Origin of the sequence: Cytobacillus gottheilii (genome assembly GCF_018582665.1) — a bacterium.
GTDB lineage: Bacteria > Bacillota > Bacilli > Bacillales > Cytobacillaceae > Cytobacillus > Cytobacillus gottheilii.
Map to the genome: position 1 here is coordinate 750686 of NZ_CP071709.1, position 57671 is coordinate 808356.

General features: G+C 38.6%; 56 protein-coding genes (2 of these 56 running past the window's edge). 34 read left to right on the top strand and 22 right to left on the bottom strand.

What is annotated here, in order from left to right:
- Nucleotides 1-584, bottom strand: the 5' end (the start) of a protein-coding gene (locus tag J1899_RS03615) for a pyridoxal phosphate-dependent aminotransferase (RefSeq protein WP_214477663.1). It extends 610 nt beyond the left edge of the window; only the first 584 of its 1194 coding nucleotides appear in the window; it begins with the start codon at nucleotides 582-584; the stop codon falls past the left edge of the window.
- Between the two features lie 311 nt (nucleotides 585-895).
- On the opposite strand from J1899_RS03615, the gene J1899_RS03620 reads away from it, so the two are divergent.
- Nucleotides 896-1822, top strand: a complete 927-nt coding sequence (locus J1899_RS03620) for an aldo/keto reductase (protein WP_214477666.1) — start codon at nucleotides 896-898, stop codon at nucleotides 1820-1822.
- A gap of 69 nt (nucleotides 1823-1891) precedes the next feature.
- Here the strand turns inward: J1899_RS03620 and cypC are convergent, their stop codons facing one another.
- Together cypC and J1899_RS03630 are read right to left on the bottom strand one after the other, a co-directional pair.
- Nucleotides 1892-3148: a CYP152 family fatty-acid peroxygenase CypC gene (cypC, locus tag J1899_RS03625; protein ID WP_214477668.1), complete on the bottom strand. Its 1257-nt coding sequence runs from the start codon at nucleotides 3146-3148 to the stop codon at nucleotides 1892-1894.
- Between the two features lie 112 nt (nucleotides 3149-3260).
- Nucleotides 3261-4142 (bottom strand): phosphotransferase family protein, encoded by an 882-nt coding sequence (locus J1899_RS03630; RefSeq protein WP_214477671.1) that lies wholly within the window; start codon nucleotides 4140-4142, stop codon nucleotides 3261-3263.
- 225 nt (nucleotides 4143-4367) lie between these two features.
- Between J1899_RS03630 and J1899_RS03635 the strand changes: the two genes are divergently transcribed.
- The 5 genes from J1899_RS03635 to J1899_RS03655 all read left to right on the top strand — a co-directional run bounded on the left by J1899_RS03635 (nucleotide 4368) and on the right by J1899_RS03655 (nucleotide 8019).
- On the top strand, nucleotides 4368-5123 hold the full coding sequence (locus J1899_RS03635; RefSeq protein WP_246586669.1) for a MerR family transcriptional regulator: 756 nt from the start codon (nucleotides 4368-4370) through the stop codon (nucleotides 5121-5123).
- Nucleotides 5124-6137 (top strand): C45 family autoproteolytic acyltransferase/hydrolase, encoded by a 1014-nt coding sequence (locus tag J1899_RS03640; RefSeq protein ID WP_214477676.1) that lies wholly within the window; start codon nucleotides 5124-5126, stop codon nucleotides 6135-6137.
- 121 nt (nucleotides 6138-6258) lie between these two features.
- Complete coding sequence (locus J1899_RS03645; protein WP_214477679.1) at nucleotides 6259-6756, top strand: cupin domain-containing protein; 498 nt, start codon at nucleotides 6259-6261, stop codon at nucleotides 6754-6756.
- Between the two features lie 184 nt (nucleotides 6757-6940).
- A complete protein-coding gene (locus J1899_RS03650) occupies nucleotides 6941-7462 on the top strand; it encodes a YfiT family bacillithiol transferase (protein WP_214477680.1) in 522 nt (173 codons plus the stop codon).
- 134 nt (nucleotides 7463-7596) lie between these two features.
- Nucleotides 7597-8019, top strand: a complete 423-nt coding sequence (locus J1899_RS03655; protein WP_214477683.1) for a VOC family protein — start codon at nucleotides 7597-7599, stop codon at nucleotides 8017-8019.
- A gap of 137 nt (nucleotides 8020-8156) precedes the next feature.
- Here J1899_RS03655 and J1899_RS03660 read toward each other — a convergent pair whose 3' ends face one another.
- Nucleotides 8157-9134 carry an iron-hydroxamate ABC transporter substrate-binding protein gene (locus tag J1899_RS03660; protein ID WP_214477685.1) on the bottom strand — a complete coding sequence of 326 codons (978 nt, stop codon included), beginning with the start codon at nucleotides 9132-9134 and terminating at the stop codon, nucleotides 8157-8159.
- A gap of 230 nt (nucleotides 9135-9364) precedes the next feature.
- On the opposite strand from J1899_RS03660, the gene J1899_RS03665 reads away from it, so the two are divergent.
- From J1899_RS03665 to J1899_RS03690, 6 genes are all read left to right on the top strand, one after another.
- The gene (locus J1899_RS03665; protein ID WP_214477688.1) at nucleotides 9365-10429 is read left to right on the top strand and encodes a FecCD family ABC transporter permease; all 1065 of its coding nucleotides are present in this window, start codon (nucleotides 9365-9367) and stop codon (nucleotides 10427-10429) included.
- Nucleotides 10430-11449: a FecCD family ABC transporter permease gene (locus tag J1899_RS03670; RefSeq protein ID WP_214477691.1), complete on the top strand. Its 1020-nt coding sequence runs from the start codon at nucleotides 10430-10432 to the stop codon at nucleotides 11447-11449. It begins immediately after the preceding gene.
- 311 nt (nucleotides 11450-11760) lie between these two features.
- Nucleotides 11761-12045: an AbrB/MazE/SpoVT family DNA-binding domain-containing protein gene (locus J1899_RS03675; RefSeq protein ID WP_066449889.1), complete on the top strand. Its 285-nt coding sequence runs from the start codon at nucleotides 11761-11763 to the stop codon at nucleotides 12043-12045.
- A 194-nt stretch (nucleotides 12046-12239) separates the two neighbouring features.
- On the top strand, nucleotides 12240-12641 hold the full coding sequence (locus J1899_RS03680) for a VOC family protein (protein WP_066449886.1): 402 nt from the start codon (nucleotides 12240-12242) through the stop codon (nucleotides 12639-12641).
- 123 nt (nucleotides 12642-12764) lie between these two features.
- A complete protein-coding gene (gene lepB / locus J1899_RS03685) occupies nucleotides 12765-13301 on the top strand; it encodes a signal peptidase I (protein ID WP_066449884.1) in 537 nt (178 codons plus the stop codon).
- Between the two features lie 29 nt (nucleotides 13302-13330).
- Nucleotides 13331-14566, top strand: coding sequence for a GGDEF domain-containing protein (locus J1899_RS03690; protein WP_214477694.1), 1236 nt, complete (start codon nucleotides 13331-13333; stop codon nucleotides 14564-14566).
- Between the two features lie 35 nt (nucleotides 14567-14601).
- Here J1899_RS03690 and J1899_RS03695 read toward each other — a convergent pair whose 3' ends face one another.
- Both J1899_RS03695 and J1899_RS03700 read right to left on the bottom strand, forming a co-directional pair.
- Complete coding sequence (locus J1899_RS03695) at nucleotides 14602-15708, bottom strand: metallophosphoesterase (protein ID WP_066449879.1); 1107 nt, start codon at nucleotides 15706-15708, stop codon at nucleotides 14602-14604.
- A gap of 229 nt (nucleotides 15709-15937) precedes the next feature.
- Nucleotides 15938-16774 carry an ABC transporter ATP-binding protein gene (locus J1899_RS03700; RefSeq protein WP_214477699.1) on the bottom strand — a complete coding sequence of 279 codons (837 nt, stop codon included), beginning with the start codon at nucleotides 16772-16774 and terminating at the stop codon, nucleotides 15938-15940.
- Nucleotides 16775-16982: 208 nt separating this feature from the next.
- On the opposite strand from J1899_RS03700, the gene J1899_RS03705 reads away from it, so the two are divergent.
- The gene (locus J1899_RS03705) at nucleotides 16983-18032 is read left to right on the top strand and encodes an NAD(P)/FAD-dependent oxidoreductase (protein WP_214477702.1); all 1050 of its coding nucleotides are present in this window, start codon (nucleotides 16983-16985) and stop codon (nucleotides 18030-18032) included.
- A 560-nt stretch (nucleotides 18033-18592) separates the two neighbouring features.
- Here J1899_RS03705 and J1899_RS03710 read toward each other — a convergent pair.
- From J1899_RS03710 to J1899_RS03725, 4 genes are all read right to left on the bottom strand, one after another.
- A complete protein-coding gene (locus J1899_RS03710; protein WP_214477704.1) occupies nucleotides 18593-19108 on the bottom strand; it encodes a DoxX family protein in 516 nt (171 codons plus the stop codon).
- A gap of 407 nt (nucleotides 19109-19515) precedes the next feature.
- A complete protein-coding gene (locus J1899_RS03715) occupies nucleotides 19516-20505 on the bottom strand; it encodes a DUF3231 family protein (protein ID WP_214477706.1) in 990 nt (329 codons plus the stop codon).
- Between the two features lie 208 nt (nucleotides 20506-20713).
- A complete protein-coding gene (locus J1899_RS03720) occupies nucleotides 20714-20968 on the bottom strand; it encodes a hypothetical protein (protein WP_214477707.1) in 255 nt (84 codons plus the stop codon).
- Between the two features lie 42 nt (nucleotides 20969-21010).
- Nucleotides 21011-21916 (bottom strand): AEC family transporter, encoded by a 906-nt coding sequence (locus tag J1899_RS03725; protein WP_214477709.1) that lies wholly within the window; start codon nucleotides 21914-21916, stop codon nucleotides 21011-21013.
- A 483-nt stretch (nucleotides 21917-22399) separates the two neighbouring features.
- Between J1899_RS03725 and J1899_RS03730 the strand changes: the two genes are divergently transcribed.
- From J1899_RS03730 to J1899_RS03745, 4 genes are all read left to right on the top strand, one after another.
- Entirely contained in the window at nucleotides 22400-23119 is a 720-nt protein-coding gene (locus J1899_RS03730) for a YebC/PmpR family DNA-binding transcriptional regulator (RefSeq protein WP_066449859.1), read from the top strand.
- A gap of 200 nt (nucleotides 23120-23319) precedes the next feature.
- Entirely contained in the window at nucleotides 23320-24096 is a 777-nt protein-coding gene (locus tag J1899_RS03735; RefSeq protein WP_214477712.1) for an alpha/beta hydrolase, read from the top strand.
- A gap of 54 nt (nucleotides 24097-24150) precedes the next feature.
- Entirely contained in the window at nucleotides 24151-24576 is a 426-nt protein-coding gene (locus J1899_RS03740) for a hypothetical protein (RefSeq protein ID WP_214477715.1), read from the top strand.
- Nucleotides 24577-24752: 176 nt separating this feature from the next.
- A complete protein-coding gene (locus tag J1899_RS03745) occupies nucleotides 24753-25367 on the top strand; it encodes a lysophospholipid acyltransferase family protein (RefSeq protein WP_214477717.1) in 615 nt (204 codons plus the stop codon).
- 85 nt (nucleotides 25368-25452) lie between these two features.
- Here the strand turns inward: J1899_RS03745 and J1899_RS03750 are convergent, their stop codons facing one another.
- From J1899_RS03750 to J1899_RS03765, 4 genes are all read right to left on the bottom strand, one after another.
- Nucleotides 25453-26994 (bottom strand): sensor domain-containing diguanylate cyclase, encoded by a 1542-nt coding sequence (locus J1899_RS03750; RefSeq protein WP_214477720.1) that lies wholly within the window; start codon nucleotides 26992-26994, stop codon nucleotides 25453-25455.
- Between the two features lie 103 nt (nucleotides 26995-27097).
- Nucleotides 27098-28312 (bottom strand): Ger(x)C family spore germination protein, encoded by a 1215-nt coding sequence (locus J1899_RS03755; protein ID WP_214477722.1) that lies wholly within the window; start codon nucleotides 28310-28312, stop codon nucleotides 27098-27100.
- On the bottom strand, nucleotides 28309-29898 hold the full coding sequence (locus tag J1899_RS03760) for a spore germination protein (RefSeq protein WP_214477725.1): 1590 nt from the start codon (nucleotides 29896-29898) through the stop codon (nucleotides 28309-28311). Before J1899_RS03760 ends, J1899_RS03755 begins: the two co-directional genes overlap by 4 nt.
- Entirely contained in the window at nucleotides 29837-31000 is a 1164-nt protein-coding gene (locus J1899_RS03765; protein WP_214477728.1) for a GerAB/ArcD/ProY family transporter, read from the bottom strand. Before J1899_RS03765 ends, J1899_RS03760 begins: the two co-directional genes overlap by 62 nt.
- Before the next feature lie 484 nt (nucleotides 31001-31484).
- Between J1899_RS03765 and J1899_RS03770 the strand changes: the two genes are divergently transcribed.
- The 5 genes from J1899_RS03770 to J1899_RS03790 all read left to right on the top strand — a co-directional run bounded on the left by J1899_RS03770 (nucleotide 31485) and on the right by J1899_RS03790 (nucleotide 35576).
- Nucleotides 31485-32462 carry a ring-cleaving dioxygenase gene (locus tag J1899_RS03770; protein WP_214477731.1) on the top strand — a complete coding sequence of 326 codons (978 nt, stop codon included), beginning with the start codon at nucleotides 31485-31487 and terminating at the stop codon, nucleotides 32460-32462.
- Between the two features lie 282 nt (nucleotides 32463-32744).
- A complete protein-coding gene (locus J1899_RS03775) occupies nucleotides 32745-33911 on the top strand; it encodes a TraB/GumN family protein (protein WP_066449829.1) in 1167 nt (388 codons plus the stop codon).
- A gap of 33 nt (nucleotides 33912-33944) precedes the next feature.
- Complete coding sequence (locus J1899_RS03780) at nucleotides 33945-34136, top strand: histidine kinase (protein WP_066449825.1); 192 nt, start codon at nucleotides 33945-33947, stop codon at nucleotides 34134-34136.
- Nucleotides 34137-34301: 165 nt separating this feature from the next.
- Nucleotides 34302-35066, top strand: coding sequence for a MerR family transcriptional regulator (locus J1899_RS03785; protein WP_214477732.1), 765 nt, complete (start codon nucleotides 34302-34304; stop codon nucleotides 35064-35066).
- 138 nt (nucleotides 35067-35204) lie between these two features.
- Complete coding sequence (locus J1899_RS03790; protein WP_214477735.1) at nucleotides 35205-35576, top strand: hypothetical protein; 372 nt, start codon at nucleotides 35205-35207, stop codon at nucleotides 35574-35576.
- 487 nt (nucleotides 35577-36063) lie between these two features.
- Here J1899_RS03790 and J1899_RS03795 read toward each other — a convergent pair whose 3' ends face one another.
- A complete protein-coding gene (locus J1899_RS03795) occupies nucleotides 36064-36996 on the bottom strand; it encodes an aldo/keto reductase (RefSeq protein ID WP_214477737.1) in 933 nt (310 codons plus the stop codon).
- A gap of 178 nt (nucleotides 36997-37174) precedes the next feature.
- Between J1899_RS03795 and J1899_RS03800 the strand changes: the two genes are divergently transcribed.
- The 6 genes from J1899_RS03800 (at nucleotide 37175) to J1899_RS03825 (ending at nucleotide 42667) form a co-directional block, all read left to right on the top strand.
- A complete protein-coding gene (locus tag J1899_RS03800; protein ID WP_214477741.1) occupies nucleotides 37175-37858 on the top strand; it encodes a response regulator transcription factor in 684 nt (227 codons plus the stop codon).
- On the top strand, nucleotides 37839-39278 hold the full coding sequence (locus J1899_RS03805; protein WP_214477744.1) for a HAMP domain-containing sensor histidine kinase: 1440 nt from the start codon (nucleotides 37839-37841) through the stop codon (nucleotides 39276-39278). The genes J1899_RS03800 and J1899_RS03805 overlap by 20 nt, the downstream gene beginning before the upstream one ends.
- Before the next feature lie 414 nt (nucleotides 39279-39692).
- A complete protein-coding gene (locus tag J1899_RS03810; RefSeq protein WP_066449810.1) occupies nucleotides 39693-39896 on the top strand; it encodes a hypothetical protein in 204 nt (67 codons plus the stop codon).
- Nucleotides 39897-39947: 51 nt separating this feature from the next.
- Nucleotides 39948-40232 (top strand): spore coat protein, encoded by a 285-nt coding sequence (locus J1899_RS03815; RefSeq protein ID WP_066449808.1) that lies wholly within the window; start codon nucleotides 39948-39950, stop codon nucleotides 40230-40232.
- 169 nt (nucleotides 40233-40401) lie between these two features.
- Entirely contained in the window at nucleotides 40402-41775 is a 1374-nt protein-coding gene (locus tag J1899_RS03820; protein WP_066449807.1) for a S1C family serine protease, read from the top strand.
- Nucleotides 41776-41794: 19 nt separating this feature from the next.
- Nucleotides 41795-42667 (top strand): peptidylprolyl isomerase, encoded by an 873-nt coding sequence (locus tag J1899_RS03825; RefSeq protein ID WP_214477746.1) that lies wholly within the window; start codon nucleotides 41795-41797, stop codon nucleotides 42665-42667.
- A gap of 62 nt (nucleotides 42668-42729) precedes the next feature.
- On the opposite strand, the gene htpX is transcribed toward J1899_RS03825, so the two are convergent.
- Nucleotides 42730-43611: a protease HtpX gene (htpX, locus tag J1899_RS03830; protein WP_214477750.1), complete on the bottom strand. Its 882-nt coding sequence runs from the start codon at nucleotides 43609-43611 to the stop codon at nucleotides 42730-42732.
- A 212-nt stretch (nucleotides 43612-43823) separates the two neighbouring features.
- Nucleotides 43824-45503, bottom strand: coding sequence for an MFS transporter (locus J1899_RS03835; protein ID WP_214477754.1), 1680 nt, complete (start codon nucleotides 45501-45503; stop codon nucleotides 43824-43826).
- A 325-nt stretch (nucleotides 45504-45828) separates the two neighbouring features.
- On the opposite strand from J1899_RS03835, the gene J1899_RS03840 reads away from it, so the two are divergent.
- The 3 genes from J1899_RS03840 to J1899_RS03850 all read left to right on the top strand — a co-directional run bounded on the left by J1899_RS03840 (nucleotide 45829) and on the right by J1899_RS03850 (nucleotide 48020).
- Complete coding sequence (locus J1899_RS03840; protein WP_214477756.1) at nucleotides 45829-46413, top strand: TetR/AcrR family transcriptional regulator; 585 nt, start codon at nucleotides 45829-45831, stop codon at nucleotides 46411-46413.
- A gap of 115 nt (nucleotides 46414-46528) precedes the next feature.
- Nucleotides 46529-47476 carry an SDR family NAD(P)-dependent oxidoreductase gene (locus J1899_RS03845; protein ID WP_214477758.1) on the top strand — a complete coding sequence of 316 codons (948 nt, stop codon included), beginning with the start codon at nucleotides 46529-46531 and terminating at the stop codon, nucleotides 47474-47476.
- Between the two features lie 64 nt (nucleotides 47477-47540).
- Complete coding sequence (locus J1899_RS03850) at nucleotides 47541-48020, top strand: NUDIX domain-containing protein (RefSeq protein WP_214477760.1); 480 nt, start codon at nucleotides 47541-47543, stop codon at nucleotides 48018-48020.
- Nucleotides 48021-48119: 99 nt separating this feature from the next.
- Here J1899_RS03850 and J1899_RS03855 read toward each other — a convergent pair whose 3' ends face one another.
- Entirely contained in the window at nucleotides 48120-49385 is a 1266-nt protein-coding gene (locus J1899_RS03855) for a sensor histidine kinase (protein ID WP_214477762.1), read from the bottom strand.
- A 256-nt stretch (nucleotides 49386-49641) separates the two neighbouring features.
- Between J1899_RS03855 and J1899_RS03860 the strand changes: the two genes are divergently transcribed.
- The 3 genes from J1899_RS03860 to J1899_RS03870 all read left to right on the top strand — a co-directional run bounded on the left by J1899_RS03860 (nucleotide 49642) and on the right by J1899_RS03870 (nucleotide 54105).
- Nucleotides 49642-51720, top strand: coding sequence for a catalase (locus J1899_RS03860; protein WP_246586577.1), 2079 nt, complete (start codon nucleotides 49642-49644; stop codon nucleotides 51718-51720).
- 637 nt (nucleotides 51721-52357) lie between these two features.
- Nucleotides 52358-52828: an ArsR/SmtB family transcription factor gene (locus J1899_RS03865; RefSeq protein ID WP_246586671.1), complete on the top strand. Its 471-nt coding sequence runs from the start codon at nucleotides 52358-52360 to the stop codon at nucleotides 52826-52828.
- Nucleotides 52825-54105, top strand: a complete 1281-nt coding sequence (locus J1899_RS03870) for an MFS transporter (RefSeq protein ID WP_214477764.1) — start codon at nucleotides 52825-52827, stop codon at nucleotides 54103-54105. The genes J1899_RS03865 and J1899_RS03870 overlap by 4 nt, the downstream gene beginning before the upstream one ends.
- A gap of 42 nt (nucleotides 54106-54147) precedes the next feature.
- On the opposite strand, the gene J1899_RS03875 is transcribed toward J1899_RS03870, so the two are convergent.
- From J1899_RS03875 to J1899_RS03890, 4 genes are all read right to left on the bottom strand, one after another.
- Entirely contained in the window at nucleotides 54148-55104 is a 957-nt protein-coding gene (locus J1899_RS03875; protein WP_066449786.1) for a calcium/sodium antiporter, read from the bottom strand.
- An 81-nt stretch (nucleotides 55105-55185) separates the two neighbouring features.
- Nucleotides 55186-55908, bottom strand: a complete 723-nt coding sequence (locus tag J1899_RS03880) for a DUF3784 domain-containing protein (RefSeq protein WP_246586578.1) — start codon at nucleotides 55906-55908, stop codon at nucleotides 55186-55188.
- A gap of 145 nt (nucleotides 55909-56053) precedes the next feature.
- On the bottom strand, nucleotides 56054-56965 hold the full coding sequence (locus tag J1899_RS03885; protein WP_214477766.1) for a ketopantoate reductase family protein: 912 nt from the start codon (nucleotides 56963-56965) through the stop codon (nucleotides 56054-56056).
- A gap of 68 nt (nucleotides 56966-57033) precedes the next feature.
- Nucleotides 57034-57671 carry the end of a carbon starvation CstA family protein gene (locus J1899_RS03890; protein ID WP_066449770.1) on the bottom strand. 820 nt of this gene lie beyond the right edge of the window, so the window shows 638 of its 1458 coding nt (coding positions 821-1458); its start codon lies beyond the right edge, outside the window — the gene reads right to left on this strand; it ends in the stop codon at nucleotides 57034-57036.

The window sequence follows — 57671 nt, forward strand, 5'->3', positions numbered from 1 at the left end:
TTAGCCATTTCGACTGTTTGTTCAAAGAAGCTATGATCTGCAACTGCACCAGTAGGGTTATTAGGGTAATTCAGATATAGAAGCTTTGCATGATCCTTTACTTCATCTGAAAGATCATTGTAATTTGGAAGAAATTGATTTTCCTCCAGTAATGGGAAGGTTTTATATTCAACATCTGCCAATACTGCTCCAGATAGGTAATCTGGATATCCTGGATCAGGCAATAGCATTAAATCTCCCTCGTTCATCAAACACATAGGCAGCTCAACTAGACCTGTTTTAGTTCCAAAAAGGATCGCAACTTCTGTTGCAGGATCAATTGTTACACCATATTCCTTCATATAGAAATCGGCAGCTGCTTCCTTCAGCTCATCTATTCCGCGAAATGGAGAATATTTGTGTGTAATAGGGTCTACAGCCGCTTCCTGCAGCGCATTGACAATATGAGGAGGAGTTGGCTGGTCTGGGTTGCCTTGTCCCAGGTTAATAATATCTCGGCCTTCATTTACTGCCTTTGCCACTTTTTTTACAAGCGAAGCAAAAAATTGCGGCGGCAAATTTTTTAATCGTTTAGAATGCTCCATGCTGATCCACCTTTAAGTGCAAATTTCAAAACAGAGGAATGATGTACTTTTAAAGTAAAAGTTAGTCATCAGGCAGTTAACTCGCATACGGTTAAGCCTATGCTTATCATACTTCGTCAATCATGTTCTTTCCTGCAAATTTACTTAGAACAAATTTTATATTCAATTTTCTAAAAAGTCTAGTAGATAGAAATAAAAAACTGAAGCGCGTTATAATAGAACATATAATTGAATTATGAAATTTTGGATGTAATCAATACTTATGGCATAATCAAGATGAGATAGATATGACAGAAGAAGGTGGAGCTAAGATGAAATATACGAACATAGCACATACTGATTTACATGTATCGAATATGATCATGGGAAATATGAGATTAAAGCAGCTTTCAGTAGCAGAAGCGGAAGTATTAATAAATACGGCGCAAGAGGAAGGCATTAATTTCTTTGATCATGCTGATATTTATGGCAAAGGGGAATGTGAGGAGCTGTTTGCAAAGGCAGTTCAAATGAACCCCGCTGTTCGTGAAAAAATGGTCATACAGAGTAAGTGCGGCATTCGTCCAGACTTAGGCATTTATGATTTTTCAAAAGAATATATAATAGAAGCAGCAAACGGGATATTAAAAAGATTAAACACTGATTATCTTGATCTGCTGCTGTTGCATCGTCCTGATCCACTGATGGAGCCTGAAGAAGTGGCAGAGGCATTTGACGAGCTTCAAAGCAGTGGAAAGGTTCGCTATTTCGGAGTTTCCAATCACAATCCCGAACAAATTGAACTGCTGCAAAAGCATGTTCAGCAAAAACTCGTTGTAAATCAGATGCAGTTCAGCATTGTCCACACACCAATGATTGACTCCGGTGTTGCGGTTAATATGAAAATCGATCAAGCAGTGAACCGTGACAGCAGTGTGCTGGAGTATAGCCGTATAAATGAAATGACTCTGCAGGCATGGTCTCCATTTCAATCTGGATTTTTCGATGGCCCATTCATTGGCGACTTGGAGAAATATCCTGAATTAAATGAAGTCCTTAACCGGATTGCAGATAAGTATAATGTAACAAACACTGCAGTCGCCGTTGCCTGGATCACAAGACATCCAGCCAATATTCAAGTTGTTTTAGGAACGACGAATACTGGGAGAATGAGGGACGCATGTAAAGGATCCGACCTGAAGCTGACGAGGCAGGAATGGTACGAGCTTTATAAAGCTGCTGGAAATAAGCTGCCTTAAAAAATATAATACTAAACCGCTGGGAACTTTGACTTAAACGTCTCCAGCGGTTTTTTGTAATCATATAACTTATTTTAAATGGATTTCTTTCATAATGATTTTACTGTGAGGAAGAGCTGGAATGTCATTAAAGCTATAGCTTAAATCCTGGTCTGGAATGGCGAAGCTTATTTTATTCACAAGAAAATTCAGCGTTTCTTTCATAATTTCAATCGTCACCCATTCACCAGCACATCGGTGGCCAAAATCATAGTCACCTCCGCCCTGAGGAATAAAGCTGAATGGACTGTCCTTCCAGTTTGAAAAACGATTTGGCTGAAAAAGTTCAGGGTTATCCCACAATTTGGGGTGATGGTTTGTTCCGTATAAATCCAGGAGTGTTAATGTGTTTTCCTCAAAAGAATATCCATTCCATGTGAAGTCCGCTTTTACCCTTGCCGGTGCAAAAGGAAAAAACGGATAAAATCTCCTGACCTCTTGTACAAAGTTCTGAAGAAGATTTTCATCATTCGAGCGCAGTTTGCCTGCTTCTTTTGGATGCTGGAAGACAGCAAGTGCCGTAAAACAAATATACACGGCTACGGCAACAATAGGACGCAGAATATTTAATAGTTCAACAGCGGCGATGTCTGCATCAAGCAGCTCACCGTCCAACTGGCGGTGATTTGAAATAATGAATAAGGATTTATCTTCAGGAGGGATGAAATTGCCGTTTCGAACTTCTATAACTAATTCCTTAAGCCATTTTTCCAATTTTGTTCGTGCGTGTCTGCCTTGCCAATGCTTAGGGCCGAGTGCTGCAGGTGTTTCAAATAGTAATCCAAGTAAATTGGCCGTTTCTTCAACATCGTTCTCTTTAAGAGGAACACCAGCCCAGTCACAAGCTGCCCTGCACAATACCTTTTTGGCTTCGTCGTAAAGGATAATTTCTTTTTCTTGGGAAAACTTCTTGGCCGCAATGTCCCACTCTTTTTTAATAAGAGCACGCATTCTTTGCAGAGAAACAGGTGTCATTAAGGACATAAACATTGCTTTTCGATGGTGATGAGCTTCGTCATCAAGTGTCTGCACACCTTTTTTACCTAACAATGTTTTTTGAATTCGATTTGGAGATGCCCCTTCACGTTTAAACTTTTGGGGATCATAAAAGAGAGCAGCAGCCTCTCTGCCGCGCAGACAAATAACCCGCTCTCCCAGCAGGCGTGTTTCAAAAATATCTGATTGAAATGCAGTACTGCGATTTGTAATAAACAAATAGCCTTCTTTTAATAAATCAAGGCTGTGATCGAGACCCTCTTCTTTTGGAAAGTGTTTTACTTCAGTCATAACAGGCTCCTTTCGGCAAAACAATTTACTGTTTTCTATCTTTTCCTATTTTTTTATCTTTGAAACTTATGAAAATTAATAGAGTGCCGAAAAGGAGCAAGTAAAAACTGTTTTATTGTAAAGATTGCAGTCTGCGCAATTTATCCAATCCTATTTCGAAGTTTGGGTCGGATTTTTCATTTGCAGTATGCAGCCATTCATGGAAAACAGGCTGAAGTCCATAAAAAGCAGAAACTCGATGAAACAACTCTTCTTTAGGAAGCGAAACCTGATAATGTTCCAATACTTCTCTTGTAAATTGTGGACCATGTTCCCAATAAAAGCCTGCAAAATCAAATGCAGGATCGCTAATTTGCGCATCAGTGAAGTCAATAATGCCGCTGATGTTTTTACTGGCAGAATTATATAAGATATTGCCACCTGTTAAATCGCCATGTATAGGAGCTGTTGGATACATATGTTTTTCTCTATTGGATAGAAAACGATTAAAGATCATTCTGACTTCCTTTTGCTCAGAAGAACGGAGAAAGGGACTAATCTTGGAAGTGATCTCAGCATAAAAGTTTTCCCAATAACGCTGAGTATGTATGGTTTTCAATCCTTGTTGTAGCAGTTTTTCAGTATTTAAGGTATGTAAGGTCGTTAAAAATGTCCCCAGCTGCACTGCTGCTTCTGCTGAATTGAGTTGTTCAAGCTTTTCAAGAGGCTCTCCATCAATTTTCTTATGCATGGAACAAACAAGCCGTTCTTCTTTATAAAATAATTCATAATGAGGCACTTGGATCGAGAGATTATGTTCATGTAATTTAGACAGCAGATAAGCCTCTGTTTCCAGCCTATGTAACCCTTCTTTCTTTTTAGGGAACCGAAAGACATAGGATTGATTAATAATGATGATATCATGATCCCAGCCTCTGCTAATTTCCTCTATACTCTCGATAGACAACGCAGGCATGACGTTAAGCAAAAAATGTATCTTTGCATTTACATCCATTACAAATGCTCCCTTCTTAGGGTTTAAGCGAAAAACATTAACGTATATATGATGGTAAAACAAGTGTAGCATTTTTGGTTATAAAGAAGTAAAGCAAACACCTGGATTATTGCCCTATTAAACCAGGAGCAGCAGTTAAGTGAAAGAAATTAGTTAAACCTCTTGACCTTAAAGTTACTTTAAGGTGTAAGTTATGATTATGGAGGTGTTCGATTAGTGAAGGATATGTTATCGATTCAATCATTTTCAGCCAGAACGGGAATTCCGAAAAGTGCGCTTCGCTTTTATGAAACGAAAAACTTGCTTATTCCTGCCTTCCGTGATCAAAATGGCTATCGTTTTTATCATAGAGAGCAAATTCAGCTCGCAAAGCTGATCTCTAGCCTGCGTTTAGCACAGATTCCAATAAAGGAAATTCAAGCGTATTTAACACTCGGCAGCCAAGAAAGAGAAGATAAAATGTCATTATGGATATCGGAACTTAAAAAGATGCATCAGGTAATGGGTGCTAGTCTCCATTATTTAGAAAGTTATCAAAGCAGTTCTGAGATTTATTTTTTTGATAAATCGGCATGTGAAGTTATTTGGTTTGAAGCAGAGGCGCAGCCTGGAAAGTTTAGCACTGTTTTTCAAGAAAAGCTTAGCATGCTGAGAATGCTGGAAATCCAAGTTGATGAAGCTTATTTGCAATATATGTCAGGTGAAGACCGTATTAAAGCCCGAGTTGGTTTCCGCATAAATAGTGAAGGTGAAAGAGAAAAATTGATTCATGCTGGGAGATGCGAAGCAATGCCAGCTATGGTCTGTATTGGCATGCCTTTTCGTCTTGAAATTTCATCTATAAAAAGTGGATATAGACAATTATTTGACTACGCACAGCAGCATAACTGGCTCCCTGCTGGCGCCATTTTAGAATGGTATCGTGGAGAGAATCTGGAAGACCTGGATTTAATAATGCCAATTATTAAGGGGGATTTGTAGATGAAGAAAGTGCTAGTGACTGATGCAGTAAAAATAGAGGGAAGCTACTATGAAATCGGATATAAACAAGGGCAATATTTGCTGGAAAAAGGAGGTATGCTTGTTGATGAATACAAAAAAATGACTACCCATTCGAACACCATGGAAGCAAAAGAAATGATATTCACTTATTTTCCTTCTTTTGCTGAAGAGATTAAAGGAATGGCAGATGCTTTAAAGATGGACGAATCCTTGGCGGTTAGTCTGTTTAGCGGTTACGATATTACCTTCCCGCAAATGGGCTGCACATCCTATTCACAAGATGGTCTTTATGTAAGAAATTATGATTTTAGCCCCGATCTCTATGATGCTAGACTCGTTTGCCTCCAGCCGAATAAAGGCTACGCCTCAATTGGTTTCAGCCAGCAAATATGCGGAAGGCTGGATGGAATGAACGAAAAAGGCTTGGTCATTGGTTTGCACTTTGTCAATGATCAATTATTCAGTAAAGGGTTTATTGCGACAGCTATTGTAAGGATGGTACTGGATCAATGTGCAAACGCAAAAGAAGCAGCCGCGTTAATTAAGAAGGTACCTCATGGATATTGCTATAATTATTCAATCATAGATAAAGAGGGGAATAGTCTATTAATTGAAGCAGCACCAGAAGAGCAAATTGTTTCGAATGCATCTGTTATGAGGGCAGTAAACCACTTCCATTCTCCATCTTTGCAGTCTAAAAATCGTCCTAATATCTCAGATTCATGCAAGCGTAAGGAAATGCTTTCTGAATTGGAAGGGTTAGAGTTATCTCCGCAAGAACTTTTTCGTTATTTTAACCAGGGCAACTCTCCATACTTTTATCATCAATACAAACAATATTTTGGAACCCTTCATACAGTTGTATACAATTCTGCTAACCTGCAATTAATATGTGGAGTGGGAGCAGATTCAGAACTTCATATACTTTCACTTAAAGACTGCCTTCAAGCAAAGTGGGAGGATTGGCAAATGAAAGGATACATTCATATTTAGCAAAAGATAGGTAAAGAGAAAGAGACATTTTTGTGTATTGATCTTTCAATCTATTCGTTTGATCCATAGAGTCCAGGGTATAGAAGAAGTATAGCAAAATGAGTAAGGAGCTGAAGAGATCATGAATATGGATGTAACGTCCTTTTACCTTAAAGATGATGGTCAAATCCCTAATAACAGTGATTTGCCTGTGGTTGTTTATAAAGGTGCATTTGATGACGGTCTTCCAATAGAGGAAACATTTCAGCAGCACAATTGGAAAGGGTCATGGACTGGAGATGTATTTGACTTTCACCACTATCACAGCAATACCCATGAAGTCTTAGCAGTAAAAGAAGGGGAAGCCACCATACTTGTTGGAGGCGATGAAGGGGAGAGACTGCAGCTGAAAAAAGGTGATGCGATTGTGCTCCCGGCAGGCACAGGCCACAAAAAGCTGGAAAGCAGTCACGATTTTGAAGTGGTTGGAGCTTATCCGGATGGAGCCAGTTACAATACAAGGAAACAGGATCCAGCGGACCGTACGCAAGCCATTTCTGAGATTAAAAATGTCTCTGTACCAAATCAGGACCCAGTCTTTGGAGAAGAAGGCCCACTGCTCGAAAAGTGGATTAAATAAGATAGAAACCGCATCCGATGGGATGCGGTTTTTTTGTGGCACTTATTTGCAGAAGAAGGATTCCTGGCGACACTTATGGAATACAAGAATTAGATAATACTTCAGTATATAAATACTTGCGAAGAGATCTATAATTAAAAAAATTTCGGTTTTGCTAAAGAAGTTGAAAAAGGGAGGACTCACAATGAATCTGCAATATCCGATAGGGGAATTTCAGCATCCAGGCAAGATTACAGCAGAGCATGTAAACGGTTGGATTAATGATATAAAGAACCTGCCAAATAGATTGCAGCAGCTTGTTGGAACGTTAAGCGAAGAACAATTAGATATGGCTTATCGAGATGGAGGCTGGTCAGTCAGGCAAGTGGTACATCATATTGCTGATAGCCATATGAATGCTTATATCCGCTTTAAATGGGCGCTTACCGAGGATCAGCCAGTCATTAAAGCCTATCACGAGGCTAAGTGGGCTGAGCTCCCGGATTCAAACCTGCCAATAGGTGTTTCTATTTCACTTATTTCAGCTCTGCATGAACGCTGGACATATTTATTGGAGAATTTAGATGAAGATAATCTAAAAATTATATTTATTCATCCAGAGTCTGGGGAAGTTACGCTTGAAGAGAATATTGGAAGGTATGCATGGCATGGAGAGCACCATTTTGCTCATATACAAGCCCTGTGTTGCCGGATGGACTGGCTCTGAGTTTACATATCATATATATCTGCTGTGAATGGGAAACAATAAGTATGGAATATTCTTGCATACTTTGCGCTAACGTGCTAAATTCATAGTAAGAACATATGTTCCTAAAAATAATAAAGGATGAGGTGCTGGTCATGATTGTGAATATGTATCCGTATATAGTGCTTAATGGTAATGGGAAAGAAGCAATTAAGTTTTATGAAGAGGCTCTAGGGGCAGTTACAGAAAGCGTGACAACCTTTGGAGATTCACATGCTGATCCGGATTTTCAAATTCCGGAAGAGGCAAAAAATCGTATCATGAACGCTCAGTTGAAGATTGGCAAGGTTGAACTGATGTTATCAGATACCTTTCCAGGGCAGCCTTACGAACTAGGCTCCCAGGTGACCGTTGCTATCATTCCAGAAGGAGCGGAAGAGGCAAGAGCTATTTTTGAAAAGCTTTCTGCTGGCGGCAAAATTGGCATGGAGATACAAGAAACATTCTGGAGTCCTGCATATGGACAAGTAACAGATCAGTTCGGAATCTCATGGCAAATTTCTGCACAAGCTAAATAAAGAAACCTTGCCAATTGGGGAGGTTATGGGCTGGAGACAGAGGCTTAATTCCACTTTTGGATTTTCTCTGCTGCGGTTTTTACTATCTGAAATGATAAAAAGAACCCCCTTGGTCGTATCCCAAGGGGGCTCTTTCGTTATTGTACTAAACTTTCCATAATGTGATCGATAATTTGTCCATTTGCTACAGCACCTGTATATAACCAAGCTGTGTCAGGACCGAACTCATAGACATTACCATTCTTAACAGCTGGAATGTTCTGCCATAATTCTTCTTTAATAGCGGAATCTTCAATATTCGTATCACTGTTAATCAAGAATAGATGATCTGCATCTAGTTCTACTAATTTTTCTAGTGAAATAGCACTCCAGTTTCCAGTAGCACTAGCTGAGATTTCCTCTACAACACTTGGTACGGTTAACCCAAGGTCACCATACATAACAGCGCCGCTTGAAAGATTATCACTTACGATAAAGAAGCTGTTGTTCACTAGCCATACTGCAGCTGCAGATTGTGTGCCAATTGCATCTGTTAACTCTTTCTTAGCTTCATCAGCTTTTGCCTGATAATCATCAAGTGCTTTTTGGGCATCATCTTCACGGCCAAAGATTTCACCAATTGTCAGGAGCTCTTGTCTCCAGTCATTATTTTCTTCCGTTCCGATTACGTAAGTAGGAGCAATTTTGTTATATTGATCATACTTGCCGCCTTCTACCATACCAGGAGAGTCCATAATAATTAAATCAGGATTATGGCTCGTTACTGCTTCAAAGGGAAGGTCATGTGGAATTGTAGGAACTGATTCTAATTCTTTTTGTAAATAGCCCTGTGTTTCGCCTTCTCTTACAGACCATTGTGCAACTGGCGTAATGCCTAATGCGACTAAATTATCTTCAAGATAAGATGCTAAAACCCGTTCTGGCTTTGCTGGAATCGTTACTTCATTTCCTAATGCGTCCGTTAATACCCGGTCTTTTTCAACGGTTTCTTCAGATGCAGTGTCATTTGAAGCATGATCTTCCGCTGGCTGCTCATCGTTTCCGCATGCAGCTAATGCAAGTGCCATTGTGCAAATTGCTGCCAATTTATATAGTTTCTTTTTGGTTGAATTCATGATTGTTCCCCCTATAGTTTAAATAAAGCTTCTTGCTAAATGATAACAATTTTCATTTGCAATTACAATCTATTATTATGCAGATCAAAAAATATATTATATAGTGTTCAAAAAATCTTCAAATAATCAATAGAATCAGCTGCTTTATGGAGTAACACATTGAGATTTTAACAGCATTCCCCTATAATGAAAATGATTTTCAGTTCGCCAAATTGAAGGATGATATACATATGAGCATTCATGAAAAAGGAAAAGCAAAGCATGACACGGAAAAGCACGATGCAAAATATAAAGTAGAAACAAAGCCATTTGCCGCTTCGTTTATTTTAACTATAGGAACAATAGGATTGTTTCTCATTATTGCTTCATCTATTGCATTTGGTGCCGCGGATATTCAATTAAGTACGGTTTGGCAAGGAGTCTTTCAGTTTGACAGCAGTAACCCTGCACATCAGATTATTCGTGAGCTTCGCTTACCGCGAGCCTTGGCGGCTGCTTTAATTGGTGCTGCCTTAGCCGTATCTGGAACCATTATGCAGGCAATGACGAGGAACCCGCTTGCATCGCCATCTATCATGGGGGTGACGGCAGGAGCTTCTTTTTTAATGGCTATAGCTTATGCTGTACTTCCTGGCTTGCATTATTCAGGATTGATGATTTTTTCATTTGCTGGCGCAGGTTTAGGCGCAGCACTTGTTTTTGGAATCACAGCTGCTTCTAAAGGCGGCATGTCACCTGTAAAGCTTGCATTGGCAGGTACGGCGATTACGACACTGCTGAGCTCGCTTTCTACAGCAATTGGAATTCGCTTTGATGTTGCCAAGGACATAAGCTTCTGGTATGCCGGCGGTGTGGCAGGTGTTCAAAGCACAAGTGTTCTATATTTATTATTGCCAGTTGCAATTGGAATTCTTCTTGCCATTTTTCTTTCCAGGTCTTTAACCGTATTGAGTCTGGGAGAAGATGTTGCAAAAGGTCTTGGGCAAAATACCGGAAGAATTAAGCTACTGGGAACGATTGCTGTTTTACTTTTAACAGGTGCGGCGGTATCAATAGCAGGAATGATTGGTTTTGTTGGTTTGGTTATTCCGCATATTACCCGATTTTTAGTAGGGCTGGATTACAGATGGATTGTTCCGTGTTCAGCTGTTTTAGGCGGTATTCTCCTTGTTGTGGCTGATATTGCAGGAAGAATGATTAATGCACCTTTTGAAACACCAGTTGGTGCTGTAACGGCTTTAATCGGTGTGCCGTTCTTTCTCTATCTCGCACGGAATGAAGGGAGAAATTTTTAAATGGATTCATTTGGTCAGCAATGGAAAAAAACAATATCTGTACTCAGTATCCTTTCTGTCGCGATAATTGTTATGTTTTTCGTTAGTTTAAACACCGGGTTAACGAAAATCCCGCCTCTTGAAGTGGTAAAAACAATCTTCGGATCAGGAGACGAAGGTACAAAAATGGTATTATTTGATTTTCGACTGCCGCGTATGGTTCTGGCATTATTGGTGGGAGCAGGGATTTCTCTGGCAGGAGCTATTTTACAGGGAGTCTCACAAAATGCCCTTGCAGATCCTGGGATATTAGGCATTAATGCTGGGGCAGGATTTGCTGTTGTGCTCTTTATGTTTTTTTCACAGGGAACAGGATTCGCCATTGGTGCCTTATCGATTTTCTCCCTTCCATTTACAGCTTTATTAGGAGCTTTTGTTGCAGCACTTCTTATTTATGTAATTGCCTGGAAGGGCGGCGTAACACCTGTTCGGTTAATTCTTGTCGGAATCGGCATTAATTCTGCGTTTGCTGCAGCTATGCTTGTTTTTCAATTGATGATGGAACCGAATGATTTTACGAAGGCGCTTGTCTGGTTATCAGGAACCATTTGGGGAACCAATTGGACATTTGTGCTGGCACTGCTTCCGTGGCTTCTCATCTTTACACCAATCGCTTTTTATAAAGCAAGAGTTCTTGATGTATTAAATTTAGGGGACCCGATGGCCATTGGACTGGGCAGTCATGTGGAACGGGAAAGAAGGATTCTTCTTATTATAGCGGTTGCTCTTGCAGGTGCATGTGTTTCAGTAGGAGGAGGCATCACCTTCCTCGGATTAGTAGCACCTCATTTAGCCAAGAGAATTGTAGGAGCAAAGCACGCAAGAATGCTGCCTGTAACCGTTTTGCTTGGAGCATTTTTACTCCTGACTGCAGATACAATAGGAAGGGTTGTTCTGGCACCGGCAGAATTACCAGTAGGCCTGGTTGTCTCCATTCTCGGAGCGCCATATTTTATCTATTTGCTTATGAAAACGAGATAATCAAGCAAAGTGGCTGGATCATAAGAATTTAATTAATAGTATCAATCCGAATGATTAGAAGATGTTTTTTTATGTTCATTTAAATCGTTTGTCTTCCTTCCCGGCAGGACCGCAGCGCAATGGAACGAGCAAGTTTAAAGTGCTAGTCTTTTTAGTAAAACTTTCTCTGCTCATTTAATCTAAGCGCTAAGCTAGGTTCTTTAAATAAATGTGTCAATATTTCTGATTGTAAAAAATAGTAATTTAATATAAAATTTATATAGCTTGATATATAAGAATAATCAGAAAATTTAGGTCGCAGGAGGGAATGTATGAAAAGTACTGGGATTGTGCGCAAAGTTGATGAATTGGGTAGAATTGTAATCCCAAAAGAACTTCGGAAAACATTAAACATCCAAATTAAAGACCCAATTGAGATTTTCGTAGAAGATGAAAAGATTATACTGCGTAAATACGAAAGCAGACAAGCATGTCTAGTTACAGGGGAAATACTGGATGACAACGTGGCTCTCGCCGATGGAAAAATTGTCTTAAGCAAGAAAGCACTTAAAGACTTAGTAGAAGAAGTAAATGAGCGGTTTGAATTAAAGGTGTAAAACAAATCAAAAAAAATCTCCCATTCAATCGGCAAGCCTGTTGTTATAATACTTCAGGCTCTTTGTATGCCGGGATGCTCAGACCCGCCCCGCCGGAAAGCGAGTATCCGGGAGTTAAAACCATAACAAAACAATATGTTTTTTTGAAATGATGTTAACAAAGATAACCAAAAAAAAGAAAGTAGAGGGATCAAATGAATCAGCAGAAATTAGTCCGTGTAGGCACTCAATATATACCTGTTGAAAATCCAGAACAGGCTGCAAACTGGTATAAAGAGATCCTTGCAGCAGATATTAGCTATTGTGATAGAGATAAGGCCATTGTTAATTTTGCAAATCAAAGCTTTTTTCTTGTGAAAGGAAAAGATGGAGAAAGTGCTAATTTCATAGATTATTATGGGGAGAAGCGTTTTTCAATGACATTTGAGGTTAATGGATTAGAAAATCTCCAAGCACTTCATAAAGAGCTGAAGGAAAAAGGAGTGGCAATAGGAGAAATAGAGGATAGAGGCCATGCAGGCAGGAATTTTGTGTTTTCTGATCGTGATGGGAACTTATTTGATGTTTGGAGCGAACTCAGTCCTGCATATAAATAGCAGCTATTATGGCTAACCATCAACCATTGTAGCTCTGTTAGTTTATTTTTAACTTAAAAAGTTAGGTGATAAACACCTTTAAACTTTATGTTAAAATGGTAAAAAAGAAGCAGGAGGGACTGTATGGAAACCAGAACGAAAAACGAAATCGTTTCATGGATTAAATCATTAGCATTAGCATTTATTTTAGCTCTTATCTGCCGGCATTTTATATTTGAACCTGTCACAGTCCGTGGAGAGTCCATGGTGCCTACTTTTTCGAATGAACAGAAACTAATAGTGAGCAAAACGAGTGAGATTGAAAGATTTGATATGATTGTTTTCCATTCTCCTGTGGAAGATCAAGACTATGTGAAAAGAATAATAGGCATGCCTGGCGACACAGTGGAAATGAAAGATGATGTTTTATATGTAAATGGCAAAGCCTATAAGGAGCCTTATGTGAACCGAGATCTAGTCATGGAAAAAGTGACAGCTGATTTTACATTACAAGAGCTTTTGGGACAGAACATCGTTCCGGAAAACTCCTATTTTGTGATGGGAGATAATCGTTTAAGAAGCTATGACAGCAGAGAGTTTGGTTTTATATCAGAAGAAGCTGTCGTAGGTGAAGTGAAGTTCCGTTTTTATCCTTTTGATGAATCAGGATTTACAAAATAATGAAGCATATATGATTTGAGAGGCTAGCGATGAAAAAGATTTTTCCCTTCCCTGTTCAGGAGGTTTCCGAGGATAAAAAACGGCTGCTTAAAAAGCATTTATTAATGGATAATATTAAGCGCTGTAAGCTTTTTGCTAAAATAGTGATTCTCTTTGAAACCATTCTGATTCTTATGCATATGTATTCTTCCTATACGAATAGTGGCACCGTGTTTGTGATTGATGCATATATCATTTTATATTTGCTATTATGGAGTTTTAGTATCCTGATGGTTATATATATTACCATTTATGAAAGAAGCAGCAATCATAGTGAGCGAAAGACAAAGCTGTTTCAGAATGGACTGTGGCTATTTGTGATTTTCTTTTTAACATGGGGAGCATTAGTGACTCTTGTTGATCAGAGAAACTATGGTCATGTTATGGCATTTGCTGTTAATTTTATGTGTGTTTCGGTTTTATTTCATGCATCAAATAAAACGATTCTTAATTTATACAGTCTTCCTGTTGCAGTGTTATATATTGGTCTTCCATATGCACAGTCATCCGGAGAGATTGTCTCAGGTCATTATATCAATCTATCTGTATTCTTGTTTTTTTGCTGGCTAGCTTCCCGTATGCTTTATACAAGCTATTCCTCAAACTTTTACCAGAGGCTACTTTTAACGGAGATGAATGAAAACTTAGGGTTAAAAGTGGAAGAGAATGAAAAGATTTATAAGGAACTTGCGAGTGCAAATAATCAGTTAAAGCAGCTCTCTGTGATGGATGAACTAACGCTCATACTTAATAGGCGCGGGTTTCGTCAATATGTTCAGAATGAATTTGAAAACATCCAAGTAAAGAGACCATTTGCTGTGCTGATGGGTGATATTGACTCATTTAAGAATTATAATGATCATTATGGTCATCTTGAGGGAGATCAAGTGATTGCTACTGTCGCTGGAGTCTTTAGAACACATTTGAATGAAGAATCGAGCATTCTGGCCCGCTTTGGCGGTGAAGAATTTGTGGCGGTTCTATTTGATGTAGATCTCGATGAGGCGTTTGCTAAAGCAGAAAAGGTGAGACAAGCGATTGAACGTCTTATGATTCCTCATGAATACTCAAGTGCTGCTAATCATATCACCTTAAGCATAGGTGTGACAGCCGGCAAAGCTCAATATCCAGATGATATTTTTCAGTTAATCGGAGATGCTGATAAAGCTTTATACGAAGCAAAAGCCAGCGGCCGCAATAAGGTGAAAATCAGAATAAAAAAGTAGGCCATCTCAATCAATAGGAGATGGCCTTTTTCTGCTCATTTATTTGCAATACTTACTTCAATTTTAATAATTTCCGAACGGCTGCCGATTCGAATAGGCGGACCCCAAAATCCATAACCTGAAGATACAATCGCATGCAATTTGCCAAATTGACGGTAGCCCCAGTCCAAATCAAAGATTCTTCTTGTAATAAGGTGGTTTGGTGCCATTTGTCCCCTGTGCGTATGTCCGCTTAACAGAAGATCAACATCATGCTCTTCTGCTTGCCTAATTTCTGCAGGCTGATGGTCCATCATAATAATTGGTATGTCTTTGTTCAAATCACTGGTTAGTTCTGCGATTGATTTTCGCTGTTTATCCGTTTTATCCTTCCTGCCGACAAGGTGAAAGGAGTCTTTAATAGAGAGGACTTCATCTTGCAGAATACGGATGCCTATTCGGTCCATTTCTTTTAAGAATTGGGGAATTGCTCCTCCATAATATTCATGGTTGCCAAGTACACCATATACTCCAAGCGGCGCAGATAATCCACTCAAAACTTCACCCATATTTTTACGGATAAATGCTCCAGGATCGTCATCGATAATGTCCCCTGGAAGCAGAATAAGATCTGGCTGAAGCTGATCAATCTCTTTTACTAAACGCCGTGCATGCGCTAATCCTGATAAATGGCCAAAGTGCATATCAGACGCCATGGCAATTGAAAAGGAATCGATCCTGCTATGTTCATTTATGTGAACTTTATAGGTGCGTATCACAGGTGAATACGCATTATAGGAACCATAAAGGAAAAGGGAGATAAAAATAATGACGACGATTAATCCAACCCAGGTAATACCCTCATCTTGTGGAATTCCCATTATATTCAATAACCAGACGGTAAGATTGGCTATTGGCAGTAATAGAAGAGCGTATTGAAGAACGGCGAACCAATAGGAACCGATCATCCGAAAAAAGGAAAGTCGCTTAGAGCTTTGTCCAATGAGGTAGGAATAAAATAAAATTCCTGCCAGAAAGGCGAACAGCCATTGGTTTTGAAATCCAAACACGGTTTCAAGCCAAACCCAGCCATTCCAGCTAATATAAAAAGCGATGGCTGTGTATATTAGAATAAAAACAGCAAAGCCTAAAATACGTTTCATAAATAAACCCCAATTCGCTGCATAGATTTTGAGTTTAAGATACGATATATAGATATATTTGTCTATTTATTAGCATCTATATGTCATTCTTAAAGTGATGTAGAGGTATTTACCCCATTTAGCAGCTTCCAGGATCAAATGGAGAATTTAGTTATTTCCTATATAGTTAAGATTTATGCAAATCAATAAAAAAGAGGAATCCATTTTCGGAATTCCTCTGATGTATCAATTAAAGTGCTCCTGCAGCTGATAAAAGCGGCTGCCGAATCTCTTGTTCTGCATTTCTTACAAGATCATATGTCACACACATCGGTTTGTTTGTACGTGGATCACGTCCAATCAATGCGTCAATATGGAATACATCTCGTAAAACCTCTTGTGTAATCACTTCTTCACATGTTCCTGCTTTAACAATCTCGCCATTCTTTAAAGCAATTAAGTAATCGGCAAAACGTGCAGCCTGATTTAGATCATGAAGCACCATAACGATCGTGCGTTCCTGTTCACGATTAAGCTTTTGAAGTAGCTCCAGCACTTCCAGCTGGTGTGCCATATCTAAATACGTAGTAGGCTCATCCAAGAAAATAATCTCTGTTTCCTGAGCAAGGGCCATCGCAATCCACACACGCTGTCTTTGACCGCCAGAAAGAGCATCAACAGAGCGGGATTTAAATTCAGCTGTTCCTGTGACTTCTAATGCCCAGTCAATCACTTCATAGTCTTTCTTCGTCAAACGCCCAAAGCCAGTCTGATGGGGGAATCTCCCATAAGAAACGAGCTCTCCAACAGTTAAGCCGCTCGCACTTTCAGGCGTCTGCGGCAGAATGGCCATTTTTTTGGCTAACAATTTCGTATTTTCTTTGGCAATATTTTCACCATCAAGAATGACAGTTCCTGATTGGTGAGAAATAATTCTTGTTATAGCTTTTAACAAGGTTGATTTGCCGCAGCCATTTGCACCAATAATAGTTGTAATTTGTTTATCAGGGATGTATGCAGTGAGGTCTTTTACGATTAGACGTTCACCGTATCCAATATTTAAGTCCTTTGTATATAGGCGAACCATAATAGCCCTCCATGTCTAATTTAGAATATATATAAATAGTGATAACGATTCTCATTTCAACTTTCTACTTAACTATAAACCTAACAATAAAAGAAGTCAACGGATGTTGAAAAACGTTCACAAACCTAGTTGAAAAATATTTTCAAACCATGTATAGTATAGTGAGAATGATTATCAATTTTAGTGCAAGCTGAGGAGTGGAGATAGCATGAACATAGATGAATTGTTTGATGTCACGATTATTGGCGGTGGCCCGGCTGGTCTTTATTCAGCATTTTATAGTGGACTAAGAGAAATGAAAACAAAAATAATTGAATTTCAGCCTCAGCTTGGCGGAAAAATACATGTATATCCAGAAAAAATGATCTGGGATGTAGGCGGTTTATCGCCGATTCCTGGTGCAAAGCTGATTGAACAATTAGTGCAGCAGGGATTAACGTTTGATCCAGAGGTTGTACTCAATGAAAAAATCGTTTCTGTCAGCAGAGATCAAGATGGAATATTCTTATTAAAAACAGCTTCTGGTGTGGTTCATTACTCCAGAACAGTGATTGTTGCAGTTGGAGGCGGAATTCTAACACCTCAAAAGCTTGATATTGAAGGTGCAGAGCGTTTTGAAATTGCAAATCTAAATTATACTGTGAAATCATTACAGCATTTTAAAAATAAAACAGTCGTCATCTCAGGCGGAGGAAATTCAGCGATTGACTGGGCAAACGAGCTGGAATCCATTGCAAAAAAAGTATATTTAACATATAGAAAAGATTCACTAAATGGGCATGAAGCGCAGATCACACAGCTAATGGAAAGTTCATGTGATTGCTATTTCAATTCAACGATTACGAAACTGATTGCCGGTGAAAATCATGAGTTGATTCAACAAGTGGAATTAACCAATAGCGAAACAGGAGAGGTTACATATCTGGAGATTGATGAAGTCATCATTAATCATGGATATGAACGCGATAGTGCCCTTCTTCAAAATAGCGAGCTGAAAATTGAAATGGAAGAAGACTTCTATGTCAAAGGTTCAGCAAACAGTGAGTCTTCCGTGCCGGGTCTATATGCGGCAGGAGATATCCTTAAGCATGACGGCAAGCTCCATTTAATAGCAGGAGCCTTTCAGGATGCAGCAAATGCTGTAAACAAAGCAAAACAATTCATCCAGCCAGATGCTTTAAAGTATGGCATGGTTTCTTCTCATAATGATGCATTTAAAGAGCGGAACCGGGAGTTAGTAAAAGAATTAATAAAATAAGAAAATGTGTAGGGCGATGCAAGAGGTTTAGTGCATTGTCTTTTTTTTATCTAAGTGATTGCTGTTCTTAGTAATTACAAAGATGTGTACCGCGCGCGCATATCTGACTTTTTTTGTGAAGAAGCCAGTGAAATAAGCGGAGAATTTACCCTTATTTCCAGAATTGAGCTACTTTCGGGCGAAATAAACGGAGATTTTCCGGTTATATTGAAAAAAATCGTCCATTTTCACGTTTTTTGGTCCGTTAGTCGGAATTTCTCCGTCTATTTAAGCGCATTTTAAGTGATTTGACGATTTAAGCGGAATTCTTCCGCCTATTTATGCATTTGTAATTCTCGCGTTTCTTGAAAACTTTAAAGGCAATGCTGAAACGATAGAGTGCCAGACTCCTGCTTAAGCTCAGTACCCGCTTAGTCGGAAAGAGAGAATCATTATACATTTATATAAAATAGCAAAGTTTAAAAAAACCCCTTTTTTATATGTATACTGAATGACCTCTACATACAAAAAGAGCCATCAATCTAATGATTGATGGCTCTTTTATTTATATCAAGGAAGTGTTAAGCCCGGCTAGTGCTTGTGCTGCTATCTTTTGCTCTGTTAAATTGCTTGCGAAGGAAAGGTAATACATAACGGTCAAGTCCAAATTTACCTGCATTATATCCAGCAGCTGCTATAAAGACACCCATTAAGATATCTGTTGGATTGTGAGATACTGTTCCAGCGAGTAAGAAAGAGAAGTTCATCACCATTCCGAAGAATGCAGCTGCAGTAGTCAAGCAGCCAAGAATTAATCCAAGTCCTACTAAAAACTCTCCCCAAGGAATGATAAAGTTAAATAGTTCTGCATTTGGTAAGGCAAAGCTTTCAAGGAAGCTGCTGTACCATCCAAAAACGGGTCCGCCATCTGGTCCTGTAACGGGGTTTGCAGCGGCATTTGTTAAGAATCCGGTTGAATCGAATCCTCCGGTAATTTTCCCCCAGCCTGCAGTGAGCCATAAATAACCCCAGTATACACGAATAACTGTTAATAGAGCAGCAGCAATGTTATTTTCTCTTAGCCAATTGTTAATCATCTTACATCTTCCTTTCATTGATAAGAATTATGTTATTGATTACACTTAAAATATAACATGGAAGCAGATTTTCCTCACTAATATTGTGATGAAATTCACAATCTTGTAATAAAGTTTTGACTAAATATTGAACAAAAGTTTATAAGATATACAAATATAATAATTATAGGCTAGGAAATTGGGAGTCATTTCAACTATTTACAGAGAAAGAAGTTTATAAGAATAATGAATACGAATACATTATGTTGTGAGGAAAATCACAGTATTATATTGATTCTCCAATTACAGAAGGTAGAAATCCCTAGCAAGCTGTGAATGTCTCATTTCCAGACCTGTTAGCATGTGTAAATTTTAGACAACTAACAGCCAGCGGGAATAAACGATTCCCGCTTGGTCGTAGTTTCATTTTAAAGTTTTTTACGATCTGGAGCAGATGGAGGCTTTTCAATCCAGTTTTTTTCAATGGAGATATTCACACCATCCTTTGAATAATCACCGACCTCAGTAATGAGTCGTGTATACGCTGTGATTAGATCTCTTCTTGCGCTTGTTCCAATACTTGCTCCATAAAAGCCGATGCCAGCAGAGTACAGTGCTTTTGTATGAAACATAACGAGCTTGTCCGAAAAGACAGGGTCTGTTGAAGCGGTAGCATGTATAGTTGAATTTGCTGGCGGAAACAGATCGCTCTCCTTTAGGAATTCGGAGAACACATCACAATGATGCTTCGCTAATTCAGTGCCTCTTTTTAAGAACTTCTTTACTTCAGGAATTTTGGCGGTTTGAGAGAATCCCATAAGCAAAACAGAACCAAGCATATTCCGGTATAAGTTTATAAATAAATGGGAAATTTCAACTGATGTCAGTGGTCTTTGTTCTCCAAACCATCCTCCTAAAAACTTCTTGGAATGAATGTATTCAACCTCAGTTGGATATGGGATATATGGTGCCCAAATATAATTGCCCATCTCCTGTGCGATATCAATTCCCTGATTAAAATAGTTTGTACTTGACTGAAGGCATGAAGCATAAAAATTACGGATATCTTTTCGAGCAGCATTGGGAAGAGCTGAACTAAAGGCATTAACCCCCATCAGTCCAATATTCATCGCATAATGAAGGATGAATTCATCGGTATACAAGCGTTCTGCATGAATATTTACGTCGTTTTCTGTGAAACCATCAGGAACGGGAATTTCTTCTGAAACCATTAAATTCCGTATAACATCGTAATTTGATTGAGATATTTCAAGGCCTGTCTGGATATAAGGTTTTATGACAGGATTCTGTACATGCTGTAAAAAATACGTTAATACACAAACCGATAACGATTCTGCCATAAATGTACCGGTTAGAACTGAGAGCTCGCTAGCGGTCAGCTTTGAAGTGTCTTCCATATGCTTACCTCCTTATATTCATTGCATAAGTAGTATTTGCTACTAATAAAAACTTATGAATAAAAATGGAAGACAGTTAAGGAGGATAAATGTATAAAAAAAAGACAGAGCGAACGATTCACAAATCGCCTCTGTCCTTTTAGCTGCTTCAAAAAGTATTAGTCCGATTAAGTTTTTGTCTTTCAGGCTTGCCATTTGGCAAGTAGCTTTAGTATTTCTTCAAATAGGAATGAGGATGTATCCTTTGCTTATAAGAATCAATTGTCCCCATCAAATCGTTAACGGCTAACTCCATCTTTTCTAAGTCTTGTCTGGTAACTGGAGGATCCTCAGCACTCCAGCGCACAGATTTAACGAAATAATATTTTTTAATTGGCACAAGAAGGGCCTTGGAATTTGGAAACTCTGCAAAAACAAATTCAATTCCGCCTCTTTTTCGATAAGAATGGCTGAGTATTTTCATGAGGGTAACAACCTTTCAAAATTTCTAAAGCGGTTTAAAGGTCTATACCCCAATGTAAATTAGAATAAGCGGAATGGATATAATGCTCAAAATAGTCGTTATAAAGGTCGTAAAAGATACAAGATCAGGTTCTGTGTTAAACTGTACTGCCAGCATGGTTGTATTTGCAGCAGATGGCATGGCAGCCTGTATAATGAAAACATGCTTCAGTAAATCTGGAATCGGCATAAAATGGACTGCAATAATGGCGATAACAGGTGAAATTACCATGCGAATAACCGTAACAATCGAAACGAAACGATATGCCACTCTTTTTCTTGAAATAACGGCAAGCTGCATTCCCAATATCAGCATGACAGTAGGAATGGAGGCGTCTGCAACTAAACTGATTGCATCCATGAAATTAACAGGAATACTCACTCCGGTCAGTTGGAGAACTACACCTAAAATGGCACCGTGCAATACTGGCATTCTTACCATTCTTCGTAAAGATTCTTTAATACTGGCACCTTCTTCTCCGCCAAGAGAAGCGAAAAATAATCCAACTGTATTCATTAAGAAAGATTGAAAGACCATCATGATGACCGCATAATCAAAGCCTGCAGCTCCAAAGGCAAAAAGAACAATTGGTGCACCATAGTTCCCCTGATTCATAAAAATACCGCCAAGCATCATGGCGGACATTTGCTGCCGGGTTGCCTTGGTAAAATAACTGACAGCTCCCACGATCAGCGCGAGAATGATGTTGAGCCCAAAACTAAACAGTAAAATATAATAATAATCAATCGTAATTTCATTTGCATAAAACGTTCGGAAAGCGAGAGCCGGTGACATAATATAAAGAGCCATTCTTGAAATAGACTTTATATCAAAGCCGAATTTTTTCTGTGCTAAAAAGCCAGTAGCAAAAATCAGCAAAACTGGCAGCATAATCATAAGTAAATTCAAAACATGTTCATCCCCATAATTGAAGTTTATAAAAAACAGTATATCAAAATAAAATAAATTCGGAACCCCTTTAGTGTGGTGATTGGTTATAGAATGTGAATGGAAGATGGCGAGGCTCTGGTACTATTGCAACGCTGGCAATGGGAATTAATAGGAAAGAGCTTGAGTTTGATGGGAAATTGAAAAGTTTTGATTAGAAAAGCTCAAATTTTGATAGGAAAACGAAGAAATTTGATAGGAAAACGGTAAATTTTGATAGTAAAGCAAAAAATTCGAAAGGAATTAGCCACAACTTGATAAGAAATCGAAAAAACTCTCCTGATCCATTCCAAATATAAATACAGTATAAATGTAATTAAGTGCCATATGCTTTTTTTGCCTAAAGGTTTGCGCTATAATATGGTTTGAATAGTTCATATTCGGTATATGCAAGCATATACATTCATTTATTATAGAGTTAAAAGCTGAAAGAGAGTGGGAAATATGGGCCGTAAATGGAACAATATTAAGGAAAAAAAGGCTTCAAAGGATGCAAATACGAGCCGGGTTTATTCGAAATTTGCACTTGAAATCTATGTTGTGGCAAGACAAGGGGAGCCTGATCCTGAGTCAAACCAAGCATTGAAGTTCGTACTTGAGCGTGCTAAAACATACAATGTGCCTCGAAATATTATTGATCGTGCGATTGAAAAGGCTAAGGGAAGCTCAGATGAGAGCTATGATGAATTGCGTTATGAAGGATTTGGTCCTAACGGTTCTATGATCATAGTGGATGCTTTGACAAATAACGTGAATAGAACAGCATCCAATGTTCGCGCTGCCTTTGGCAAAAACGGCGGAAATATGGGTGTGAGCGGATCTGTTTCCTATATGTTTGATGCTACAGCCGTAATTGGATTAGAAGGCAAAACGGCTGATGACATTTTAGAGATTTTAATGGAAGAAGACTTGGATGTGCGTGACATCATCGAAGAAGATGATTCCGTTATTATTTATGCTGAACCAGATCAATTCCATTCCGTACAGCAAGCTTTAAAAAATACTGGCATTACTGAATTTACTGTTGCAGAGCAAACGATGCTGGCGCAAACAGATGTTGAACTTGATGAAGAGGCAAAAGCTCAGTTCGAAAAATTAATCGATGCCCTCGAAGATTTAGAGGATGTGCAGCGTGTTTATCATAATGTGGATTTAGAAGACTAATCATTCCCGCAGGCAGACCCAATTGGGTCTGCCTGTTTTTATCTCATTAATATAGAAGTGTCAGGCAACATTTAAATTTAAGTGTACCTATTATTAAATTCCGGTTGTTATAAGTAGTAAAATAAGGTATATTTTAACTGATAATGATTATCATTATCTTTTGTTTTTGCAATCATTATTAATGGGGGAGTGTTATACATATGAGTTCAAACAAAATAGAAAAGTGGGAATGGGCAGCAGAGGAACAAGATTATCAGATCATGGTCTCAATACCAAATACACCAGTTCCAGCAGAAGGTTTTCCGGTTATGTATATTCTTGATGCCAATGCATTTTTTACAATGTTCACAGAAATAGCCCAACTGCAATTGTTCCAGCCTGAAAAAACGGGTATATCGCCTCTAATCCTTGTAGGCATCGGATACCCTGGGGAGGAGCGATTTCATCCAAGAAGGTTTGCTGATCTGACAACACCTGTTGATGAAAAGAACATTCCATCTAGACCAGATGGAAACCCATGGCCAGAGAGCGGAAAAGCAGCACAGTTTTTATCACTTCTTACTGAAAAAATACATAAGGAAATTCAGCGAAAATATCCAATTGATGTACGAAAACAAACACTTTATGGTCATTCACTCGGGGGCTTATTTGCGTTATATACAATGTTCCAAAAGCCAAACAGCTTTCAGAACTATTTTGTCAGCAGCCCATCCATTTGGTGGGATCAGAAAAGCATCTTGAACTTAGAAACAGCATTTACCACCAATAGTGAACTTAAAAGCCCAACAAAATTATTTATCACTGCAGGCACTGAGGAAATGGCAGGGGATATTTTTGAAGATTCAAAAGCGATGTACGAAAGACAAAGCCTCAACCCCAAGATTAATCTCGAGACAGAGTTTTTTGCAGGAGCAGGCGAAAATCATATGTCTAATGTTCCAGCAGCATTAAGCAGAGGGCTAAGATTTTTATTATAATTGGACCATTCATATCATCACTATAATAGGGCATCGTAAGAATGAGGTGATAATATGAAGAAACAAACAGTGGCAGTTCTGCTTTGCATTTTATTCGCGATAGCAATACCTATAAATACGAATGCTGCATCACCAGCTAAGAATGTAGAAATTTATAATGTTGATAAAAGGGAAGTCACAAGTACTATTACACCAAATGCAAAGATTCAAAACCAGGCTGAAAAGATGATTAAGCAAATCACAGGTGTTTACAAAAAGCTTGATCCGTTGCCGAAAACAGGCTATATGGTGAAAATCCCATTACAACCAAGTGTTTCTGTCAATAACCAATGGCTGAATGGTTATATCGATGAACTCATCATCATTATTCCAGATGAACAATCATCGCATATCCTTGTCTTCGACGATGAAAACAATCCACACTTCTTTACCTGCAAAAATGATCAACAACCGCCCTTGGAACTATTCAACCTCAAATAGATGCTGAAGATCAGGAGGAGAGCAGGGAACTGTTCTCCTGATTTTCAGAATTATAATCAACTCCCTAAAGAAATACATTCCATCTTAGTCTAGGAAATAAAAAAATTGCCGAGACAAACTCATCCATTATATAATTATGACTAGGTACTATAATCTAGTGATAAGAGGTGGGGGAGATGTATAAATTTATCAGCACTATTATTTATATCTTTTTAAGAATCTTTAAGGTTGTTAGAGTAAAAGGGAACCATCATATTCCAAAGAACACCGGCTTTATCGTTACATGCACACATATAGGCTGGGTAGACGTGATTATATTGGCCATAGCTTTATATCCCACACCAGTACATTTTATGGCAAAAAAAGAGTTATTTGAGGGTAGATGGAAGAATAAGTTCCTGCGTTCCATCCATGCCTTTCCTGTTAATCGAGAAAACCCTGGTCCCAGTACGATAAAGACTCCTTTAAAGCTGCTGAGAGCACAGCAACGTGTAGGAATTTTTCCAAGCGGCACCAGAACAAGTGAGGATGTACCCTTGAAAAGAGGTGCGGTAACCATTGCAGTAAAAGCAAAAGCCCCGATCTTGCCAGCACACTATGAAGGGCCAACCAACTTTTCACAGCTTCTAAAAGGCAGGAAAGCGATTATTACTTTCGGAGAACCGCTGATATTTAGCGGGACAGCCAAGAAAGATAATGCCATTGATGAAGGTATTCACCGGCTTGAGCTGAAAATGAAAGGTCTTGAAGATGAGGTAAAAGCCAGTTTGAAAAAACAATTGCCAGGATGAACGGAAACTTACATGATTATAAAAATTGCCCGCCAAGCGGCGGGCGTACGGAGAACAGAACTTAGTGATTGCCACGGCTGTTCACTTATTTAAGTTTAGGTATATTTTTTGCTTTTATTGTTGTATTGCGGCCAGAATGCTTTGCCTCATATAATGCCTGATCCGTCAGATGCAGCAGCTCGGAGAAGTAATCAGACGTTTCATACAGTGTTCCGACACCTGCCGAAATGGTGATTGGCTTATCTATCGGGCTTAAAGTGCGAGCGAATGTTTCTCTAATTCGTTCTGATATAAAATAGGCTTCTTCCTGTTTTGTTTCAGGGAGGAGAATAAGGAACTCCTCGCCGCCCCAGCGGAAGCAAAAATCAGTATTTTTCGTTTCTGCCATAATGGTTTCTGCCGTATAACGAAGAACTTGATCCCCCATTAAATGGCCATACTGGTCATTCACACTTTTAAAATAATCGATATCAAATAAAATGAGAGAATATTGATTGATGTCTTCAATCATTTTATCTAATGCCCGCCTATTGTATAACCCAGTGAGCTGATCCCGTTTTGACTCGCTTTCAGCTTCAATTAGTCGCGCTTGATAATGTTCAACAGTTACTAATATGGCTCTTTTGAGTTCGCGGGCTTCAAAATACCATGCTGGTATTTTTTTTATTTGCTCAGGTTTATTGCGGCTTATATTATGGGCATAAAGAGCTAAGTCACGAATAGGGTGCACGATTCTAGTCAGAAAAATCATTGAAAAAACTAGAATGAAAATCATAAATGGAATCATGTTGAGTATAGACTTTTTAACCAGCTCGATTGTAGGTTCCATTAATGTATTGACTGGCGTTTGCGAGATAATCCCCCAGCCAATTGAAGCAGCTGTAGGAGCATATCCAGCCAGCATATCAATACCTTCTGAATTTTCCCCTTGAAGACTTCCCGTTTTTCCCTTCATGACTTCCTGAACATAAACGTTTGACTGGACATTCCTATTCACAAAATGTTTATTGGGATGATAAATAATCGTCCCATTTGAATCAACGACATATACATAAGATTTATTTCCAGTGAGAGGATGCTGGCCAAGAACCGTTTTTAAGCTATTATATTCCTCAAGATAAATCGTCCCTCCAAGATAGCCGGCATATAAACCTGATTGATCTATAACTGGCACAGAAACCAGAATCATGAACCTGCCAGTAGCTCCTATATAGGGTTCACTGACTAATGGCATCTTTTTCTCTAAAGCTTCTATAGCACCTGGACTGCTCAGTTTCCTGCCTTCAAAATTAATATCTGGCGCTGTGGCCACAATTTTGCCATTAGCATCAACAAGCCATGTTGAATTAAAGTAAGAAGTTGATTGCAAGAGGTTATTTAAATCCAAACTTGCTTCACTAGCATTAGCGGTTTTAAAGGAAGTATTATTGGCTGCGACTTCAAGGCTTTTAAACATATCTTTAAACAGCAGATTGGCTGTAGCAGCCAATTTTTCAGCATAATATTGATTTTCAGCTGAGTAATGCTCTTTTAAGTGATTGCTGCTGCTGATAATGCTAGATGCTATACTTCCAACGAAGGTGCCAATCATTGTAAAGCTGAGCAATGTTAAAATCAGAAACTTCATACTCAATTTCATATGTTTAATCAATTCTACTTTCTTTATAGGGATAATAAAGTTGAGTATACTATCAACCTAATCAATCGGCAATCCTGCAATTAAGCTGTTTTTATTTCTCGACTTCCTTGTTTTCAATCTCAGAAATATATGAATCGTTTTTAAAACCATTTCTTCTTATTTGTACGGAGGCTTTAACATCTACTTCTACAGAAGCAAATTCTTCATTCCAAACATGCTGAACTTTTTTAAACTGCATTGGATAAGACTTATAGAATATTTCTCCAAGACCAAAGACATCGCTTTTATACTCCTCCTGAACCAACTTAATGGTTTGGAGAAAATCTTCCTCAATTTTTTTGCTCAGTCTTTCTTCATATTCTTGGGTTGTTACAAATGAACTAAGTCTTTGGGGACATTGTGTACCCTGCAAATCTCCTTCTGCTATGATGGTGAATTTAAAAGAAGGTTTATTATCTTCCATCTGGACACTTGATTTTACCCTAATATCTTTCAAGAAAAAATCAATGGTTTTCTCCTTTTCACAGGTAATAAAATAGGAAGTTCTTTTTAATTGGTTTTGAGTTATTAGATAATTCCTTGTTCCTGAAATAGGGAGCTTTCCAATAAGCTTCCCGTCTTTAAATAGCGCTAATCCATTAATTTTTAAATATCCTGAAGGAGTAGTGTTTTGAAGGTTTTGGGCATTAGAGGCCTTTTGGTCATCTCCAATGATTTTTACCATTGCGACTACAGGCTCTTTACCGTTAGATACCAATGAATCAATTACGTCTTTAAGTCGTACATTGGGGTCGCCACCCCATTCTTCATATAAATTTTCAGCTTGAGTGTTTAATTTTAATGTAGATACCTTCTGAAGCGGATAAGTTATTCGCAAACCATCAGCAGCAGTATGAGGTTTTTCTACAACAATGATATTAAAATCATTTCGGATTTCCCGGTCTCGATCTAAGGCATCGAATAAAACTTTAATGCCTTCTTCTGCAATCTCTTCGCTAATAAACATCGTTTTCATATGGGAAAAAATCGGTTTTCTTGATACGGCCTCATTTAGTCTATGGGAAATATCTCGGATGGAATCACCTTCAACTCCCAGAACGATGCTAGCTGTATTACCAGAACTAGTTTGTGCAGAGAGTTCATTTGGGTTTAACAGTTCGATTGTAATTCTAAATTGTTTTTCTTCCCCTTTATCAAATGCTAATCCAGACACGACAGAAACTTCATTAACCTCTTTTATATCCCAGCATCCGGAAAGAAGGAGTGTTGATAAGATTAGCAAAAGCAGTAGCCATATTCTTTTCATTCTTTCTGCCCCTCTTCTTTGATTGGCGGTGGTGTAGGAGAATTATCCTTATACTGTTGTGCAGGTTTCTTTGTTTTTAAAAATTTTGGTCTTGATAACATGAAGAAGAATGGTACTCGAACAAATGTATCTTGCTGATCTTCCGGATAAAAAGGTGTTACAGGAGTCAAATATGACACCCCAAAAGATCTCAGACTATTCATATGTGCGACCATGAATATTAAACCTAATATAATGCCATAGAATCCAATGGTTCCTCCTAAAATAATAAATATAAAACGCAGAAGGCGTGTAGAGATGGCCAAATTGTATACTGGTGAAACAAAGCTGGCGATTGCGGTCAAGGCTACAATGATTACCATGAAATTAGAAACAATCCCGGCTTCTACGGCTGATTGGCCAATGACTAATCCGCCTACAATTGAAACGGTTTGTCCAACGGCCCGCGGCATGCGGATTCCTGCTTCACGCAGTATTTCAAAGGTTAATTCCATAACCAGCGCTTCAATAACAGCTGGAAAGGGGATTCCTTCACGCTGTGAAAATATTTTAGTAATAAGTGCTGTCGGAATCATTTCATGATGAAATGTAATGATAGCCACATATAAGGATGGAAGTAAAAGGGATATAACAAAAGAGAAATAGCGAATGATCCGTAAAAATGTCGCCATAAAGAAGGGCTGATAATAGTCCTCCGAGATGCTGAAAAAGTCATTAAAGGTTGCTGGTGCAGTAATTGCAAAGGGGGTGCCATCAACTAATATCGCAACCTTTCCTGATAAAATATGAGCAGTAACAGAATCGGGTCTTTCCGAGTTATAGACGAGAGGAAAAGGTGTAAACGTTTTATCTGCTATCATTTCTTCAATATTAGCTGATTCAAAAATAGCAAATGTCTTAATATCTTCAATACGCTGTGTAATCTCTTTTAATATCTTGTCGTTCACAATATTTCCTAAATAAGCAACAATGACTGAAGTACCTGTATCATCTCCGATTGTATACTTGCGGAAACAAAGATTTTGATTTTTTATTCTGCTTCGGATCAAGCTTATATTGGTTTGAATATCCTCAACAAAGCCATCTTTTGGACCTCTAATTATTGTCTGGGTGGTTGGTTCTGAGATTGTTCTTTTTTCTGAGCCTTTTACTTCTATAAAGCATAATATGTCTAACTCACTTATAAGCAGCAATGCATAGCCTTCAATAAGCTTCTTGCCCATGTCCTTTAAATCCTTAGAGAAATAGAGCTTTGCGCTTGAGAATAGCTGAGTTAATTCCTGTTGACTATTTAATTGCAGTTTTTCTTCATTAATTGCTCCATTTAAACTTAAAGGCTGCTGAATTTTTTCATAAATGAAGGTAGAGTCACAAATAGAATCAATAAAACATAATTTTGACTTTATGCTGCCAACATACATATCTTCTAATGTCAGATCACTTGTGTTATGCATTTGTTTTTTTAATAGTTCAACTTGATCTTCAATGGGGTTAACAGTTGACTTTTTTTCTGGAACATTAAGATCATGTGGAAGTTTCTTTTCCTTGACCCCGATTTTTTTGAACGTTTTTATGGTTTTTGTCATTTTCTGCATCTCCCTTCTTCCTTGATTTCATGAGAAGTATCACAAAAATGAGCATGGGAATTAAAATTTGCATCGGAACATGTAAATAAAGAGGGACAATCTCTAACCCTTCTTTTAAATGTTCATTTAGGCTAAAGGCAATCACCACAGACGAAGTTGCTGCTATCATAGCGATTGGAAAAGAAAAATACCGATAAGGCTTTTTATAAATTGCTTCCATGCCCTTTAATGCACAATATAAATAAACGGACACTTTAACAAACACGCCAAGCATGACAATGAACACAACAAAAGGATCCAGACGTTCAATAAAATCAGCTATAGAGATCTCCCGGGCAGTTGTCAGCAAAGGGAAGTTGGTCCGTAAATAACCTGACTCCCTTAATACACTAATATTAATAATAACGGTGCATGTAATAAGAATTCCTGCTGTAAGGATAGCTAAAGCCATAGGTTTAAAACTCTTATCAGCATCAACAACTTGAGGAAATATAATAGTAAACACAATGAGTTCGCCAAATGGAAAAGTTAATAAGCTTGGAAATATAGATTTTAAAACAGGTTTAAATCCTTCTGACAGCACTGGCTGAAGATTGGACAAGTCAACACTGCTATTAATAATTAGAAAAATAGCAAAGGCGAATAAAAATAGAAAAAGATAAGGCGCAAAAATAACAGTTGTTCTCGAAAAAACCTCAAACCCCAAATATAAAACATAACTTACAACCCCCATAAATAAAATGGAGGAAAACTCAATAGGAGTATTAGGGAGCACAACCGTTAAAAGAACCTCATTAAAATCTCGTAAAACCCTGCTGGTTAAATAAATAAAGTAAACGGTATAAGCTGCAATAGTGACAGTGCCTATTTTTTTTCCTAGACAGTGCAGAAGAAGTTCGTAAAAACTTCCATTCTTCATTAAATAAGAGCGATAATAAATATAAAATAAAATTAGTCCTAAAGCAGTAGCTATAATGACAGCAAGCCATGCATCTTGTTTTGCTTCTGCACCAATTATGACCACAATGGCAGTGCCGACTTCGTATAAAATAATAAGAAGCATAAATTCATAAATAGAAATCTTTTCTATTGTGTTATACATAAAATCCTCTTTTCACAGCTTCAGAGTTTGAATCAATATGTGAGATCTATTTTTTCTTTTCAACCTCAGAATCTGAATTGCGTTTTTTTTTAATGCGAATATCTGCAGCTATACTGTAAGAATAAGTAAGGAAAATAATTAGAAAAAAGAAGGAGTTTCCAGGGTTCTCTTTAAAGTTAAATAAGTCAGTGAGAACCCACTTTAAATTAAAATTTTTGAGAAAAAAGTCTATTGCTGTGATTAGAAAAAGAGTCAGAAAGAAAAACAACAAGGAGGCACGCGTGATCATAAACACAACTCCATTTATTATTTTGTTAAGCTTTTATCTAGTTTTACATAAAGAAAGGAAAAGTATGTAAAAATTTGAAAAGGAATTAACAAAATTTGATCCATTACTAATTTGACAGTAAAAGTAGGAAATGTTATATTTATCTCGAATTAAAAATAAATTAATTAAAGATATTTAAAATGGAGGTATATAAACATGCATCCTTTAAAAGGCATCCATCACGTAACAGCTATTACCAGCAGCGCTGAAAAAAATTATCAATTTTTCACTTATACATTAGGAATGCGTCTTGTTAAGAAAACGGTGAACCAGGATGATATCCAAACATATCATCTCTTTTTTGCAGACGATCTGGGCAGTCCAGGCACAGATATGACATTTTTTGATTTTCAGGGTATTCCGAAGGGTACTCATGGAACAAATGAAATTTATAAAACAGCCTTCCGTGTTCCGAGCGATGCTGCTCTTGACTATTGGGTAAAACGTTTTGATCGTTTGAATGTGGCACATAGTGGAATAACAGAAGAATTTGGCGTTAAAACACTCTCTTTTGCAGACTTTGATGATCAGCAATACGCACTTGTTTCAGATGAAAATCTTACTGGGGTTGCCCCGGGATCACCTTGGGAAAGCGGACCAATTCCAACACAGTTTGCGATCACAGGCTTAGGCCCCATTACTGTTCGCATTGCCAATATTGACTATTTTAAAGAGATGATGAACAAAGTCCTTCAGTTCAAAGAGGTTGCCCGCGAAGGAGATCTGTACTTGTTTGAAGCTGGAGAAGGCGGAAATGGTGCTAGAGTCATTGCTGAACATAACTCAGTATTGCCGCAGGGACGCCAAGGGTATGGCACGGTACACCATGCCGCTTTCCGTGTTGAGGATCGCAGTGCTATCGACTATTGGGATGAAAGACTTCGACAATTTGGTTTTGGTACTTCAGGCCACGTTGATCGCTTTTTCTTTGAATCACTATATTCAAGGCTGGCACCTCAGATTCTTTTTGAATTTGCTACAGATGGACCTGGTTTCATGGGAGATGAACCTTATGAAACACTTGGTGAGAAATTATCATTACCGCCATTTTTAGAGCATAAGCGGGAAGAAATTGAAAAGCTGGTACGTCCAATTGATACAGTCAGAAGCACACAGACATTTACAAAGGAATAAATATTTCTCTGCTGAGAACCGGTTTAGCAATATGCTGCCGGTTCTTTTTAATACCACTGTTAGCCAGTCATTCTTTTCGGAAATATACCGATTTCAAGTGCTTCTCTTTAAAATGAAGTAAAATGACTTTACGTGGAAATAAAGTAGTTGTTTATATCACGCACATTTTGTACTCTTATAGTATGGATTTTTTAACAGTTTAAAAGAAAAGTTAAGAAAAACTATAAACGTCTTGTGAATAAACCTATAAGTAACTGTGATAGGTTAAAAAGGAAGGTATTTATGTCTGAGGAGAATATTACGAGGCTGCATCTAGATGGAAAAGAATACATACTAATTGGCACCGCTCATATTTCAAAAAATAGTGCTGAACAGGTAAAAGAGGTCATTGAACAAGAAAGACCAGACTCAGTCTGTGTTGAACTGGATGCGGGCCGTTATCAGTCTGTTATGGAAGGTAATAAGTGGAAAGAGATGGATATTTTCAAGGTCATTAAAGAAAAAAAAGCAACCTTGCTGCTGATGAATTTAGCTATTTCCTCTTTCCAAAACCGTATGGCCAAGCAGTTTGATATAAAACCTGGTCAAGAAATGATTCAAGGAATTGAATCAGCGAAGGATGTAGACGCAAAGCTAGTATTGGCGGACCGGAATATCCAGATTACTTTCTCGCGTATCTGGGGAGGATTAGGGTTAAAAGGAAAGTCGCTCCTCTTATCTCAAGTGATCGCCAGTATTTTCAGTGATGAAAGTATTACAGAAGAAGAGCTTGAAAAAATGAAAAAGCAGGATACCATTAATGCGATTTTAGATGAATTTACAGACTCCTTCCCGCAATTAAAGGTGCCGCTTATTGATGAACGTGATCAGTATCTCGCTGAAAAAATCAGAAATGCACCAGGTGAAAAAATTGTAGCTGTACTTGGGGCTGCCCATGTACCAGGAATAACAAAAGAAATACATAAAAAACATGATTTGAAAAAATTGACGGCACTGCCGCCAAAATCAAAGGCACCAAAAATAATTGGCTGGAGTATTCCAATCCTTATCCTGGCGATTATAGCTTATACGTTTATTGCTAATCCAGATGCAGGACTTCAGCAAACACTTAGCTGGGTATTATGGAATGGCGGTTTATCTGCACTGGGAGCTGCTTTAGCTCTGGGCCATCCGCTAACTATATTAACGGCATTCATTGCAGCACCTATTACTTCGTTAAATCCGCTGCTTGCAGCAGGCTGGTTTGCAGGTATAGCACAAGCATTTTTAGTTAAACCAAATGTAAGTGATTTTGAGAAATTGACAGAAGATGTATTTACGTTTAAAGGCTTTTGGAGAAATAAAGTGACACGCATTTTGCTTATTGTCGTGCTGGCGAATCTGGGAAGTTCATTAGGCACATTCATTGGCGGAGCTGATGTTATACGTTTATTCTTTCAAAACTTTTAATCTCACCATTGCCTTGAAAGGAAGTTATTTATCTTGAAAAAAAAGCTGCCGGCTGTGATTGCCATCATGATCCTTGTAGCAATTGCCGCCTTGTGGATGCTCGATAAGGATTTTTCGGATATTGAACTTGGCATTCGATTTTTGATCGCCATTGGTGCTTCATTGTTGTCTGGGCTTATATCCTATACACTGTTTTTCCTTGATCATCGGGATCAAAGAAAATAAGAAATTCCTCCTTAGACCGCTTTGGTTTAGGGAGTTTTTTATAATAGAATATAAAAATGTGAAAAATACGGTTGACCTTTACGCAGCGGAAACGTGTAACATTTTTGATAGAAGGCAGGGTTTCAGAGGCGCCTTCTAAGCTGAACTTTGTATAGGAGTGATTACATGGAATATACAGTGCAAAAACTGGGAGCATTAGCTGGAGTAAGTACAAGAACCTTAAGGTATTACGATGAAATTGGACTTCTAAAGCCGGCTAGAATCAATTCATCTGGATACCGGATTTATGGTGAAAAAGAGGTAGATGCACTTCAGCAGATTCTTTTTTATCGTGAGCTTGATGTCAGTCTTGAGGAAATCAAAGAGATTGTATCTAGTCCAGACTTTGATTCAGTTGCTGCACTAAAGGAACACCGTGAAAAGCTCCTGGAAAAACAAAGACAGCTTGATCAATTAATAAAAAATGTGAATGCGACAATTCTGTCTGCAGAAGGGAGAATGACCATGTCTGATCAAGAGAAATTTGAAGGGTTTAAGAAGAAACTAGTCGATGATAATGAGAAAAAATATGGTGCGGAAATTCGTGAGAAATATGGAGATGCTGCGATTGATGAGTCCAATCGCAAGTTAATGAACATGTCTGAAAAGGATTATGAACAATTACAGGCGCTGGAACAAAAAATGTTTACACTGCTGGCTGAGGCAATTGAAACAGGAGATCCTTCTTCAGAAATAGCTCAGCAGGCAGCAGACCTTCATAAGAAGTGGCTATGCTTTCATTGGAAGGAATACAATAAAGATGCCCATGCTAATCTTGCGCAAATGTATGTGGATGATGAAAGGTTTACAGCCTATTATGATAAACAGAAGAAGGGAACCGCGGTTTTCCTGCGTGATGCAATATTGACTTATACAGCAAAACAGCAGTAGAGATGAGTTAGCGACCGGTGAAATCCCGGTCGTTTTTTATTGTAGAAATTTATACTTTTGCTATGTTCATAACATGATGAATATAGTCTCCATTTCAAAAATACAATGTAGTATTCTTTTTTGAAATGGAGGAGAACAATGATCACGAGAGAAATGCTAGTCCGTTATACAGAACTCATCAAGAGGAAAAAAGAGCTGGATGAAGAGCTGGCTGATTTGAAGACTTCCTTTAACAGTTATTTTGATCATACAGTCGGGGAAGGACAAAAGGGTGAGCTTGTTGTACATGATTTCAAACTGCAGCGGCAAATAAGAACGGCTGAAAAATATGAGCAGGAATCGACCGTAGAAAAGTTAGAAGGACTTAATTTGAATAATCTCATTGTAAAAAGCCCGGACGAAGCTAAAATAAAATCAGCGATTGAGCTGGGACTTTTAACAAACGAAGATTTGCAAGACTGTAAAACTGTTAAAAAGACACAAGCTATTTATGTGAAGCAATCTATATAATGTGTAAGAAAGAAGGAAACTGATGTCTGAAATCGGGATGCCGAAGTAGTTTCGGGAAATGCAAAGGGAAAGTGATTCCCGAAATCCGCTAGGAGACAAAGTTTCGGGAAATGCAAAGGGAAAGTGATTCTCGAAATCCGCTAGGAGACAAAGTTTCGGGAATTACAAAGGGAAAGTGATTCCCGAAATCCGCTAGGAGACAAAGTTTCAGGAATTACAAAGGGAAAGTGATTCCCGAAATCCGCTAGGAGACAAAGTTTCGGGAATTACAAAGGGAAAGTGATTCCCGAAATCCGCTAGGAGACAAAGTTTCGGGAATTACAAAGGGAAAGTACGTCCCGAAATCCGCTAGGAGACAAAGTTTCAGGAATTACAAAGGGAAAGTACGTCCCGAAATCCGCTTGGAGACTAAGTCGAGGGAATCACTCAAAAAATGCCTAAAACCCATACTTAGAGGGTTTCAGGCATTTTTCATGGAGATTTTTATTTAGTTAAAAATGCTGCTGATGTTCTTGATTTCTTCTGCTGTTAAAGAGACTTCTAATGTTTTTAAATTGTCTATTGCCTGTTCAGCTCTCTTAGCTCCAGGAATAAGAACATCAATTGCCGGCTGTGCGAGATACCATGCCAGAACAAGATGTGCCACTTCCACATCTTTCCCGGCTGCGATTTTCTTTAATTCTTCAACTTTATCTAAATTACGCTCAAAAACTCCTGGCTGGAAATGTGGAGAGTTTGCACGCAAGTCGTTAAAGGCTGTATCCTTTGTATATTTACCTGCGAGCAAGCCTGAAGCTAGCGGGAAGTAAGGAACAAATGAAATATTATGCTCTAATGCATATGGAAGCAGCTCTTTCTCTGCATCTCGAGCCAATAAGCTATACTCACCTTGATACACATCAACATAACCGTCTTTATTTGCTTCCTTTAATTGCTCCATAGAAAAGTTAGAAACCCCAATGGCTTTAATCTTGCCTTGATCTTTCAAGTCCTTCAGCATGCCGACAGCTTCATCCTTTGGCGTGCTTTCATCAGGAAAATGAATATAGTAGAGGTCAATATAATCTGTTTGCAGGCGTTTCAAACTATCTTCTACAGACTGCTTTAAAAAAGCTGGAGAGTTATCAAAAACCGTGTTTTCTCCTACAAATTTATGTGCGCCTTTTGTAGCAATAATGGTTTCGGAACGAAGTCCAGTTTCTTTTAAAACTTCCCCAATCAATTCTTCAGAACGCTCTGGTCCATAGATATAAGCAGTATCCAAGAAATTAATTTCATTTTTCAAAGCAGTACGGACTAATTCTTTCCCAGTATCTTCATTTAAATTTGGATACAGATTATGGCCGCCAACAGCATTTGTACCAAGGCCAATTGGATTTACATATAAACCAGTTTTGCCAATCTGAACTTTATTCGTCAAACCTTCCACTCTCCTTCATTTTCTGGATAATTTTATGCTATCAAAAGATGGAAAGAAATGAAACTATCATGCCTGACATCCTGCTGACATGATCAAAGGGTAAACTCAGGTAGACGAAGGTAAAAAAGAAGGGGTATCATATACACAAACTAGTACAATGTTTTGCGGGGGATGAGCAGTGAAAACGATACTAATTGTAGAAGATGAATTAGCGATAAGCCAAGTACTGAAAGTATATGTACAGAAAGCAGGCTATACAGCTGTACAAGCTTTTGAAGGCAATGAAGCCATTAGGAAATTTGAAGAACATAACCCTTCATTAGTCCTTTTAGATGTAATGCTTCCTGGAAAAGATGGCTGGACCATTTTAAAAGAAATCCGCAAAATCAGCAGCTGTCCTGTCATTATGCTGACAGCACTTGGAGATGTGAATTATAAATTGGATGGACTGAATGGCGGTGCTGATGACTATATTGCAAAGCCATTTATAGCAGATGAAGTAATTGCCAGGATCAATGCTGTATTAAGACGAGCGCAGACAGACGATACGGACATTAAGCAATTCGGCTGTCTGCAGATCGATATGAAAGCTCATCAAGTAAAGGTGAAGGATCAAATCGTGGAACTGACTCCCCGAGATTTGTCTTTGCTGCTTTTTCTTGCAGAACATCCTAACCAAACGTTCACAAGAGATCAGCTGATTGAGCATGTCTGGGGATGGGAATATGATGGGAGCGATCGTGCAGTAGATTTGGCAATTAAACGTCTCCGCAAGGGGCTGCAATTCTGGCCAGAGGATGAAGGGGAGATTAAAACATTACGCGGATTGGGGTATCAGCTCAGTGTTTACAAAAAATCATAAAAGGGTTTCGCTGCTCCGGTACTGGACTACAAGATATTTAATTACTTTATGCATCGGTCTTATTGTGATAGCGATCATCTCAGCCGTTTGGATTCGGCATACCACATTGGAAAACCGCTTAAAAATTATGACACTTATGTCTGAAGAAGTAGCGGACCGATTTATAGATATTAGTGAAGGTCGGCCAATGCAAAATGGAGATGTTCCTGGCCTGCTGTCTGAACGAGGAAGATACATGGATCTCGAAAAAGACCCATATATGTACATTGTGGATGTCAATGGAAGGATACTAACGAGCAATCGCTCTAATGACCGTATATTTGCAAGGTTTCCGGGTGCCATTTTAACGAATGAAGAACAGGTGCAGAAACTGCAGTTAACTGACAGCGGTGAAGATTTTTACATTGTCAAAACGCCGATTCAGTCAGAAGCGATTTCTTACGGATGGGTTGTGTTTATTGAGCTGGAAGAGAATCTGACCGAGGTAGATCAGGAATATACACTGCTTGGGGTGATGATTATCAGTTTAGCGCTCCTTGGCTGGGCGGCTATCTACTTTTTATCGCGGCGGCTTTCTAATCCGATCAAGGATGTTGCTTTTGCCGCAAAGCAGGTAAAAGAGGGTGATTACAATATTCATCTCCCAAGCAATATCAATGAGCAGGAAGTTTATGAGCTTGTGCATTCTTTCCAGGAAATGTCCGCAAGGCTGCAAAAGCTCGAATCTCTCAGAACAGAACTGCTTGCTGGAGTGACACATGAACTTAAAACACCTGTTACATCTATAAGCGGCCTCCTTCAGGCAATGAAGGATGATGTCGTTACCGGTGAAGATGCAAAGGAATTTTTAACATTATCATTAAAAGAAACAGCTAAAATGAAAAAGATGGTGGAGGATTTGCTTGCATTTAATACCTTTGCGGCAAATTCGATTCCTGTAGCCAAAGAAGAATACCATATAAATGAATTAATCCGGGAATTTACGCATGACTGGGAAATTGTTCAAGAAGATCAGAGAGTGACCTTAACAAGGGAGTATCTATCAGAGGATGCAGTGGTGAGTGTTGATAAAATCCGATTGCAGCAAGTATTAACAAATTTGCTCAATAATGCGCGTCAGGCCATTGAGGATCACGGCCTAATTCGTGTTTCTATTAAAGAAGAACAAAACAATGTGCATATTAATATACAAGATACAGGTTCTGGAATACCCCCAGAAGAACAGAAACTGATTTTTGAACGATTTTACAGAGGCGAAGGAAAGAAATACAAAGTGCGGGGGTTGGGACTTGGCCTACCCTTCAGCAAAATGATTGCCAATGCACTTGGAGGAGACTTGGAGTTAACAGAAAGCTCAGCTGCCGGTACAACCTTTACAGTTAGTTTGCCCAAATTTACTGATTTAAATGAAGGTCAATAATAGTGGTGGCTGGGACATATAAATTTACCATGATCATAGAACCGGGTGATTAGGAAGTGACTATTTCTAATCATCCGGATTTTTATTTATTTTAGAATTTATCTTTCTAAATATGAGTGAAATGGAGCGGAGGATCCTCGACTCCGGAGGGAAATAGAGGAAAAGGTGAGACCCCGCAGGCTTGCCGAGGAGGCTCAGCTTCCTCCCCTCGGAAAGCGAGGGTCCGCAGCGCAGGTGGAACGGACTTGTTTAAAAACCAAAACCAAGATAATGAATATTCGTATTTTAAAAATATGTATTTGTTTTTTTGTCCCAGCCTTATCTTTTAGAAGGAAAATGAAAGCAGATGTTGGTATAAAGTAAATTCCCTCATCCATACTAATAAGGATATTAAATACATATGAGGTGAAAGCCATGCATCAGCTAACGATGAAGGAGCTTGCTTTAATAGAAGATGAAATCAGAGCAGAAGCGATAACAGCAAAAACACTTAACTGGTGTGCCACCCAGTGTGAAGATCCGCAAGTGCAGCAAATGCTGGAGACGATCGCAGAAAGTCATCAGCTTAATGTCGCAAATCTTTCTCAATATTTTAACAGAACAAAAATGATGCAGTAATTGAAATTGATTATCTAAAAGTCATTAAAAGATAGGAGCTGCAAATCCCAAATGCCTAACAATATGGATGAGAGAAGTTTGACAGAGCGAGAGATTCTTCAGCTTTGTCTGGAGCTTGAAAAAGCGAGATGCACTGGAAGCGGACGCAGTTTATTAGAATCAGCTCATGATGAACTTCGTGATATTTATAACCAATGCTTTGAACATGCCAGTACAAATCAATATAAAATCTTCAGTTACTTAGAGCAAAAAGGCTGGTATGAAACAGAACTTGCTGCACAGGAACAAGTTGTAAAAGTACAAGAACTTATGCAAAACAACCTGCACCCAAATTGATAATATCTATCGGTAAACCTTTCATCAGCATAATAGATGAAAGGTTTTTTCATTTTCACAGATTTATTTTCCCCTGACATATTCCTGACACATAACGTGTGTAAAGTATGAAATGTAAGGAACAGCTTATATAACAAAAACCATTTAGATATGGAAGGATGAATAGATTATGGAACACCAAAACGAAAATAAAAACAATCCATTTTCAGATCAAAACAATACAACTGAGAGTCAAAACGAAAATAAATATGACACATCATTTAACGTTCAACAGGAAAATGACAGAGAGGAAAATGCTCAAAGTGAGACTGTACATGAAAAGCCTTTTCAAGCAGCAAGCAGTGAGGGAAGCCGCGCTACTGTAAAAGAAACAAAAAAATCCGGCAAGTGGGGAGGATTTATGAAAACCATTGCTGCCGGAGTTGTTGGCTCAGCACTAACTTTAACTGCCCTGCCTTTTGTAGAATCAGCGCAGGATGATACACCTGCAGCAGTTAGTCAAACTGAAACTGCAGTATCGGATGTTAATGTTCAAAAAGTAAATTCGGCTGCGACTGGGAATTTAGCAGACACCATCGAACAAGCATCCAAGGCTATAGTGGGAATCGTAAACTATCAGGATCAGCAGCAGGTTGATCCTTTTGGAAGAGCGGTATCTGGTGAAGAAGCAGAGAGCGGTTCCGGTTCTGGAGTAATTTTTAAAATGACAGATGATGAAGCATATATTGTTACGAATAATCATGTCATTGAAAATGCCAGCAAAGTGGAGGTCACCCTTCATGATGGAGAAAAGCTATCTGCAGAATTAGTAGGCACAGATCCATTAACAGATATAGCTGTTATTAAAATAAAAGGAGATATTTCAGCAGAAGTTCTGCCATTTGGCGATTCATCAAAGCTTCGAGCTGGGGATCAAGTGTTAGCAATCGGAAATCCGCTTGGACTTGATTTATCAAGAACGGTTACACAAGGGATTGTTAGTGCGGTAGATCGTTCTATTGCTGTATCTACATCAGCTGGAGAATGGGACTTGGATGTTATTCAAACAGATGCAGCCATCAATCCGGGAAATAGCGGCGGTGCCCTTATAAATTCTGCCGGTGAACTGGTTGGCATTAACAGCTTAAAGATTTCTGAAAGCGGTGTGGAAGGGCTTGGATTTGCAATTCCAAGTAATGATGTAGAGGCATTAATCAATCAATTGATTGAAGACGGACAGGTCGAACGTCCTTACTTAGGTGTTGGGCTTGCAGCATTAGAGGAGATTCCGCAATTCTACTTAAGAGATGTACCAGAGAATGTAACAGCAGGTGCTATTATTACCAATGTTGATGAATCATCTGCTGCAGCGAAAGCAGGACTTCAGGCAGAGGATATTATTGTGTCCATTGGCGGAACAAAGGTTACGGGTCCAGATGATTTACGGAAAGCACTATATACCGATTTTAAAATTGGCGATAACGTAACAGTTGAGTATTACAGACAAGGTGAACTAAAAGAAGTGAAAGTAACGCTTGCCAGCAAACAGCTTGAAACAGAATAAGGAATATAAAGGAGATTTTATGAAGAATAAAAAGTGGATATACGTTGTTATTGGTGCAGTGTTAGTAATCGGGATTGGGGCCGCTATATTCTTTACTCCCAAGAATTTGGCTGCCAAGGTAGATGGAGAAGAGATTAGCATGAATGAGCTGCAAGAGCAGCTTGTCTCTCAATACGGAACAACTGCTTTGGATGCGCTGATTACAAATAACATCATTGAGCAGGAAATGAAAAAAGAAAATATAAAGATCACCCAAGAGGAAATAGATGAAGAGATGACTGTTTATATGGATTCATATGGCGGAGAAGATGCTTTTAATGAAATCCTAGCGACGAATGGCATTGAACAATCAGCCATTGAGAAGGATATTGAAATGTATCTGGCTACCAAAAAATTGATTGAACCTGCTATCGAGATTACAGATGAAGAAATGAAAGAATACTTTGATGAAAATAAGGATAGCTATGGTCAAGAAGAGCAAGTGGAAGCAAGTCACATTTTAGTTGAAGATGAAGAAACGGCAAATGAAGTGGTGCAAAAATTAACTGATGGCGGTGATTTTGCTGAACTGGCGAGCGAATATTCAACAGATGAAGCGACAGCAGAGTCAGGCGGAGAATTAGGATACTTCGGGAGAGGGGAAATGGCAGAGGCTTTTGAGGATGTAGCCTTTTCCCAAGAAGCAGAGACTATTAGTGAACCTGTAAAGACTGAATTTGGCTATCACATTATTAAAACAACAGGAAAAAAAGAAGCGAAGGAAGCAGTATTTGAAGACGTGAAGGATGAAATTAAGACGGCATTGCTTGATACTAAGATGCAGACAGAATATCCAGCTTGGCTTGATAAGAAATATGAAGAATACGAGATTACTAATTATTTGCAGGATTAATTGAGAATGTCACCAGAAACGATAATAAAAAAAAGCAAAGCTATTGGCTTTGCTTTTTTTTATTATCTGCTGTTCAAGCGTTTAATTCGTTCATCTATGTCAGGGTGTGTTGAAAACAGCATGGATTTGCCTTTGTTGTTTATTTTTAAAGTGGAAATGGCTGTTTGTTCTTCACCCTTCATACGGTTTGAATAGGCTTTTAACATTTGCAGTGCGTGTGTCATTTTATCTCTGCCCGCTAAGTCAGCTCCGCCTCGGTCAGCATGATATTCACGATGTCTTGAATATGCGTAGACCACTATGCTTCCTAAAATCGAAAAGGCGATCTGGAAAACGAGAACAGCAATAAAATGGACAATTGGCGCTAGCTCTTCTTTAACAAAACGCGATACAATCCACGCCGCAATACGTGAAAGAAAGACAACGAATGTATTGACCACACCTTGCAGTAACGTCATTGTAACCATATCACCGTTTGCAATATGTGCAACTTCGTGAGCAATAACGCCTTCAACAGCATCCTCGTCCATTTCTCGCAGCAGCCCGGTGGATACCGCTACTAACGACCTTTTTTTAGACGGTCCAGTTGCAAATGCGTTTACTTCAGGAGAATCATAAATCCCAACTTCAGGCATATGTGTCAGACCCGCTGCTCTTGATAAGCGATGTACTTTCTCAACAATGTCTTTTTCATAAGAAGATAGTGCATCCTGCGGGTTTAACACTTTGACATTCATCATGCGTTTTGCCATCCAGCGCGACATTGCCAATGAGATGAAGGAGCCAGAAAAACCAATGACAGCACTGAAAATTAATAACGATGTAAAATCAATATTGCCTGCTCCGTTAATATAATTCCCCCCGCCAATTAACGAGAAGATAATGCTTATAGTTACAAGAACTAAAATATTTGTCAGTAAAAAGTAAAAAATACGTTTCCCCATGTCTTCACCCTTTTATATTTTTTAAAAGATCATACTTTTACAATATACGAGAGGAGGAGATTCTGTCCATTCGCTGATGTTTCAAATCTACTTATCTCCAATCGAAATCATATTATGTTACGAATCAAGAAGGTAAAAGGTTTCAAATTACTTTAAAAATATTTTCAAAAAAGGGCAATTGATCTTCAGTTGAAGATCAATTGCCCTTCATATTATTCCAGCCCTTCAATCGTCATGGATTTTACAGGCAGGAAGGTTTCTCCTGTATCCAAGTAAGTTACTTCTACACTGTCACCTTCTTGCAAGTAGATGGCAAGCGGACTGCTTTCGGAAGAAATTAGGAAGTTATTGTTATTATCGAGCAGGAAGGAAATCGTTGTATAATCTCCTACCTTTTCCTTGTAAACTCGTACAACCGAACCGCTAATTGTTTTTTCTTCTGCATCTGAACTGCCATCAACTGAACCGCCGCCGCGCTGCAAGGCTGTTTTATATAATCGTAATGCTTCATTAGGTGTCGTGCCATATGCAGAAATCTCAGGATTTGCTGCTGATACGATAAAGTAATTCTGCAAAAAGCCATTGGCATCAAGGACAGGTGTCAGCCAGCTTGCTTCTCCGTAAAAGTTGTATAGAATCGGCATCTTGCCTTCCCATTTCTTTTCAATAAATCTCTTCTCGATAATTTGCAGAGCCCCTTGTGAATCCATATATGATTCTTCCAGGTTGCCGGTGTAGTAAACCGCCTCACCAGTACGGGAGTTTGTTAAGGAGTAGCCGAGCATAGAATCTACGCCTTCTTTTGGACTGGTAAAGTCAGTAAAGTAATACATATCACCGTTTTCGTCAAAGATTGGACTGACATTTGCTTCTGTTCCTTCATCGGATGGAAGCTTAACATCTGATTTGCCAAACTTGCTGTTCCAGAAGCCATGAATATAGTTTCCATAATAGCTATTTGTCAGGCTAACCGCTTCAGGGGAAACAGCACCATCGATAAAGGCTGGCACATCTGCAAGTTTATATGTTTCTGTATTACCGTTTGAAGGGTCAACCATCACAATCCCTTTCACATCAAAACCATTTCGCGCTGAAACAAATTCACCATAAGAACGAATATAAAAAGGTTTGCCATCATCATTGATTTCGAGCTGAGGATCACCATAAAAGATGTATTCAGGGTGCTTCATTCGGATATGTCTCTCGATATTTTTATGGAAATAGGATGATGGAGTATATTCCATTTCTGTCTTCATAAACTTCGGATTTGCTGTTGAATCAGTGGCACTAACCGTAAAATAACCAGGTGTGGTATCTCCATTTAGCCATTTAAAAAGACCAGAGAATTCTACTGGAGCAATATATACATATTCACCGTTTACCTTTTGAATTTGCAGATTGCCTAGTTCATAGTAGCTTGTATTCGGAACCTGGCCGAAAGCCTTTTTCATTTTATTTCGGGCAAACTGCGGCGGAACGCTGGCAGGTGTTTCTGTTTCATCAAAAGCTTCAATTTCAGTTTGCTCATCCATGTTAGCTATTTCATACTTTTCATCAGCATTAAAAACAAAAGCACTCAGCAAGTAAACTCCGAATAGGAGGCTGGCGATAAACAGGACTGTTTTTACCATCCGCTCTGCGCCGGTGGAAAACAGGGCACCCAGAGCAGAAACAACAATCAGAAGTCCCCATAGGGAAGTAAAATTCCGATCTAGATTTGTAAGATAATATACTGCAAATACCCCGGCAGTAAATAAAATCACCGCAGCACCTAAAAGCTTGATATTAAACGTTTTCTTCTTATCGTCTGATTTAGCCTTGGGAGAAAAAGGCACAAGAATTAAAGCAGCAGCAAGGCCTGCTATGATTGAAAATAATAAAAATTGACTCATAAGATCCCTTCTTTCAATTGACTAATAAGTATTACGTAAAGCTGGGGAAAAAGTTTCAAAGTTTAACATCACTTATAGGATGAACTGCTAAGGAACATGGGAATCATCAATGCAAAATTTCTCTGTGAGCTGTTATTTCAGAGATTTATTATTCACTTGTGAATGAGGGCCAGTAACAGTCAAGAGCAAGTACTGAGCTTGGGGTTGTACACTGTATAGATATTTTTAATAACTAAGAGTTATGAAATAAAAAAGAAAATATTGCCTTTATTTTATCGAATGTGTATATTAATAATTAACCACTGGTTAATAAAGGGGAATTAGGATGTCAGCAAGAAGAGTAAATGCAGATGAGCTGTCACGGGATAAAATCATTAGTAAAGCTCGTTTTCTATTTGAAGAAAAAGGATATCGTGCCGTATCAATGCGCAGTATTGCTGCTGAATTAGGCTGCAGTCATGGAGCTCTATATTATCATTTTAAAAATAAAGAACAGCTTTTTTATGGCATGATTGAAGAAGATTTCGCACAACTTAATCAGATCATTGATACGGTTATGGCTAGTGAAGAACATAGGGCACAGAAACTTCGGACACTCTTCCTGAGATTTATCGAATACGGATTAAATAATCAAAATCAATATGAGTTTATGTTCTTGATGAAGGGTGAAGGAGTGGATGGGTTAATGCAGTCTCCTGCAAATGAAAGCTATGAAAAATTCGCACAAGCGGTTTTTAAGTTAATGGACCGCCCTCCAGCCATCTATTTAATATGGTCTGCTTTTCTTTCTTTACATGGATTTGTTTCACATTTCTTAGGCTATGCCCAATCCTATTCAGAAGCAGAAGCGGCAGCAGAAAATCACGTTACATTTGTGCTGAGAGGATTAGGGAATGAAGGATCTTGTTAGATGCTTGAAAAAATAATTAGCCCACGTATATTAGACTCAAATAGAACCGGACATATTGTTCAGTTCTATCTTTTTACTATTAATTGACCATTGGTTAATAAAGGGGGATGAAAAGATGAAAAAGGTATTGGTAGCAGGAGCAACTGGAGGAATAGGGTATGCTCTGGTAAATGAATTGACTGCTAGAGGAATTGAGGTAATTGCCTTTGCACGAGGGGAACAAAAACTTACAGCGTTACTTAATGACAATCATTTGGTAACCATTTTTCCAGGAGATGCTCTAGTAAAGGAAGACATGATGGAAGCGGCAGAGGGAGCTGAAATTCTTTTTCATGCGGTCAGCTTTCCGTATCAAAACTGGTTGGCACAGCATCCGCTATGTATTGAAAATATGTTGGCTGCAGCACAGGCGCATTCAGCAAAAATAGTGCTTGCCGATAATATTTATGCATATGGCTTTCAGGATCAACATGTTAAAGAGAGCAGTGCAAAAAATCCGCAAACGAAAAAGGGGAAGATTAGACTTGAAATGGAGAAAAGGCTATTAAGCAGCGATATAGATGTGATTATTGCTCATATGCCGGATTTATATGGACCATTGGCGGTTAATACAATCCTTTTTGAAACGATTAAAGGAGCTGCACAGAATAAGAATGCTATTTATGTAGGGAATAAACAAAAACGAAGAGAGTTTCTATATACAATCGATGGAGCAAAAGCGATCATTGAGCTTGCGCTTAAGGATAAAGCCTACAATCAAAACTGGAATATCCCTTCTGCCCATCCTATCTCAGGAATTGAAATTGAATCCCTTTTACGGGGGGAACAATACAGGAAAAAGATCATGTCCGTATCTGCAGGGATGATTGCCTTACTGGGAATCTTCAATCCGTTCATGCGGGAAATGAAGGAGATGATGTATCTAACAGAAAAGCCTGTCATTCTCAATGGGGAAAAGTATGAAGCTGAAGTGGGACCAGTTCCAAGAACCCCCTACAAAGATGGGCTCCGCAAAACATTAGAGTGGACGAAGGAATATTTAGCAGAGAAAACGAATAAGTGATTAGAGGGAACTCTTGATTTTAGTTGACAAGAATCCAAGAATACAGCTGAAATGGGGGCCTGCTGTGAACAGTCATATAAGAGTGAGAGCTGCTGCAATGATCATTAATAAAAATAACGAGATTTTATTAGTGGAATATGAAGATGAAAATGGAGTTCATTATAATATACCAGGCGGGGGTGCAGAGCCTGGAGAAACAATTATTGAAGCAGTCAGGCGTGAGGCTATGGAGGAAGTTTCGGCTAGAGTGGAAGTCGGTGATCTTGTTCTTGTTTACGAATATGAACCAGTTGAAAATCATTCAAAATATGGTCCGCAGCATAGCATCTGCCTTATGTTCGAATGTACAATCCCAGATGGAGAAACAGCTCAGATGCCAGAATACCCAGATTCCAATCAAACAGATATTAAATGGATATCTTTAGCACATTTAAAGAATATTATCCTATATCCTGATATTAAGGAGCAGATACTTGAGTTTGCTTGGGAGAAAAGAAGTTTACCAATCATTGAGGAAAGCCAGCTAAATATATTTGAAAGTTAGCAGCTTGAAGAACTGGATAAAACAAGAAAAAGGATCCAAGACTTCACCCGGATCCTTTTTAGTATGTATTAAAATATGCAGGTGCCTTTGTGGGAAACATTAAAACCTTTCATTCTTACTTGAGTGATTGTATGTAGGAAAAGTAAACGTAAATATGGTGCCTTGATTTATTTCGCTTTCAACCTTTATCGTACCTTTCATTGCTTTTACAATGCTGAACACAACCATCATTCCTAATCCAGTTCCTTTAGACCCCTTCGTAGAATAATAGGGTTCGCCGAGACGCTGAATTTGCTCTTGGCTCATCCCGACTCCAGTGTCTTCGATCTCAATAATGATATGTGTTTTTGTATAATGTGTATAAATATAGATATGTCCGCCTCGAGGCATGGATTCAATTGAGTTTTTAATAACATTTAAGAAACACTGATGAAATTTTTGCCGATCGCCTTCAATGGAGCCCAAAATGGCAAAGTTCGTCGTAATTTCTACTGAGTTTTGATTAGCTGAAGGCTTTAAGATATTTATGACCTTCAAAAGCTCTGTTTTAACTGGAATTTCTTCTATATAACCAAGTGATGGCTTAGAAAACGTTAAATAGTTTTGAATAACACGTTCTGCTGATTCGAGTTCTTCTTTTACGATAGATAAATATTCCATCCGTTTTTTTGGTGATATCGCTGGCTCCTTCATTAAATGGACAAATCCCATTGCTGCTGTAAGTGGATTGCGGATTTCATGTGAAATTGCAGCTCCCATTTGCTCAACCGCTTCCATTTTCTCTGTAAGAATCACTTTTTTTTGAATATCTGCATTATGCAGAACAAATTCAATGGTATAAGCGATCATGCCAACACCTAAGGCTGGTAAAACCAAATACGCAAACCATAAATCAAAACGATTCTCTACTATAATGGTTAGCTCGATAACAAGTAAGCTTATAAGTGAGAACATAATGGTGCTTAGAATAGAATAATTGATCCTCTTTGAAGCAGGAAGTTTCCAAAAACTAGAATAATGGAACCAAGTAATGAGACCGAAAATAGTAAATAGTATTGTATGAAGCAGAAATCCTTCATCCAATCCATAAAACCCTCGCAGGATAATCGCCAATACAGCCACAATAGGACCAATTCCAATATATAAACCAGCGATCGCTATTGGAATAATCCGTAAATCATAATGAAATTCAGGATGAGGTTTATAGGACAATTGTATACAAATAAAAAGCATAAACATTACGCAGCATAAAGCTCCAAACTTAGGTACAGTAGTGTAATTAAGCTTTCTGGCAACAACCAAAGAAAAAAAGAGCACGATAATGAGCAATGAAAGGTTAAAGAAAAAATGAGTTGTTATTTCCATTTTTTCACGTCCTATTGAAGTATTAAGAAAATTTTATATTGTTTTTCAATATTTAACAACACCCTATTCCTCAAATAGTAAAATAATTTGTCGATTTATAGCAAAATGAGAGAAAAATGACGCAATTTACCTAGTAATTTAGGAGACTATTATCAGAAACTGCATTTTTTGTTTATTAGAAGAATTGGACGGGTAAGGGACAAATAAATATACATAGCAGCATATTTGGCGGCTAATAGTAGGAGGTACAGTTCAATTGAGCAATGAAAATCGCAAAGACGAACAATTAGAGCAGTTCCGCAGTGATAACAAAGGCCAATATATGACAACCAATCAGGGTGTTAAGGTTTCAGAGGACGAGCACTCTCTAAAAGCAGGCAGCAGAGGACCAACGTTAATGGAGGACTTTCATTTTAGAGAGAAAATGACTCATTTCGATCATGAGCGTATTCCTGAGCGGGTTGTTCATGCTCGCGGGTTTGGAGCACATGGATTCTTTCAGCCATATGAATCAATGGCAGAATATACGCGCGCAGGCTTCCTCCAAGATCCCAATGTGAAAACACCTGTTTTTGTCCGGTTTTCAACAGTGGCAGGCTCAAAAGGTTCAGCAGATTCTGTCCGAGATGCCAGAGGTTTTGCGGTGAAGTTTTATACAGAAGAAGGAAACTATGATCTTGTCGGCAATAATATTCCTGTGTTTTTCATACAGGATGCCATCAAGTTTCCTGACCTTGTTCATTCATTTAAGCCAGAGCCTCATAATGAAATGCCGCAGGCTTCTACTGCACATGATACTTTTTGGGATTTTGCCGCCAATAACCAAGAGTCAGCACATATGATCATGTGGACAATGTCTGACCGTGCAGTACCGAGAAGTTTACGAATGATGGAAGGCTTTGGTGTGCACACCTTCAGATTTGTTAACGAACAGGGCAGAGCACGCTTTGTGAAATTTCACTGGAAGCCAGTGCTTGGCGTTCATTCGCTTGTTTTTGAAGAAGCCCTTACTCTAGCTGGAAAAGATCCGGACTATCACCGAAAAGACTTATGGGAAGCAATTGAAAGAGGCGATTTTCCAGAATTTGAACTGGGTGTTCAAATGATAGATGAGGAAGAGGAATTCAATTTTGACTTTGACATCTTAGATCCGACGAAAATTTGGCCTGAGGAAGTTGTTCCTGTTAAGAAGATTGGTAAAATGACACTTAATCGCAATCAAGACAATGTGTTCGCAGAAACAGAGCAGGTTGCTTTTCACCCAGGCAATGTGGTGCCGGGAATCGATTTTTCCAATGATCCACTGCTGCAGGGCAGACTGTTTTCTTATACCGATACACAATTGATCCGTCTTGGCGGTCCAAATTTTCATGAATTGCCAATCAATCGCCCGGTTTGTCCATTCCATAACAATCAATACGACGGCTACAATCGGATGACAATTAATAAGGGACAAGTCGCTTATCATAAGAATTCCCTGCAAAATAATGATCCTCGTCCTGCCACAGAGGAAGAAGGCGGGTATGTACATTATCAGGAAAAAGTAGAGGGCCGAAAAATTCGTGCACGGAGCGACAGCTTTAAAGATCATTTCAGCCAGGCAAAACTCTTTTGGAATAGTATGACAGAGCCTGAAAAGATGCATATAATCGGAGCCTTTCAATTTGAAGTCGGCAGGGTGAAAAGTAAAGACGTACGGCAGCAGGTTGTAAATATGTTCAGTCATGTTGATACGTATTTGGCAGAGCAAATCGCTAAAGGTGTTGGCGTTTCAATGCTTGAGAATGCTGAAGAATCAAAAGTGACCGCATCCTCTCCTGCATTGAGTCAGGAGAATACAGCAAAAATGCCACAGACTAGAAAAGTGGCTATACTTGCTGCCGACGGTGTACGTGCTGAGGAAGTAATGGAAGTGATGAAGGCCTTTAAAACTGAGGGTGTTCTAGCTGAAATTGTCAGTACACATCAAGGAATGCTGAAGAGTGAAACAAACGAACAAGTAGAAGCGCACCAAACATTCCTTACAGCGGACTCTGTTCATTATGACGCTGTTTTTGTACCCGGAGGTCAAGGAAGCATCGATCAGCTAAAGACAGAAAGAGAAGCAATAGATTTTCTTCGACAAGCACATAAGCACTTTAAGCCGATTGGATTTGTAAACGAGGGTGCGGAGCTTGCACAATCTGCTGGGTTAAACGACCTTGAACTTGAACCTAGAAAGGTATGTGAGCAAGAGGGCGTTGTTTGCATCACAAACGCAGAAGAACTGACTATGTTTAATAAAGCCTTTATTCAGGCTATTGGCCAGCATCGTTTCTGGAATAGAAAAGTATAGGCTATAATATTGCAGCTATTGAAAAACCGAACCATTAGTAGAATTCATCTGTCTAATGGTTTGGTTTTTTTGCTGTTTCTGAGTTTATTAATGAAATATGTAAGTAATGCCACTTTAAAATTCGCTTTCCGGCTGGGCTGATGTGCTGAGTCTAAGCAGGAGTCTTGCACTCTTTCGTTCCAAGTTTTCTTGCCAAAATCAAAAATTTAAATTTTCATAGATAGGCGGAAGAATTCCGCTTAAATCGTAAAATCACTTAAAATAGGCTTAAATAAACGGAAGAATTCCGTCTAACTAACCAAAAATCAAGAAAAAAAGCGATTTTATTCTATATAACCGGAATTTCTCCTCTTATTTCGCCCCAAAATAGCTCAATTCTATCAATAAGGGTAAAATCTCCGCTTATTCCACTGGTTCATTCAGATGAAGAACCATACTCACTCAAAAAAGAACCATTTTTTAATGAGTGAGTTACATCTGTCGAATTTTCGTTCTAAGTTATTATTGCATTCTAAAAAGTTAGAACATATAATAATTTTGAAATATACGATTAACTCAGACTAATTATCTTTATTAGTTTACTAAGGATCAGAGCTTTAATACTCAACATAAAAGAAGAAAAGCGGATGTGAAAAAAATGAAATTTGAAAAGAAATCAATGGAAATCAATCTAGAACAGCAAAAGCTCATTTCCAGCACGCTGCGAGTGAAAATTATTTATCTGCTGGCTGAAGAACAGATGACAGCTAAACAAGTGGCAGATGAAATGGGGAAAACGCCAGGAAGTATTCATTACCATATTCAGCAGCTGTACAATGGCGGCATTTTAGAAATCACTGAAACGAAAGAAAACAGGGGAATCATGGAAAAGTATTATCGCTCTAAAGCAACCCATTTTGTTTTAAAAGGGGAGGAGTTAGCAGATGTAAAAAAAGGAACAAGCAGAACGAATTTGTCCTTAACTGAGGAGGAGAAGCAAGCGTTTGATGCTGACATTGATGCACTAATTATGAAGTACATTAAAATGACGGTTAAAGAGCGTGAAGGCAGAAAACCGTATGTTTTTGATTTTAGGGTTGAGGAAATGACTGAGGAGGAAAAAGAATGAATGCTGCTGTCAAAAAGAATCTAATCCTTTTTGTCTCTGGAAAGATGATTGCAGTTTTAGGATCTTCTCTTTATGGGTTTGCGATTGGTTTATATATTCTTGCTGAAACAGGATCAAGCTTAAATTTTGCGATTACATTAATGCTGAGTGTTCTCCCGCGTATTCTTCTGGCCCCGGTGGCTGGAGCGCTTAGTGACAGGCTTGACCGCAAAAAAATCATCATCATTTCAGACTTTGCTTGTGCCATTTGGTTAACGATTATTTTGCTGCTGTTTCACTTTGTATTTCCTGAAATTTGGCTCCTCTATACGGCGACAGCAGTTTTAAGTACCCTCAACACCTTCTATTCTACAGCAGTGACCTCATCCATCTACAATATGATTGGTCCAGATCATTTACAAAAAGCTATGTCACTCAATCAAGCCGCAGCATCATTATCGACGATTTTAGGTCCAGTATTAGGCGGAGTATTATTCGGCTTTATGACGCTGCCTTTTTTTATGATGATTAACATCATCGCCTTTACCGTATCTGGGATTGCCAGTATTCTCATTAACTATCATTTGTTTGCCGAGAAAAAAGAGGAAAATGAACACAATAATTTCTTTGAAGATATGAAAACCGGATTTGTTTATGTGAAAAATCAGCCGTTTATTTTTAATCTCATTCTTGTTTGTATTTGGATTAACTTCTGGTTTGCTGTATTCCCAGTGGCAATGCCATATTTAGTTCTGACGGTTAAGGGGATGGAACCTTTTCAATTAGGGATTATTGAAGGCTCTTTGTCTGTAGGAATGCTTATTATGGCTATATTCTTATCTTCACGCCCTGAGATGAAAAAGAAAGAGAATGCCATTATCGGCGGAATGATTGCATTATCTCTTGTTTTAATATTGCTGGGAATTCCGAGTATGCCCGGATTAAGTGCCATTTCGAATAACTTTGTGTTTATTTACTTAATCATTTTGGTGCTCCTGCTATCGACCTTTGTTATGCTGATCAATATGCCTGTAATGGTTTTACTGCAAAAGAGCACACCAGACTCCTATAGAGGCAGAGTTATGTCCATTATGGAGATGGGTGCAAGTGCAATGACACCGCTTGGTTTTATTATCTTTGGTGCATTGCTTGAGAGTGTGCCTGTCTGGTTATTATTTGCAGTATGCGGATTGAGTATTTTCCTTCTGCTTTGTTATCAATTATGGAAACGGACGCTGATCATTCATTTAAGGGAATTGGATGCTAAACCAGATCCAGCAGTAACTGCTGAGTTATAAAGCTGTATTTAAAAAGCCGGTTCAGCTGAACCGGCTTTTCATCTAATTTCTCATGATAATATAAACGAGATAAATGATATATGCTGCTGCTAATATAATTCCTTCGAATTTGCCAATTTTATAATGAGAACGAGAGAAAATAAGAAGTACAACGGTTAACAGTATCATAATGGTAATATCAATGAAAATTTTCGGGTCTGCAGGCAGTGGTGCGATGGAAGCCGAAGCACCAAGCACAAACAAAATATTAAAGATATTACTTCCAACAATATTTCCTAGCGCAATTTCGCTTTCTTTCTTTATCGCTGCAGCAATTGAAGTAACAAGCTCAGGAAGAGAGGTACCAATTGCAACAATGGTTAATCCGACTAATGTTTGGCTCATCCCTAAGGAATAAGCAATTTCAGTACTGCTGCTGACAACAAGATCGCCGCCAAATATAATTGCCGCAAGGCCGAGCAGGGTGAAAACAATCTGTTTTAGCCAGACTGCAGAAGTTGGTTTAACGTGATCAGCTGGTGCTTCTGTTCTGTTTTTTCTGGCCACTTCAAACAAATAGTAGAGAAAAACGGCAAAAAAGAGCAATAGAATGAATCCGTCGCTTCTGGTGATAACATTGGCAGAGCCGCCGTCAAGAAGAACATCACTGATAAAAATAAATAAAGCAGCACTTGCCAGCAGAGTGAATGGGATTTCTTTTCTTATTGTTGTACTCTCAACTTGTAAAGGAAAAATAACGGCTGTTAGTCCAACAACGAGGGTAATATTAAAAATATTGCTTCCAACAACGTTTCCAATCGCGACATCTGCACTATTATCTAATGCTGCTAAAATACTAACTGTAGCCTCCGGAGAACTCGTTCCAAAAGCAACGATGGTTAAACCGATTAAAAGAGGGGAAATTCTAAGAAAGCCTGCAATTTTAGAAGCACCATCTACAAAGAAGTTGGCTCCAAAAATTAACAGAGCAAAGCCTGCAATTAACAGTATGTATGACATGTATGGTTATCCTCCCAATTTTACTTGATCTATTCATAACTATATCATTCCCAAAAAAATATTCGTGAAAACACGGGGTTTTTATTGCAAGTACTTACGAAGCTTGTTAAACCAATCCTTTGTGACAGATGGAGATTGATTGTTTAGAAAGATGGGGTTTTCATTTGTTTGGATTAAGATAATTGGCAAGCTATCACTATGAATATAGAGCAAACTATTTCCATAACCTTTTACATTGAAATGCCCTTTAGCCAATGTTCCAACTCCAACACCGTTTGTTTTAAATTCGATTTCAGGCATTTCATCCAGAAGCTCCACTGATTTCAGGTCATCAATTGGCAACTGCTGTCCATACATTCCGGTAATTTCAAGCTGATCATTATCCAAGGTTACTTCATAATCCTGGTAAGTAAAAATCATTAATGCGCTCACCCCTCCAACGACTAGAACAAATAAGGAAATACTAATAATATAGCTTTTTTTCCGTTTATGCTTTAGTTCATATTTTGACAGATAAATAAAACCTCCAAATATAAAGAGCAAAGTGTAGCCAAAAATAATCTCAGCTGCATACGGGAATGAAGTAAAGAGTAAAGGCAGAAGCAGCAGTGTTCCAACTGCTGTAATGATCAGCATGCTGCCGACCTTTTGAGGATATCTATTCTCCAGAAACTCTTTTTGTTCAGCCTCGGTCATAGTGGCAAACCCTGATAATAGAAAGTAAGCCTCTTTATATCGAATTGCCCATCCAAGTAAACCAAATATTATGACCATAATAATTAAAGTTACGATTAATCCAATCAAAATTGTCCTCCTATCTTGATTTATCTTGATAAACGTACTTTATAGCGATTATAAAAATTGACTGACATGTCATATTTTACATGAGAACAAATAAAAAAGGTGAAAAAAGTAAAAAGCAGCAGTGTGATCCTGCTGCTTTTTAGCTTTAAAGTGACTTTTCGTAAATGGTGATATTTGAATAAATTGCTGAAAGGACAGGTGAAGAGGTATATGAATTCTTTTGTTGCAGCAAATATCCAAAGAAGTGATCAGCTTCAGTTGGAAGGTTTTTTTCCATATCACGCTGAAGAGACGATTTCATTTGAAAACCAAGTATTTGCAGTTTAGTTAAAACGATCTCCTGCAGATTATCTGCCAAGGGAGCGTTTATCGCTTTTGCAATCTCAGTAACCTCCCCTACGACAGATTGAATAACGCTTTGCCCATTCTGATCGTCTCGGATCGGACCAATAGGCGAGCGAAAGAGAGAAGTCACACCAGATAAGGCAGAAATAAACACATATTTGTGCCACATCTCCTGTTCAATCGAATCAGAGTAGCGGATCTCTGCCTTCGTGCCTGACAATACCTCTTTTAATTGAGGCAGGTTTGCACGTTCTGTTGAAGGCAGCGGTCCAAACACAAGCTCATGAAGTGGACTCATTTGAACAATATTTCCAGATTCGCCGATCGTGCTTTCAATAAAGCATAAACCGCCTAGGACTTTCTCTTTTCCAAAAGCATCCTGCAATAAATCAAGATGAGCGATCCCATTTAGGAGGGGAAGAATATATGTATGTTCTCCAACATAAGGCCTCATACTCACGACGGCTTGATCGAGGTGATAGGATTTCACAGAAAGCAAAATAATATCAAATGGATCAGCTTTTTCTCCGCTTAAAATCATTTTAGGAGCAAGCTGCATGCTGCCATTCACACTTTCAATCGAAAGCCCATGCTGATCAAGGTATTCCTTTCTTTTCTCCCTTACTAAGAACGTTACATCTTCACCCTTTTCAGCAAGTCTGCCGCCAAAATAACCGCCGATCGCTCCTGCACCAACAACTAAAATCCTCAATTTCAATTCCTCCTTATAAGGTAAAAGAGCACATGCTTTCTGCACGTGCCCTTCTTCTAAAGCAATTTTTATGATGCGATATTTTTATTATAATCAGAGATGTCAATCTCAAGCGGAAGATTATTGGCCCGCGCTTTTTTCGCTGCTCTAAAGAAAAGGACAACTAATACTGTGGACGCTACAGCAGATACGATCCATGAAATATTCATCGGAAGATTAAATCCAATCTGTGCATTTAAAATATAGGTCCATACCATGACGAGCATAAATGTTCCTGGTATTAAAGAGATCCAATAATTCTTTTTCGCAATATATAGATACATTGCTCCTACAAACAATGCAATAACGGCCGTTGCTTGGTTAGCCCAGCTGAAATATCTCCACAGGATGTTAAAGTCAATTTGCGTAAGAACAACAGAAATTGCGAATAGTGGAAGTGCAATCCAAAGGCGAGAAGAAAGTTTCTTTTGCGCCATGTTGATATACTCAGCAATAATCATACGAGCACTTCTAAAAGCTGTGTCTCCAGAAGTGATTGGTAAAACGACAACCCCTAAGATGGCAAGTGTACCGCCGATAGCGCCAAGAAGTGTTGTTGAAACTTCTGAAACAACAGCACCAGGACCACCATTTGCAAGCATGTCACTTAAACCGTTGTAACCATCAAACATACTCATCGCAGCAGCTGCCCAGATCATAGCAATAA

Coding starts and splice junctions, on each gene's coding strand:
- J1899_RS03620 (WP_214477666.1), top strand. CDS start 896: ATGAAATATACGAACATAGCACATACTGATTTACATGTATCGAATATG.
- cypC (WP_214477668.1), bottom strand. CDS start 3,148: ATGACTGAAGTAAAACACTTTCCAAAAGAAGAGGGTCTCGATCACAGC.
- J1899_RS03630 (WP_214477671.1), bottom strand. CDS start 4,142: ATGGATGTAAATGCAAAGATACATTTTTTGCTTAACGTCATGCCTGCG.
- J1899_RS03635 (WP_246586669.1), top strand. CDS start 4,368: ATGTTATCGATTCAATCATTTTCAGCCAGAACGGGAATTCCGAAAAGT.
- J1899_RS03640 (WP_214477676.1), top strand. CDS start 5,124: ATGAAGAAAGTGCTAGTGACTGATGCAGTAAAAATAGAGGGAAGCTAC.
- J1899_RS03645 (WP_214477679.1), top strand. CDS start 6,259: ATGAATATGGATGTAACGTCCTTTTACCTTAAAGATGATGGTCAAATC.
- J1899_RS03650 (WP_214477680.1), top strand. CDS start 6,941: ATGAATCTGCAATATCCGATAGGGGAATTTCAGCATCCAGGCAAGATT.
- J1899_RS03655 (WP_214477683.1), top strand. CDS start 7,597: ATGATTGTGAATATGTATCCGTATATAGTGCTTAATGGTAATGGGAAA.
- J1899_RS03660 (WP_214477685.1), bottom strand. CDS start 9,134: ATGAATTCAACCAAAAAGAAACTATATAAATTGGCAGCAATTTGCACA.
- J1899_RS03665 (WP_214477688.1), top strand. CDS start 9,365: ATGAGCATTCATGAAAAAGGAAAAGCAAAGCATGACACGGAAAAGCAC.
- J1899_RS03670 (WP_214477691.1), top strand. CDS start 10,430: ATGGATTCATTTGGTCAGCAATGGAAAAAAACAATATCTGTACTCAGT.
- J1899_RS03675 (WP_066449889.1), top strand. CDS start 11,761: ATGAAAAGTACTGGGATTGTGCGCAAAGTTGATGAATTGGGTAGAATT.
- J1899_RS03680 (WP_066449886.1), top strand. CDS start 12,240: ATGAATCAGCAGAAATTAGTCCGTGTAGGCACTCAATATATACCTGTT.
- lepB (WP_066449884.1), top strand. CDS start 12,765: ATGGAAACCAGAACGAAAAACGAAATCGTTTCATGGATTAAATCATTA.
- J1899_RS03690 (WP_214477694.1), top strand. CDS start 13,331: ATGAAAAAGATTTTTCCCTTCCCTGTTCAGGAGGTTTCCGAGGATAAA.
- J1899_RS03695 (WP_066449879.1), bottom strand. CDS start 15,708: ATGAAACGTATTTTAGGCTTTGCTGTTTTTATTCTAATATACACAGCC.
- J1899_RS03700 (WP_214477699.1), bottom strand. CDS start 16,774: ATGGTTCGCCTATATACAAAGGACTTAAATATTGGATACGGTGAACGT.
- J1899_RS03705 (WP_214477702.1), top strand. CDS start 16,983: ATGAACATAGATGAATTGTTTGATGTCACGATTATTGGCGGTGGCCCG.
- J1899_RS03710 (WP_214477704.1), bottom strand. CDS start 19,108: ATGATTAACAATTGGCTAAGAGAAAATAACATTGCTGCTGCTCTATTA.
- J1899_RS03715 (WP_214477706.1), bottom strand. CDS start 20,505: ATGGAAGACACTTCAAAGCTGACCGCTAGCGAGCTCTCAGTTCTAACC.
- J1899_RS03720 (WP_214477707.1), bottom strand. CDS start 20,968: ATGAAAATACTCAGCCATTCTTATCGAAAAAGAGGCGGAATTGAATTT.
- J1899_RS03730 (WP_066449859.1), top strand. CDS start 22,400: ATGGGCCGTAAATGGAACAATATTAAGGAAAAAAAGGCTTCAAAGGAT.
- J1899_RS03735 (WP_214477712.1), top strand. CDS start 23,320: ATGAGTTCAAACAAAATAGAAAAGTGGGAATGGGCAGCAGAGGAACAA.
- J1899_RS03740 (WP_214477715.1), top strand. CDS start 24,151: ATGAAGAAACAAACAGTGGCAGTTCTGCTTTGCATTTTATTCGCGATA.
- J1899_RS03745 (WP_214477717.1), top strand. CDS start 24,753: ATGTATAAATTTATCAGCACTATTATTTATATCTTTTTAAGAATCTTT.
- J1899_RS03750 (WP_214477720.1), bottom strand. CDS start 26,994: ATGAAGTTTCTGATTTTAACATTGCTCAGCTTTACAATGATTGGCACC.
- J1899_RS03755 (WP_214477722.1), bottom strand. CDS start 28,312: ATGAAAAGAATATGGCTACTGCTTTTGCTAATCTTATCAACACTCCTT.
- J1899_RS03760 (WP_214477725.1), bottom strand. CDS start 29,898: ATGACAAAAACCATAAAAACGTTCAAAAAAATCGGGGTCAAGGAAAAG.
- J1899_RS03765 (WP_214477728.1), bottom strand. CDS start 31,000: ATGTATAACACAATAGAAAAGATTTCTATTTATGAATTTATGCTTCTT.
- J1899_RS03770 (WP_214477731.1), top strand. CDS start 31,485: ATGCATCCTTTAAAAGGCATCCATCACGTAACAGCTATTACCAGCAGC.
- J1899_RS03775 (WP_066449829.1), top strand. CDS start 32,745: ATGTCTGAGGAGAATATTACGAGGCTGCATCTAGATGGAAAAGAATAC.
- J1899_RS03785 (WP_214477732.1), top strand. CDS start 34,302: ATGGAATATACAGTGCAAAAACTGGGAGCATTAGCTGGAGTAAGTACA.
- J1899_RS03790 (WP_214477735.1), top strand. CDS start 35,205: ATGATCACGAGAGAAATGCTAGTCCGTTATACAGAACTCATCAAGAGG.
- J1899_RS03810 (WP_066449810.1), top strand. CDS start 39,693: ATGCATCAGCTAACGATGAAGGAGCTTGCTTTAATAGAAGATGAAATC.
- J1899_RS03815 (WP_066449808.1), top strand. CDS start 39,948: ATGCCTAACAATATGGATGAGAGAAGTTTGACAGAGCGAGAGATTCTT.
- J1899_RS03820 (WP_066449807.1), top strand. CDS start 40,402: ATGGAACACCAAAACGAAAATAAAAACAATCCATTTTCAGATCAAAAC.
- J1899_RS03825 (WP_214477746.1), top strand. CDS start 41,795: ATGAAGAATAAAAAGTGGATATACGTTGTTATTGGTGCAGTGTTAGTA.
- htpX (WP_214477750.1), bottom strand. CDS start 43,611: ATGGGGAAACGTATTTTTTACTTTTTACTGACAAATATTTTAGTTCTT.
- J1899_RS03835 (WP_214477754.1), bottom strand. CDS start 45,503: ATGAGTCAATTTTTATTATTTTCAATCATAGCAGGCCTTGCTGCTGCT.
- J1899_RS03840 (WP_214477756.1), top strand. CDS start 45,829: ATGTCAGCAAGAAGAGTAAATGCAGATGAGCTGTCACGGGATAAAATC.
- J1899_RS03845 (WP_214477758.1), top strand. CDS start 46,529: ATGAAAAAGGTATTGGTAGCAGGAGCAACTGGAGGAATAGGGTATGCT.
- J1899_RS03855 (WP_214477762.1), bottom strand. CDS start 49,385: ATGGAAATAACAACTCATTTTTTCTTTAACCTTTCATTGCTCATTATC.
- J1899_RS03865 (WP_246586671.1), top strand. CDS start 52,358: ATGAAATTTGAAAAGAAATCAATGGAAATCAATCTAGAACAGCAAAAG.
- J1899_RS03870 (WP_214477764.1), top strand. CDS start 52,825: ATGAATGCTGCTGTCAAAAAGAATCTAATCCTTTTTGTCTCTGGAAAG.
- J1899_RS03875 (WP_066449786.1), bottom strand. CDS start 55,104: ATGTCATACATACTGTTAATTGCAGGCTTTGCTCTGTTAATTTTTGGA.